Annotated in this window: 51 protein-coding genes and 1 pseudogene (2 of these 52 only partly in view); 31 read left to right on the forward strand and 21 right to left on the reverse strand. The window is 71.5% G+C overall.

The window, feature by feature from the left end; translation table 11 throughout:
• A protein-coding gene (locus ACIBO8_RS12400) for an SCO7613 C-terminal domain-containing membrane protein (protein ID WP_396115224.1) crosses the window boundary here: on the reverse strand, positions 1 to 2,020 show its beginning. The gene continues 3,134 nt to the left of window position 1, outside the view; 2,020 of the gene's 5,154 nt are visible here — the first part of the coding sequence; its start codon is at positions 2,018 to 2,020; the stop codon falls past the left edge of the window.
• A 135-nt stretch (positions 2,021 to 2,155) separates the two neighbouring features.
• On the reverse strand, positions 2,156 to 3,595 hold the full coding sequence (locus ACIBO8_RS12405; RefSeq protein ID WP_396115225.1) for a UDP-glucose dehydrogenase family protein: 1,440 nt from the start codon (positions 3,593 to 3,595) through the stop codon (positions 2,156 to 2,158).
• A gap of 198 nt (positions 3,596 to 3,793) precedes the next feature.
• On the opposite strand from ACIBO8_RS12405, the gene ACIBO8_RS12410 reads away from it, so the two are divergent.
• Entirely contained in the window at positions 3,794 to 4,948 is a 1,155-nt protein-coding gene (locus tag ACIBO8_RS12410) for an acyl-CoA dehydrogenase family protein (protein ID WP_396115226.1), read from the forward strand.
• 72 nt (positions 4,949 to 5,020) lie between these two features.
• On the opposite strand, the gene ACIBO8_RS12415 is transcribed toward ACIBO8_RS12410, so the two are convergent.
• From ACIBO8_RS12415 to ACIBO8_RS12430, 4 genes are all read right to left on the reverse strand, one after another.
• Positions 5,021 to 5,470 carry a SitI3 family protein gene (locus ACIBO8_RS12415; RefSeq protein ID WP_396115227.1) on the reverse strand — a complete coding sequence of 150 codons (450 nt, stop codon included), beginning with the start codon at positions 5,468 to 5,470 and terminating at the stop codon, positions 5,021 to 5,023.
• A gap of 4 nt (positions 5,471 to 5,474) precedes the next feature.
• Complete coding sequence (locus ACIBO8_RS12420; RefSeq protein WP_396115228.1) at positions 5,475 to 5,924, reverse strand: SitI3 family protein; 450 nt, start codon at positions 5,922 to 5,924, stop codon at positions 5,475 to 5,477.
• 15 nt (positions 5,925 to 5,939) lie between these two features.
• Complete coding sequence (locus ACIBO8_RS12425; protein WP_396115632.1) at positions 5,940 to 6,368, reverse strand: hypothetical protein; 429 nt, start codon at positions 6,366 to 6,368, stop codon at positions 5,940 to 5,942.
• 304 nt (positions 6,369 to 6,672) lie between these two features.
• Positions 6,673 to 7,731, reverse strand: coding sequence for a hypothetical protein (locus tag ACIBO8_RS12430; protein ID WP_396115229.1), 1,059 nt, complete (start codon positions 7,729 to 7,731; stop codon positions 6,673 to 6,675).
• Between the two features lie 50 nt (positions 7,732 to 7,781).
• On the opposite strand from ACIBO8_RS12430, the gene ACIBO8_RS12435 reads away from it, so the two are divergent.
• Together ACIBO8_RS12435 and ACIBO8_RS12440 are read left to right on the forward strand one after the other, a co-directional pair.
• A complete protein-coding gene (locus ACIBO8_RS12435; RefSeq protein ID WP_396115230.1) occupies positions 7,782 to 8,297 on the forward strand; it encodes an acyl-CoA thioesterase in 516 nt (171 codons plus the stop codon).
• 20 nt (positions 8,298 to 8,317) lie between these two features.
• Positions 8,318 to 10,237 (forward strand): acetoacetate--CoA ligase, encoded by a 1,920-nt coding sequence (locus ACIBO8_RS12440; RefSeq protein ID WP_396115231.1) that lies wholly within the window; start codon positions 8,318 to 8,320, stop codon positions 10,235 to 10,237.
• Here the strand turns inward: ACIBO8_RS12440 and ACIBO8_RS12445 are convergent.
• Positions 10,224 to 10,937 carry a TIGR03089 family protein gene (locus ACIBO8_RS12445; RefSeq protein WP_396115232.1) on the reverse strand — a complete coding sequence of 238 codons (714 nt, stop codon included), beginning with the start codon at positions 10,935 to 10,937 and terminating at the stop codon, positions 10,224 to 10,226. The two genes, ACIBO8_RS12440 and ACIBO8_RS12445, sit on opposite strands and share 14 nt — an antisense overlap.
• A 171-nt stretch (positions 10,938 to 11,108) precedes the next feature.
• On the opposite strand from ACIBO8_RS12445, the gene ACIBO8_RS12450 reads away from it, so the two are divergent.
• Together ACIBO8_RS12450 and ACIBO8_RS12455 are read left to right on the forward strand one after the other, a co-directional pair.
• Complete coding sequence (locus ACIBO8_RS12450) at positions 11,109 to 12,254, forward strand: glycosyltransferase family 4 protein (protein ID WP_396115233.1); 1,146 nt, start codon at positions 11,109 to 11,111, stop codon at positions 12,252 to 12,254.
• A gap of 22 nt (positions 12,255 to 12,276) precedes the next feature.
• Entirely contained in the window at positions 12,277 to 13,392 is a 1,116-nt protein-coding gene (locus ACIBO8_RS12455; protein ID WP_396115235.1) for a mannose-1-phosphate guanylyltransferase, read from the forward strand.
• A 13-nt stretch (positions 13,393 to 13,405) separates the two neighbouring features.
• Here ACIBO8_RS12455 and ACIBO8_RS12460 read toward each other — a convergent pair whose 3' ends face one another.
• The 3 genes from ACIBO8_RS12460 to cofD are packed head-to-tail and all read right to left on the reverse strand — an operon-like array spanning position 13,406 to position 15,932.
• Complete coding sequence (locus ACIBO8_RS12460) at positions 13,406 to 13,957, reverse strand: NUDIX hydrolase (RefSeq protein ID WP_396115237.1); 552 nt, start codon at positions 13,955 to 13,957, stop codon at positions 13,406 to 13,408.
• A complete protein-coding gene (locus tag ACIBO8_RS12465) occupies positions 13,954 to 14,970 on the reverse strand; it encodes a coenzyme F420-0:L-glutamate ligase (RefSeq protein ID WP_396115238.1) in 1,017 nt (338 codons plus the stop codon). The genes ACIBO8_RS12460 and ACIBO8_RS12465 overlap by 4 nt, the downstream gene beginning before the upstream one ends.
• A complete protein-coding gene (cofD, locus tag ACIBO8_RS12470) occupies positions 14,970 to 15,932 on the reverse strand; it encodes a 2-phospho-L-lactate transferase (RefSeq protein WP_396115239.1) in 963 nt (320 codons plus the stop codon). Before cofD ends, ACIBO8_RS12465 begins: the two co-directional genes overlap by 1 nt.
• A gap of 106 nt (positions 15,933 to 16,038) precedes the next feature.
• On the opposite strand from cofD, the gene ACIBO8_RS12475 reads away from it, so the two are divergent.
• From ACIBO8_RS12475 to ACIBO8_RS12485, 3 genes are all read left to right on the forward strand, one after another.
• Positions 16,039 to 17,091 (forward strand): hypothetical protein, encoded by a 1,053-nt coding sequence (locus tag ACIBO8_RS12475; protein ID WP_396115240.1) that lies wholly within the window; start codon positions 16,039 to 16,041, stop codon positions 17,089 to 17,091.
• Between the two features lie 80 nt (positions 17,092 to 17,171).
• Positions 17,172 to 19,661: a bifunctional FO biosynthesis protein CofGH gene (locus ACIBO8_RS12480; RefSeq protein WP_396115633.1), complete on the forward strand. Its 2,490-nt coding sequence runs from the start codon at positions 17,172 to 17,174 to the stop codon at positions 19,659 to 19,661.
• A 328-nt stretch (positions 19,662 to 19,989) separates the two neighbouring features.
• Positions 19,990 to 20,247 (forward strand): WhiB family transcriptional regulator, encoded by a 258-nt coding sequence (locus ACIBO8_RS12485; protein WP_189078882.1) that lies wholly within the window; start codon positions 19,990 to 19,992, stop codon positions 20,245 to 20,247.
• A gap of 34 nt (positions 20,248 to 20,281) precedes the next feature.
• Here ACIBO8_RS12485 and ACIBO8_RS12490 read toward each other — a convergent pair whose 3' ends face one another.
• Positions 20,282 to 20,767 carry a metallopeptidase family protein gene (locus ACIBO8_RS12490; protein WP_396115241.1) on the reverse strand — a complete coding sequence of 162 codons (486 nt, stop codon included), beginning with the start codon at positions 20,765 to 20,767 and terminating at the stop codon, positions 20,282 to 20,284.
• A 186-nt stretch (positions 20,768 to 20,953) separates the two neighbouring features.
• Here ACIBO8_RS12490 and ACIBO8_RS12495 point away from each other — a divergent pair, with 186 nt between their 5' ends.
• On the forward strand, positions 20,954 to 21,319 hold the full coding sequence (locus ACIBO8_RS12495; protein WP_396115242.1) for a DUF3499 domain-containing protein: 366 nt from the start codon (positions 20,954 to 20,956) through the stop codon (positions 21,317 to 21,319).
• Between the two features lie 36 nt (positions 21,320 to 21,355).
• Here ACIBO8_RS12495 and ACIBO8_RS12500 read toward each other — a convergent pair whose 3' ends face one another.
• Positions 21,356 to 22,228, reverse strand: coding sequence for a polysaccharide deacetylase family protein (locus tag ACIBO8_RS12500; RefSeq protein ID WP_396115244.1), 873 nt, complete (start codon positions 22,226 to 22,228; stop codon positions 21,356 to 21,358).
• Positions 22,229 to 22,346: 118 nt separating this feature from the next.
• On the opposite strand from ACIBO8_RS12500, the gene ACIBO8_RS12505 reads away from it, so the two are divergent.
• Positions 22,347 to 23,093, forward strand: coding sequence for a class I SAM-dependent methyltransferase (locus ACIBO8_RS12505; RefSeq protein ID WP_396115245.1), 747 nt, complete (start codon positions 22,347 to 22,349; stop codon positions 23,091 to 23,093).
• Here the strand turns inward: ACIBO8_RS12505 and ACIBO8_RS12510 are convergent.
• From ACIBO8_RS12510 to ACIBO8_RS12520, 3 genes are read right to left on the reverse strand one after another with little or no spacing between them, the layout of a single operon-like run.
• Entirely contained in the window at positions 23,035 to 23,433 is a 399-nt protein-coding gene (locus ACIBO8_RS12510; protein ID WP_396115246.1) for a DUF779 domain-containing protein, read from the reverse strand. The genes ACIBO8_RS12505 and ACIBO8_RS12510 overlap by 59 nt on opposite strands.
• Entirely contained in the window at positions 23,433 to 24,956 is a 1,524-nt protein-coding gene (gene adh / locus ACIBO8_RS12515) for an aldehyde dehydrogenase (RefSeq protein WP_396115247.1), read from the reverse strand. The genes ACIBO8_RS12510 and adh overlap by 1 nt, the downstream gene beginning before the upstream one ends.
• A 37-nt stretch (positions 24,957 to 24,993) precedes the next feature.
• Positions 24,994 to 26,328: a transcriptional regulator gene (locus ACIBO8_RS12520; RefSeq protein ID WP_396115248.1), complete on the reverse strand. Its 1,335-nt coding sequence runs from the start codon at positions 26,326 to 26,328 to the stop codon at positions 24,994 to 24,996.
• A 110-nt stretch (positions 26,329 to 26,438) separates the two neighbouring features.
• Between ACIBO8_RS12520 and ACIBO8_RS12525 the strand changes: the two genes are divergently transcribed.
• The 18 genes and pseudogenes from ACIBO8_RS12525 (at position 26,439) to hpf (ending at position 47,247) form a co-directional block, all read left to right on the forward strand.
• Entirely contained in the window at positions 26,439 to 27,872 is a 1,434-nt protein-coding gene (locus ACIBO8_RS12525) for an aldehyde dehydrogenase family protein (RefSeq protein WP_396115249.1), read from the forward strand.
• Positions 27,869 to 28,522 carry a deoxyribonuclease V gene (gene nfi, locus ACIBO8_RS12530; RefSeq protein ID WP_396115634.1) on the forward strand — a complete coding sequence of 218 codons (654 nt, stop codon included), beginning with the start codon at positions 27,869 to 27,871 and terminating at the stop codon, positions 28,520 to 28,522. The genes ACIBO8_RS12525 and nfi overlap by 4 nt, the downstream gene beginning before the upstream one ends.
• A 95-nt stretch (positions 28,523 to 28,617) precedes the next feature.
• Positions 28,618 to 29,997, forward strand: a complete 1,380-nt coding sequence (locus ACIBO8_RS12535) for a phosphomannomutase/phosphoglucomutase (protein ID WP_396115250.1) — start codon at positions 28,618 to 28,620, stop codon at positions 29,995 to 29,997.
• Positions 29,998 to 30,044: 47 nt separating this feature from the next.
• A complete protein-coding gene (locus ACIBO8_RS12540) occupies positions 30,045 to 30,227 on the forward strand; it encodes a Trm112 family protein (protein WP_396115251.1) in 183 nt (60 codons plus the stop codon).
• A gap of 148 nt (positions 30,228 to 30,375) precedes the next feature.
• Positions 30,376 to 31,599, forward strand: a complete 1,224-nt coding sequence (locus tag ACIBO8_RS12545) for an SIS domain-containing protein (protein WP_396115252.1) — start codon at positions 30,376 to 30,378, stop codon at positions 31,597 to 31,599.
• Positions 31,596 to 32,555 (forward strand): cation diffusion facilitator family transporter, encoded by a 960-nt coding sequence (locus tag ACIBO8_RS12550; protein WP_396115253.1) that lies wholly within the window; start codon positions 31,596 to 31,598, stop codon positions 32,553 to 32,555. Before ACIBO8_RS12545 ends, ACIBO8_RS12550 begins: the two co-directional genes overlap by 4 nt.
• Positions 32,556 to 32,580: 25 nt before the next feature.
• Positions 32,581 to 33,744: a mannose-6-phosphate isomerase, class I gene (gene manA, locus ACIBO8_RS12555; protein ID WP_396115254.1), complete on the forward strand. Its 1,164-nt coding sequence runs from the start codon at positions 32,581 to 32,583 to the stop codon at positions 33,742 to 33,744.
• A 951-nt stretch (positions 33,745 to 34,695) separates the two neighbouring features.
• Positions 34,696 to 36,162, forward strand: a complete 1,467-nt coding sequence (gene ahcY, locus ACIBO8_RS12560) for an adenosylhomocysteinase (protein ID WP_396115255.1) — start codon at positions 34,696 to 34,698, stop codon at positions 36,160 to 36,162.
• Between the two features lie 183 nt (positions 36,163 to 36,345).
• Positions 36,346 to 37,188, forward strand: coding sequence for a helix-turn-helix domain-containing protein (locus ACIBO8_RS12565; protein ID WP_396115256.1), 843 nt, complete (start codon positions 36,346 to 36,348; stop codon positions 37,186 to 37,188).
• A gap of 44 nt (positions 37,189 to 37,232) precedes the next feature.
• Complete coding sequence (locus ACIBO8_RS12570) at positions 37,233 to 37,433, forward strand: DUF397 domain-containing protein (RefSeq protein ID WP_396115257.1); 201 nt, start codon at positions 37,233 to 37,235, stop codon at positions 37,431 to 37,433.
• Positions 37,434 to 37,582: 149 nt separating this feature from the next.
• Positions 37,583 to 38,443 carry an iron uptake transporter permease EfeU gene (gene efeU / locus ACIBO8_RS12575; protein WP_396115258.1) on the forward strand — a complete coding sequence of 287 codons (861 nt, stop codon included), beginning with the start codon at positions 37,583 to 37,585 and terminating at the stop codon, positions 38,441 to 38,443.
• 12 nt (positions 38,444 to 38,455) lie between these two features.
• The gene (gene efeO / locus ACIBO8_RS12580; RefSeq protein WP_396115259.1) at positions 38,456 to 39,598 is read left to right on the forward strand and encodes an iron uptake system protein EfeO; all 1,143 of its coding nucleotides are present in this window, start codon (positions 38,456 to 38,458) and stop codon (positions 39,596 to 39,598) included.
• A 6-nt stretch (positions 39,599 to 39,604) separates the two neighbouring features.
• A complete protein-coding gene (gene efeB, locus ACIBO8_RS12585; protein ID WP_396115260.1) occupies positions 39,605 to 40,858 on the forward strand; it encodes an iron uptake transporter deferrochelatase/peroxidase subunit in 1,254 nt (417 codons plus the stop codon).
• A gap of 113 nt (positions 40,859 to 40,971) precedes the next feature.
• Positions 40,972 to 41,661 (forward strand): MtrAB system response regulator MtrA, encoded by a 690-nt coding sequence (gene mtrA, locus ACIBO8_RS12590; protein ID WP_366153506.1) that lies wholly within the window; start codon positions 40,972 to 40,974, stop codon positions 41,659 to 41,661.
• A 123-nt stretch (positions 41,662 to 41,784) separates the two neighbouring features.
• Positions 41,785 to 43,497 (forward strand): annotated as a pseudogene (mtrB, locus tag ACIBO8_RS12595) (MtrAB system histidine kinase MtrB); the annotation flags it as partial.
• Between the two features lie 239 nt (positions 43,498 to 43,736).
• A complete protein-coding gene (locus ACIBO8_RS12600; protein WP_396115261.1) occupies positions 43,737 to 45,578 on the forward strand; it encodes an LpqB family beta-propeller domain-containing protein in 1,842 nt (613 codons plus the stop codon).
• 15 nt (positions 45,579 to 45,593) lie between these two features.
• A complete protein-coding gene (locus ACIBO8_RS12605) occupies positions 45,594 to 46,424 on the forward strand; it encodes a ComF family protein (protein ID WP_396115262.1) in 831 nt (276 codons plus the stop codon).
• 205 nt (positions 46,425 to 46,629) lie between these two features.
• Entirely contained in the window at positions 46,630 to 47,247 is a 618-nt protein-coding gene (hpf, locus tag ACIBO8_RS12610) for a ribosome hibernation-promoting factor, HPF/YfiA family (protein WP_396115263.1), read from the forward strand.
• Between the two features lie 120 nt (positions 47,248 to 47,367).
• Here the strand turns inward: hpf and ACIBO8_RS12615 are convergent, their stop codons facing one another.
• The gene (locus tag ACIBO8_RS12615; RefSeq protein ID WP_396115264.1) at positions 47,368 to 48,501 is read right to left on the reverse strand and encodes a GNAT family N-acetyltransferase; all 1,134 of its coding nucleotides are present in this window, start codon (positions 48,499 to 48,501) and stop codon (positions 47,368 to 47,370) included.
• A complete protein-coding gene (locus tag ACIBO8_RS12620; RefSeq protein ID WP_396115265.1) occupies positions 48,498 to 49,604 on the reverse strand; it encodes a GNAT family N-acetyltransferase in 1,107 nt (368 codons plus the stop codon). Before ACIBO8_RS12620 ends, ACIBO8_RS12615 begins: the two co-directional genes overlap by 4 nt.
• A 220-nt stretch (positions 49,605 to 49,824) precedes the next feature.
• On the opposite strand from ACIBO8_RS12620, the gene secA reads away from it, so the two are divergent.
• Positions 49,825 to 52,719 carry a preprotein translocase subunit SecA gene (secA, locus tag ACIBO8_RS12625; protein WP_396115266.1) on the forward strand — a complete coding sequence of 965 codons (2,895 nt, stop codon included), beginning with the start codon at positions 49,825 to 49,827 and terminating at the stop codon, positions 52,717 to 52,719.
• A 941-nt stretch (positions 52,720 to 53,660) separates the two neighbouring features.
• On the opposite strand, the gene ACIBO8_RS12630 is transcribed toward secA, so the two are convergent.
• From ACIBO8_RS12630 to ACIBO8_RS12640, 3 genes are all read right to left on the reverse strand, one after another.
• Positions 53,661 to 54,413 (reverse strand): Rv3235 family protein, encoded by a 753-nt coding sequence (locus ACIBO8_RS12630; protein ID WP_396115267.1) that lies wholly within the window; start codon positions 54,411 to 54,413, stop codon positions 53,661 to 53,663.
• 109 nt (positions 54,414 to 54,522) lie between these two features.
• On the reverse strand, positions 54,523 to 54,735 hold the full coding sequence (locus tag ACIBO8_RS12635) for a helix-turn-helix domain-containing protein (RefSeq protein WP_396115635.1): 213 nt from the start codon (positions 54,733 to 54,735) through the stop codon (positions 54,523 to 54,525).
• A 71-nt stretch (positions 54,736 to 54,806) separates the two neighbouring features.
• Positions 54,807 to 55,292: an Lrp/AsnC family transcriptional regulator gene (locus ACIBO8_RS12640; protein ID WP_396115268.1), complete on the reverse strand. Its 486-nt coding sequence runs from the start codon at positions 55,290 to 55,292 to the stop codon at positions 54,807 to 54,809.
• Positions 55,293 to 55,385: 93 nt separating this feature from the next.
• On the opposite strand from ACIBO8_RS12640, the gene ACIBO8_RS12645 reads away from it, so the two are divergent.
• Both ACIBO8_RS12645 and ACIBO8_RS12650 read left to right on the forward strand, forming a co-directional pair.
• A complete protein-coding gene (locus tag ACIBO8_RS12645; RefSeq protein WP_396115269.1) occupies positions 55,386 to 55,799 on the forward strand; it encodes a rhodanese-like domain-containing protein in 414 nt (137 codons plus the stop codon).
• A 111-nt stretch (positions 55,800 to 55,910) separates the two neighbouring features.
• On the forward strand, positions 55,911 to 56,372 hold the full coding sequence (locus ACIBO8_RS12650; RefSeq protein WP_396115636.1) for a DUF6912 family protein: 462 nt from the start codon (positions 55,911 to 55,913) through the stop codon (positions 56,370 to 56,372).
• Here the strand turns inward: ACIBO8_RS12650 and ACIBO8_RS12655 are convergent, their stop codons facing one another.
• Positions 56,373 to 57,335 carry the 3' portion of a hypothetical protein gene (locus ACIBO8_RS12655; RefSeq protein ID WP_396115270.1) on the reverse strand. 51 nt of this gene lie beyond the right edge of the window, so the window shows 963 of its 1,014 coding nt (coding positions 52–1,014); its start codon lies beyond the right edge, outside the window; the stop codon is at positions 56,373 to 56,375.

Consider the following 57,335-nt stretch of genomic DNA (forward strand, 5'->3'; position numbering starts at 1 on the left):
GGCGGGTCGGTGCCAGCAGGCCCGCGGCGCCGATCCCGATGGCGGCGACGACCAGCGGCCAGGGCGCCTCCGACCAGGGCAGGCCCAGCGAGGCGGGCACGGCGAGCGCGGTGAGCGCGACTCCGGTGACCGCGCCCTCGCGGCGATATTCGGCCGGCAGCGCGAGCGCCGCGGCGACGGTCAGCAGCAGGGCGCTGAGCGCGAGCAGCCAGCCCGACTCGCCCGCGGCCGCAGCGATCCGGCCCGCGTAGGCGGCGGTGTCCGCGTGCCAGACCGGCCGGGCGGCCTGCACCGGCGCCAGGGCGGCGCGCAGGGCGTCGACCGCCACGAACAGACCGATGAGGGTGAGGGCCCCGGCGGACGCGTACTGCGGGCCGCGGCGCACCTCGTCGGCCAGCATCCGGACGACGGCCCCGGTGACCGCCACCGCGGCGGCTGCCGCGGCGAGCGTCCACGCGGGCGACGCCACGTCGGCGATCCGGGCGCAGGCGGCGATGACCGACAGCGTCAGGACGGCCCCGGCGATGTTGCTGGCGGTGATCTGGTCCGTCAGCCGCGCGGCCGCCGACGCGGTCACGGCGGCGACGACCAGGATCAGCCCGGAGCGAACGGCGTCCGGCACGGTGTCCGCGCCCAGCAGGCCGGCACCGGCGTACAGCAGGGCCCCGGCCGCGGCCACGCAGAGCAGGGTGAACGTCAGCTGCCGCAGCCAGCCCGCGGAGGGCGGCGTGGCGGGCGGGGCGAGCGGCACGGAACCCGCGGGCTCGGCACCGGCCGGGCGCGGACCCGGGAAGATGCGCGTCGGCAGCCAGCGCCGGCGCTTGCGGCCGGTCAGCCCGTCGATGATGAGGTCGGGCTCCTCGGGCCGCGACTCGGGCCGGTCCGGCATGCCGTACGCGACGTCGGCCGCGGCGGGATCGGCGGGCTCGGCGAGGACGTCAGGGTCGTAGGAGCCCGGGTCGGCCGGATCGTGCCGGGTCTCGAAATCCCGCGCGCCGATGTCGCGGGCGTCGGCCTCGGCCAGCGACTCGCGGTCGGCGGCGACGGGCCGGCCCACCGGCCAGCGCGGCAGCAGCCGGCCCTGCCGGATCACGGTGGTGAGCAGCAGCAGGTCGATGAGGGCCACAGCGGTCAGCGCGACCGCCCACCCGGCCGGGCTCTCGACCATCGGGTACGCCAGCAGCGGCGGCACCGGCTGCACGGCGACGACGGTGGCGTAGCGCGGGGCGGCCAGCCGCGTCATGCCGGCGTAGACGAACGCCGCGGCCGCCGTGATGAGCAGGGCGATGCCCAGGAAGACGGGGGACGGGACGGACGAGCCGCCGAGCAGGGGGCTGCCGTGCAATGCGTACAGCGTCATCGGCAGCAGGACCAGGCCGACCGCCGCCAGCGTCTCGCCGGTGGATGTCAGCCCGCGGCGCGCGATCGCGGGCGCGGCCGCCAGCGCGATGCCGGTGCCGATCGCCAGGATGAAGGCCCGGCCGACCGCGTTGCTGGCGGCGCCGGCGAAGACGACCGCCGCGGCGCCGAGGACCAGGGCGCTGAGCCCCAGCAGGATGTTCTGCACCGACTGGGAGGAGGTCTCCGGCGGGTGCGGCGGCGGATGCTCCGGCGGCAGCGGCGCGACCCGAGGACGGCGCGGCGGCGGCATCGACGCCGAGGGCGGTGGCTCCTCCGTCGGCGGCGGGTCGTCGACGAGCACGGTCACGCCGTCGGTGGCAGCGCCCGGCGGCCCGGTGTACGGCGTGCCCGGCGGCGACCACGACGGCCTGCCCTCGGCGGGCGCGGCACCCTCGGCGGGGCGCCGGCGCACCCGGCGGGTCGGCTTGGCCGAGGAGCGCTTCTTCTGCTGGTTGGCGTGCGCCAGGATGTCGCGCTGGAACTGCGCGGCCTGGATCTTGCTGGCGATGGTCGTCCGTTCCTTGGCCGCCGCCATGTCCCGGATCTTCAGTTCCGCGATCGACGCGTCGATGCGGGCCAGCTCCTCGTCGTAGCTGTCCGGCTCGTCAGCCTGCGCCACGGCACCTCCTTGACCCGACCCACCCGAAGCATGCCCTTCCGACACCTCATTAGAACAGTCCCAAGCGGGTCGAGATCAATGGAAACGGCCGCGAACCCGGCAGGTTCGCGGCCGCGGCCGGAAATCGGTCAGTCGTCAGAGGGCTGGTGCGGGCCTGCCCATGCCGCGATACTGCCAGCCCGCGCGGGCCCACAGGGCCGGGTCCAGGCAGTTCCTGCCGTCGATGACGCGCCTGCCGGCGACGGCCTCGCCCAGCGCGTGCGGGTCGGCGTTGCGGAACTCGGCCCATTCGGTGAGCACGCACACCAGTTCGGCGCCGGCCACCGCGTCGGCCATGGAGGTCTCGTACGCCAGCCCGGGCTGCACCGCCCGCGCGTTCTCCATGCCCTGAGGGTCGTACACGTGCACGTCGGCGCCGGCCTTGGCGAGGGCGGCCGCGACGGCGAGGGCGGGCGCGTCGCGCACGTCATCGGAATTGGGCTTGAACGCGGCGCCGAGCACGGCGATGCGGGTGCCGGACAGGTCCGGGCCCGCCGGCCCGGACCGGCGCCCGAGGAGCTCGGCGGCGAGCTGCAGGACCCGGGTGCGGCGGCGCTGGTTGATCAGGTCGACCTCGTGCAGGAAGCGCAGCGCCTCCCCGGCGCCCAGCTCCTGGGCCCGGGCCTGGAACGCCCGGATGTCCTTGGGCAGGCAGCCGCCGCCGAAGCCGACACCGGCCTGCAGGAAGCGGTTGCCGATCCGCGGGTCGTAGCCGATCGCCTTGGCGAGCTGGGTGACGTCCCCGCCGGCCACCTCGCACACCTCGGCCATCGCGTTGATAAAGCTGATCTTGGTGGCGAGGAACGCGTTCGCGGCGACCTTCACCAGCTCGGCGGTGGCGAAATCGGTCACCACCAGCGGCACCTCGCGGTCCTCGGTGGCGGCCAGGTCGAAGACGCCCTTGTGGGCCGCGTACAGCATGCCGTTGGCCCACTCGGTCTTCACGCCGACGACGATGCGGTTGGGGCGCAGCACGTCCTCGACGGCGAAGCCCTCCTGCAGGAACTCCGGCGACCACGCCACCTCGACGCCCAGGTCCGGGTCGGTGTGCTTGGCGACCAGCTGCTCGATCCATTCGGCCGTACCGACCGGGACCGTGGACTTGCCCACGATCAGGGCGCGGCGCTTCAGGTGCCGGGCCAGGTTCGTCACGGACGCTTCGACGTACGCGAGATCGGCGCCCATGCCGTCGGCCCGCTGCGGCGTCCCCACGCAGATGAAATGCACGTCGGCGAAGTCCGCGACCTGCTCGTAGGAGGTCGTGAAGCGCAGCCGCCCCGACGCCAGGTTGCTCCGCAGCAGCTCGTCCAGCCCCGGCTCGTGGAACGGCACCTGCCCGGCGCCCAGCTTGGCGATCTTCGCCTCGTCCACGTCGAAGCCCAGCACCTCGTAGCCGAGCTCGGCGAAGCAGATGGCGTACGTCGCACCGAGGTAGCCCGTACCGAGGAACGCCAGCCGCGGCCGCGAGGCGCCGGAAGGCACCTCGACCTCGGGAAAGGCGGGTACGGTCTGCGTGGTCGGGTACGGGATGGTCACGCTGTGAACTCCAGTCGCACGGGGCGCCGGGAGGGGGGTCCGGCACCGTTACGTGGCACACACCTTCTCACGGCGCCGCCCGTCCGGCCCGACCGCCGTCGGCCGGACCGCTCGCTGTCGCCGCCGGAGCGAGGATAGTGCGCGTACCCTACGCGTCGGTAACATTGGCGGGGAGCCGTAGAGAAGGGGCCACAGTTGATGTCTGAGTTCGACGTCTACCAGCTGCCGGAGGACCACGAAACGATCCGCGCGGCCGTACGCGAGATCTGCGACGCGCGCGTGGCGCCGAACGCGGCCGAGGCGGACGAGACCGGAGAGTTCCCGAAGGCGTCCTACGACGCCCTGCGCTCGGCGGACTTTCACGCACCGCACATCCCGGCCGAGTACGGCGGCGCAGGCGCGGACGCCCTCGCCACGGCCATCGTCATCGAAGAGGTCGCCCGGGCCTGCGCCAGCTCGTCGCTGATCCCGGCGGTCAACAAGCTCGGCACGATGCCGCTCATCCTGGCCGGCTCGCACGAGCTGAAGGAGCGCTACCTCACCCCGGTCGCATCCGGCGAGGCCATGTTCTCGTACTGCCTGTCGGAGCCCGAAGCCGGCAGCGACGCCGCGTCGATGACCACCCGGGCGGTCCGCGAAGGCGACTACTGGGTCCTCAACGGCGTCAAGCGCTGGATCACGAACGCGGGCGTGTCCGAGTACTACACGGTGTTCGCCGTGACCGACCCCACCGCCCGCTCCAAGGGCATCTCGGCCTTCGTCGTGGAGAAGTCGGACGAAGGCGTCAGCTTCGGCGCACCCGAGAAGAAGTTGGGCATCAAGGGCAGCCCCACCCGCGAGGTGTACTTCGACAACGTCCGCATCCCGCTGGACCGCATGATCGGCGCGGAGGGCACGGGCTTCGCGACGGCGATGAAGACCCTGGACCACACCCGCGTCACGATCGCGGCCCAGGCGATCGGCATCGCCCAGGGCGCACTGGACTTCGCCCTCGGCTACGCCAAGGAACGCAAGCAGTTCGGCAAGCCGATCGCCGACTTCCAGGGCCTGCAGTTCATGCTGGCCGACATGGGCATGAAGCTCGAGGCGGCCCGGCAGCTGACATATGTGGCGGCCGGCAAGAGCGAGCGCGGGGACGCGGACCTGACGTACTTCGGCGCGGCAGCCAAGTGCTTCGCGTCGGACGCGGCCATGGAGATCACGACGGATGCCGTGCAGATCCTGGGCGGGTACGGCTACACGCGCGACTACCCGGTCGAGCGCATGATGCGCGACGCGAAGATCACCCAGATCTACGAGGGCACGAACCAGGTGCAGCGCATCGTCATGGCGCGGCAGCTGCTCAAGGACTGACGCGAAGCTGCGTTCGTGGAATGCTCCGGCCGGACACGGCCGGAGCATTTCTGTTTTTGGGACGCGAGTGCGCTAGCCCGGGATGACGGAATCGGCGGCGGGGTAGCTCGCCCACCAGTCTTCACGCCGATGTTTCGCCAGCTTGCCGGCGAACCGTGTGAGGAGCGCGTAGTCGCCGTTGAAGGTGAGCATCGCGTCCTCGCCCCCACCGGTCATCACCCGTCGGACGATGGTGAGCATGTGGGGGATGCTCCACTGGAAGTCGGCGAATTTGTCCATCCGAAATCCGACGGACACGTAGGTCTTCGGTTTCCACGTCAGCGAGCCGTCGTCGGTTTCGGCATCCAGGTAGCCGTGGCGTCCTGCGTATACGGTCACCTGGAACCCGTAGCGCTCCCACAGGTCGGCCGAGAGCAGTGGTGGAGTGCCGGTCGGCCGCTCATCGAGACCTGGCAGCGCACGCTTCGCCACCCGTTCGACCGGGGTGCTGCCGGCCAGTGTCAGGGCGTACTCGATCGCCATGGTTCTATTCCGTGATGAGGTCGTCCGCGCCCGGGTAGGTGCTCCACCAGTCGGCATGGTTGTGCTTGACGAGGTTTCCGTCGAAGCGGGTGAACAACAGCTCATTGCCGTTCAAGGTCAACGCGGCGTCTTCCGGGCCGGTGGCCAGCACTCGGCGGATCACCGTCAGCATGTTGATCACGGACCGTTGCGCAGCAGTGTCCTTATCCATGCGGAAGGTCAGCGAGACGTACGCGCCCGGCTCCCACTCCCACCTGCCGTCGTCCGCCTGAACCTCCAGGTAGCCGTCGGAATCGGCGAGGACGGTGACCCCGAACCCGTACCGCGCGTAGAGGTCGGCCGAGAGCAACGGTGGCGTTCCCGTCGGACGCTCGTCGGCGTCCGGCAGGGCTCGCTCGGCGACCTGCTCCACGGGAGTCTCACCGGCGAGGGACAATTCATACTCGAGCGCCATGCGTCGTGCTCTCCCTCATTGTCGAGGCTCGGGGACGATCTGAACGACGTCACCGTCCGGCGTGATCGCCTTGACCTCTTTGAGACGGTCGATCGGCCAATCGCCGAACTGCTTGCGGAGCGCGGTCAGGTCGCCGCCCCAGTCCTCCAGATTGACTACCACGCGCTGCGTCTGATCACGCCTGATCTTCTTACGGACCTCCGTCCAGACACTGCGTACCCCCGTGTCGGTCGCGGGCGAGTAGCAGTCGAAGACCCGGCCTTCTACCAGGTAATCCGGGCGCGACGCGGGATCGCCGGTGTCGCCCGTGTCCTGCCTGGCCCGAGCGACCTCGTCGGGCGTCGGATTCTGTTTCACCCGGTAGCCCAGGCCGGCGAGGATCTCGGCGCCGGAATTCTCTCTGCCGATCGATCGGCGGCCTTCCGCCTTCTGATTCGGGTCGATGCGCGTCGGGCGCCCTTCCGGCCTCCCGCCGGGACGGCCCGTCAGGGACGTGCCTTGTTGACCGGCCCCGGGTCGGCCCGCATGGGCCTCCTGCGCGGCTGTTTCCTGCGCCTCGTGCACGCTGCGCGGACCCCCGCCGGCTCCTCCGCCGCGGGACCGCGAATGGCCGGGCGGTTCCCCGCCATCGCCGTGGCCGCGAGTTCGTCCTGGCACGAATGCGCCACCCCCGGAACGTCTTCGCGAATGGAGTGGAGGGTAGCAATGGGCTGCTATGGGTGAGCCGCGCTGCGACGCGGTGCGACTGTCAGAGAAGGTGGGTCGGTTCCTCGTCGGCCGGCGGGCGGGAGGTCGGGAGGGTGAGCGGCCGGGTGTCGTCCGCTGCCTCGTCGGCCGGGCGCTCCAGGTTGGCCACCGTCGACGTTTTGCTCGCCTGCGTCGTCGCCTCGCCCGGCGGCTTGTGCTCGGCCCCTACGGCGCTGAGCCGGGTGGTCGGGTCCTGGGCCGGATCCGGGCGTTCCTCGCCGAGGATCGACATCGACTTGGTCGTTTCCTCCCCGGCCGGCTTCGGCACGGTAGTCGCCGTCGATGGCAGGACGGTCGTCTTCTCGTCGGCCGGGATGGGAAGGAGCTGGGTGCGGTCGCCCGGGATCTCCGCCGGGATCATCTGGGTCTTCTCGTCGTCCGGGGAAGAAGGAGGCTTCGAAGAAAGGGGGAGCGCCGTCGTCCGCTCTTCGGAAGCGGCGACGTCCCGCGTCGGTTCCTCGGAAGCGGCGACGTCCCGGGTCGGCTCGTCCGGAAACAGAGACGCCAGGAGCGTCGTCTTCTCGTCGTTCTCGGCGGGCCGCCGCTGGTGCGGGATGGGCGGCACGAACACCGTCGTCGGTTCCGCGGCCATCGGCATTCCGGGCGCCGACGCCGCGCCATGGGCCCGGCCCAGGGTTCCGATCAGGATCACCTGGGGTGGCTCGTAGCCCGCCCAGCGGCGCGCACTCAAGGCCGTGCACACCAGCGGCACGGCGAGCAGTACCGCCAGGCCGTACCCCGGGGTGCTGATGTTGAAGCCGTCCTTGGTCACACCCGGCGGCCAGACGCTCGCGTAGGACGATGGGGAGATGCGGGCCCATGCGCCGATGCCCAGGAACGCCATGCCCGCCACGAGCGGTCCGGACGGGGAGATCGGGGCGAAGAGCAGGATCGCGTACGCGGCCCCGGCGAGCAGCAGAAGCAGCAGCCCGCCGGCCGATTCGACGCCGCCGTTGTCGCGGGCGCGGCCGGTCAAGTCCTGGTCGAAGCCGACGCCGCACAGGATCCACGCTGCCGGGGCCAGGGCGAGGGCGTACAGGATCGACCGGAGATGGCGCACGCGTGGACCGTACCCGGACGCGGCAACCGCGAGGAATTAACGTAACGGGCATGAGTGACCAGCCGGTGGGGCGGCCCACCTCGCACTCGCGCGTCACGTTGAGCCGGATCATGAGCGCGATCGACGTCAACCTGTACGGCACCGTGCACGGCGGCGTCCTGATGAAGTTCGTCGACGATGTGGCCGGGGCGGCGGCTGCGCGGCACAGCGGCGGGACCGCGGTGACGGCTGCGATCGATGAGATCGTCTTCGTCGAGCCCGTGCATACCGGGGACCTCGTTCATGCGTACGCGCAGGTGAACTGGGCCGGGAGCACGTCCATGGAGGTGGGCGTACGGCTGACCGCGGAGCGGTGGGACACGGCCGGTGGCGACCCGATCACCGTGGCGACCGCCTACCTGGTTTTCGTCGGTGTCGATGTGTCCGGTCATCCGCGGCCGGTGCCCCCGGTGCTGCCGGAGACCGCCGAGGATGACCGGCGCTTCCGGGAGGCCATCATCCGCCGTGAGCACCGCCTGGCCCGCCGCAAGGCCATTCAAGACGCGCGGCTGAAGGACCAAGGCTGAAGGACCATTAAGGTGGCGGCATGAGTACGGGCACAGTGCTGTGGACCCCTCCGGCGGACGTCATCGAAACCTCCCGGATGGGGCGTTTCCTCACGTGGCTGCGCGCCGAGCGGGGTGTCGAGGTCGACGACTACGCCGGATTGTGGGAGTGGTCCGTTACCGATCTCTCCGGGTTCTGGCGGGCGATCTGGGACTATTTCGAGGTCATCGCCCACGACGAGCCCAGCGCGACGCTCGCCGACGCGAAGATGCCCGGGGCGCGGTGGTTCCCCGGTGCCACGCTCAACTATGCCGAGCACGTCCTGCGCATGCCGGGCCTCGGCGACGACGATCCGGTCGTCATCGCGTACTCGCAGACCCGGGAGCCGGTCACCCTCACCGCCCGGCAGCTGCGCGACCAGGTCCGGAGGGTCGCTGCCGGGCTGCGCCGGCTCGGCGTCGGCGCGGGCGACCGGGTGGCGGCCTACTCGCCGAACATCCCCGAGACGTACGTCCTCATGCTGGCCACCGCGAGCCTCGGCGCGATCTTCTCCTCGTGCGCGCCGGAGTTCGGTTCCCGCAGCGTCATCGACCGGTGGACGCAGATCGAGCCGCGGGTGCTGGTCGCCGTCGACGGCTACCGGTACGGCGACAAGGCGATCGACCGGCGCGCCGAGGTGGCCGCGATCCGTGACGCGCTGCCGAGCGTCGAGCACCTGATCACCATCCCGTACCTGTACGACCAGGGGGATTGGGACAGCCTCGACGGTGACGACCCGCTCACGTTCGCCGCGGTCCCGTTCGACCACCCGCTCTACGTTCTCTACTCGTCGGGGACCACCGGGCTGCCGAAGCCGATCGTGCACGGCCACGGCGGCATCCTGCTCGAACACGTCAAGATGCTGGCCCTGCACCACGATCTGGGCCCCGGTGACCGCTTCCTCTGGTTCACCACGACCGGCTGGATGATGTGGAACTTCCTGGCCTCCGGGCCGGCCGTCGGCTCGGCGATCGTGCTCTTCGACGGCAATCCGGGGCACCCCGACCTGGGCGCGCTCTGGCGGCTCGCCGCCGACGCCGGCGTGACCTTCTTCGGTACGTCGGCACCGTTCATCCTGGCCTGCCGCAAGGCCGGGGTGCGGCCGCCGGCGAACGTGATCCGCGGCGTCGGGTCGACCGGTGCGCCGCTGCCGCCCGAGGGTTTCCGCTGGATCTACGAGGTGCTGGGGGACAAGCCGCAGCTGCAGTCGCTGTCCGGTGGCACGGACGTGTGCACCGGCTTCGTCGGCGGGGCGCCGCTGCTGCCCGTCACCGAGGGCGTCATCTCGTGCCGGGCCCTGGGCGCGCGGGTCGAGGCGTTCGATCCCGAGGGCAAGCCGGTGGTGGGGCAGCTGGGTGAGCTCGTCATCACCGCGCCGATGCCGAGCATGCCGGTCGGTTTCTGGAACGACGCGGACGGGCGGCGCTACTTCGAGGCGTACTTCGACGTGTTCCCGGGTGTGTGGCGGCACGGCGACTGGATCACCATCGGCGAGGACGGTACCTGCGTCATCACCGGCCGGTCCGACGCCACCCTCAACCGTGGCGGCGTGCGCCTGGGCACCGCCGAGTTCTACTCCGTCGTCGAGGGCATCGACGAGATCGTCGACTCCGTCGTGGTCCATCTGGACGAGCAGGACGAGCTGCTGCTGTTCGTGGTGCTCGCGGAGGGTCTCGAGATGGACGACGCGTTGCGCGACCGGATCAGGCGCGAGCTGCGTGCCGCGCTGTCGCCGCGGCACGTTCCCGACGAGATTCATCAGGTACGGGCAGTGCCCCGCACTCTGTCGGCGAAGAAGCTCGAGGTGCCGGTGAAGCGGATCCTCACCGGCACGCCGGCCGACCGGGCGGCGGCGAAGGGTGCACTGGCCAACCCCGAGTCCCTCAAGGCCTTCGAGGAGTACGCCGCTAGGCGAGGGTGAGCGTGACCTTCTCCTCGGCGGTCCGCTTCTCGGCGACGGCCGGGTCGAGGCTTGCACACAGGACGATGCTGGCTCCGGCGTACAGCGGGGCCAGCAACCAGTCCGCCGGGTCGGGGTAGGCGGCGGCGTCGATCAGCACGCGGCTGCCCGGCTCGATGCCGAGGTCGCGGGCGCGCGCCACGGCCGTGGCGGAGACCTGCCGGTGGGTGGCCCCGCCGAGCGCCGCGTCCTCCGGGTCCACCGGCTGGTACGGCGTGAAGTGGTCGCCGTAGCCGCGCACCTCCACCGTGTAGTCCGCGTACCCGGCGGGGAGCGGGCGCAGCGGCATGGCGAGGGGCAGCAGACCGGTCGCGTAGCGGTCGCCGGCCGACCACCCGGCGGCGGGCTCGACGGTGCCCGGCCAGGCGAAGAGGGCGTCCACCGGCTGCGGGTTCGTGTGCACCGCGACTCCCGCGGCCCAGGCGCCGAGCAGGACGGCCGCGGTCTGCCAGTGCGGCGGCAGTAGCACCGCGGCCGAGTCGCCGGGGCCGAGGCCCGCGCCGTCCACCAGCAGGTTCGCCGTCTTGGCGACCCAGTTGTCCATCGTGGCGCCGGACAGCTCGGTGCGGTCCCCGGTCGCGTCGTCGTACCAGGTCAGCAGCGGGGTCGTCGGGTCGTTGCGTACCGCCGCGGCGAGGGCTGCCGGAATCGTCTCGTTCATCGGTTCCGACGATAGTCGGATTACTGACAGTGATGACTGGGTATCGGGGCGGCGTACCCCGGGAAAGTGCACGTAACTAAGAGATGTCGGGGGGCGTCGCGGTCAGCACGGCAGGCATCGAGCGGCGTACCCTTGCCAGTGGTCTGGCCCACAGATGTGAGGAGTTGCCACGTGACCGCCGGTCGCAAGCCCCGAGTTCTCGTCGACGCCACCAGCGTCCCCGCCGATCGAGGCGGGGTGGGGAGATACGTCGACGGCCTGCTCGGTGCGCTCGGCGCGATCGGATCGGACCGGGTCGATCTCGCCGTCGTGGCGCAGCGTTCGGATGCGGAGCGTTACTCCCGGATGCTTCCGGGTGCCGAGGTCATCGCCGGGCCCGCGGCCATCGCGCACCGCCCCGCCCGGCTCGCCTGGGAGCAGACCGGGCTGCCGCTGCTCGCTCAGCAGGTCGGCGCCCAGGTGCTGCACTCGCCGTTCTACACGTGCCCGCTGCGGGCGGGTTGCCCGGTCACGGTCACCGTGCACGACGCGACCTTCTTCACCGAGCCGGAGCATTACGACAACACGCGGCGGACGTTCTTCCGCAGCGCCATCAAAACCTCGCTGCGCCGGGCCGCGCGGGTCATCGTGCCCAGCAAGGCGACCCGCGACGAGTTGATCCGGCTGCTCGACGCCGACCCGACCCACATCGACGTGGCCTACCACGGCGTCGACCAGGGCGCTTTCCACGCGCCCAGCGATGAGGAGAAGGCGCGGGTCCGGGCGCGGCTCGGCCTCGGCGACTCGGGCTACGTCGCCTTCCTCGGCGCCAAGGAGCCGCGCAAGAACGTGCCCAACCTGATCCGCGGCTGGGCCCGCGCGGTCGCCGACTGGCCGCGCCCTCCCGCGCTGGTGATCGCCGGCGGCCAGGGGCACGACGACGACATCGACCGGGCGGTGGCCGAGGTCCCGTCGCACCTGCGGCTGCTGCGCCCCGGCTACCTGCGCTACGCGGACCTGCCCGGCTTCCTCGGCGGCGCGCTGGTGGCGTGCTACCCGTCCTTCGGCGAGGGCTTCGGCCTGCCGATCCTCGAGGCGATGGCCTGCGCCACGCCGGTGCTGACCACGCCGCGACTGTCCCTGCCCGAGGTCGGCGGCGACGCGGTGGCGTACACGACCGAGGACCCGGACCGGATCGCCACCGACCTCGCCGACCTGCTGCACGACGAACCGCGCCGGCTCACCCTCGCCAAGGCGGGCTTCGACCGGGCCAAGGAGTTCACCTGGGCATCCAGCGCCGAGGTGCACATCGCGACGTGGAACCGCGTGGCGGCCTGATGGTTCGTTACACTGCGTGCGCATGAGTGAGAATCGGGGCGGGCTGTACGCCGTCATTCCCGCAGGTGGCAGTGGTACGCGTCTATGGCCGCTGTCGCGCGCCGGTCACCCCAAGTTTCTGCACCCCCTGACCGGCACCGAGGCGTCGCTGCTCCAGGCGACCGTGAAGCGGCTGCTGCCCCTCGCCGACCCGTCCCAGGTGTTCATCGTGACCGGCGTGGCGCACGCGGCGGCCGTGTCGCGCCAGCTCACCGCCGTACCCGAAGAGAACATCCTCGTCGAGCCGTCGCCGCGCGACTCGTGCGCGGCCATCGCCCTGGCCGCGGCCGTGATCGCCCGGCACGATCCGGAAGCCGTCATGGGCTCCTTCGCGGCCGACCACCTCATCGCGGACGGCGAACGCTTCGTCAGCGTGCTGCGGGACGCGATGGACGGCGCCCGCAAGGGCCTGCTCATGACGCTCGGCATCACCCCCACCCGCCCCGAGACCGGCTACGGCTACGTCCAGTGCGGCGGCCCGGTCGGCGAGGGTGCGGTCCTCGCGGTCGAGGAGTTCAAGGAGAAGCCCTCGTACGAGGTGGCCGAGGGCTACGTGAAGTCGGGCAACTACCTGTGGAACGCCGGCATGTTCGTCTGGCGCGTCGACGTGTTCCTCGCCGAGCTCGCTCGCCAGCAGCCCCAACTGCACGCCGGTATCTCCCGCATCGCGCAGGCGTGGGACTCGCCGGCCCGTGAGGAGGTCATCGGCGAGGTGTGGCCGACACTCCCGCGGATCTCGGTGGACTACGCGGTGATGGAGGGCGCGGCGGCGGTCGGCCGGGTCGGCACGGTCCCCGGCGACTTCGGCTGGAACGACGTCGGCGACTTCCACACCCTCGGCGAGGTGCTCGCGGCGGACCAGGCGGGCAACGTCGTGGTCGGCCAGGAGGCGCTCGCGAAGCCGGGCGTGATCCTGCGCGAGACCGAGAACCTCGTGGTCGTGCCCAACTCCGGCCGGCTCGTGGCGGCGCTCGGGGTCCGCGACCTCATCGTGGTCGACACGCCCGACGCGGTGCTGGTCTGTCCCCGGGACCGGGCCCAGGAGGTCAAGTCGATCGTCGACGAGCTCAAGGAAAAGGGCGAGAACAGCTACATCTGAGCCGCCGCGCGGCTCACAGCCGGGCGAATGCCGGCGCCAGTTGCTGCACCACGCCGTCCGCCAGCGGCGACGGCAGCGTCTCCGCGGTGAACCACGCCAGATCCGCCGACTCGTCGCTGATCTGCTCCACCGCTCCCGCCGGGCACACCGCGAGGAAGCGGACGTCGTAATGCCACGAGGCCTCGGCCGGCTGCCCGTCGGCCGGGGCGCAGCGCACCGCGTGGACGTCCACGTCGATCGGATCGGGGTCGAGGCGCAGCCCGGCGATGCCCGACTCCTCGGTCGCCTCGCGCAGCGCGGCCGCCGCCAGCGTGAGGTCGCCCGGTTCGCAGTGGCCGCCGACCTGCATCCACATGCCGAGCCGCCCGTGCAGGCACAGCAGCACGCGCCGCCGTTCGTCCACGATGAGCGCGCTCGCCGTTACGTGTCCCGGCCGGTGCGCCCGAGTCATCGCCACCGGGCCCGCCCCGAGCAGCTGGACCGTGCGCTTCCGCGCGGCCGCGGCCGCCTCGGACGTGGGTTGCCACCCGGACAGGACGCGGACCGCATCGTCGAAGAGGATCACTGTGCCGCCTCGGACACGGCCACCGTCGCGCCGGTCTCGTCGTAGGCGACGGCGGACGCCAGCCCCTCGGCCGCCAGCGCGGACCGCAGCCGCTGCACGTCGGCGCCGAAGCGCATCAGCCCAGCCGGGCTCGGATCGCCGGCGGTGCAGCGCAGCGTCTGCGGCGACGGCACCGCCACCGCGCCGTCGAGGCCGGCGGTCGTGATCGCCCGCTGCACCGCCTCGGCGCTCGCGGGCCGGTCGGTGGCGGCGTCCCGGAGGGCCGCGGCCCTGCGCAGTCCTTCCGCGTGGGCTTCCGCCGTACCCAAGGAGAACATGTCGCTGGCAGCATCCCGCAGCAGGATCTCCGCGCCGGGGGTCTCCGCGGCGCCCGCGCCCGGATATCCGCGCACCACCGCGACCGGCACCTGGTCGCACTTGCCCTTCACCAGCTCACCGGCGGCGGCGAGCTCGTCGATCACCGCCATCTGGGTGAGGCTGAGCTCGTTGCCGTACGGGTCGATCTCGCCGCGGTGGTCGCGGAACGGCTCGATCCCGGCCGCACCCAGGGCCACGTCGGTCAGCCCGTTGCGCCAGGTGCGGCCCATGGTGTCCGAGACGATGACGCCCACGTGCAGCCCGCGCGCGGCGAGAGCCGACCGCAGCCGGCGTGCCGACTCGTCCGGCGCCCGCGGCAGCAGCACCAGGTGGGTCTTGTCGACATTGGAGGCGTCGATGCCGGCCGCCGCCATCACGAAGCCGTGGTGGGTCTGCACGATCGCGGTCGGACCGCGGCGGGCCACCACCCGGCGGGTCTCCGCGGCGAGCGCCTGCGCCCGGGCGGCCTCGCGTTCGGGTCCGTCGGCGGGCACCTCGACCAGCCGGCCCTCCGCCTTGGACACGATCTTGCTGGTCACCACGAGCACGTCCCCGTCGCGCAACCAGGGCGCGTTGCGGGTGATCAGCTCCGCCAGGTCGTCCCCGGCCGTCACGTCGCCGATGCCGCGCACCGGCAGGATCTCCAGCCCGTCCATCACGCCCCACCGCCTCCCGCCAGCTCCAACGCGGCAGCGACCATCGCGGACGTCGCCTCCTCGTCCTTCATCCACAGCGGCACCGCCCTCGTGCGCACGCCCGCGATCTCGGCGCCCGCGTCGGTGGTGTCGACCAGCCAGCCGTCCAGCAGGCCGCCGTCGGAGCGGGCGCCGTACATCCCGCCCACACCGGCCGCGCTGACCTCGACGCCGAGGGTGGCCAGGCAGCGGTCGGCCATGCCCCGCACGGGCGCCCCGCCGATGATCGGCGACACCCCGACGACCGGCGCCGGGCCGTCCACCACGGCCTCTCTGAGCTGCGGTACGGCGAGAATCGGTGCGATCGACACCACGGGGTTGGACGGCGCCACGAGGACCACGTCGGCCCCCGCCACGGCCTCCAGTACCCCCGCGGCGGGCTTCGCCGTCTCCGCCCCGACGAAGACGAACCGGTGCGTGGGCACGTCGCCGCGGTAGCGCACCCACCACTCCTGGAAGTGGATCGCCCTGCGTTCACCCTCGACGTCCGCCACCACGTGAGTCTCGAGCCGGTCGTCGGTGGCGGGCAGCAGCTCGATGCCCGGCTGCCACCGCTGGGACAACGCGGCGGTCACCTGGGACAGCGGATAGCCGGCGTTGAGCATGGTGGTCCGTACGAGATGGGTGGCCACGTCCTTGTCCCCGAGGCCGAACCAGCTGGGCTCGGCACCGTACTTCGCCAGCTCCTCCTTGACGACCCAGGTCTCGCCCACCCGCCCCCAGCCGCGCTCGGGGTCGGCCGCGCCGCCCAGCGTGTACATGACGCTGTCGAGGTCGGGGCAGATCCGGAGGCCGTGCATACGTACGTCGTCGCCGACGTTCACCACCGCCGTGACGTCGGCGCCGATGCGCCGCGCGTGTGCGCGTACGCCCATCAGGAACCGGGCGCCGCCGATCCCCCCGGTCAGGACCACGATCCGCATCCGACCATCCTTGCGCACGGCCCGCCGGTCCGCGGCGCCCGGGGCACGGGTGTGATGCGGCTAGCATGAGCCGACCGCCCGCCCCCGCAAGATCAGGAGAGCCGCTGTGACCAGCACACCGCCGCCACAGCCCCTGCCGCCGCAGCAGCCGTCCCGGCCGATCCTGCCGGTGCTCCGCCAGCTGCGGGACCTCGCCGCGTACGCGCTCGTCGCCGCGCCTGCCGTCTGGCTCTTCGTGGCGATCATCCGGCTCGTACCGTCCGGGGTGGGGCAGGACTTCCTCACCCGCGTGCAGAACAGCTTCTACAGCTACGTCAACGTCGAGATCATCCTTCTGCCGCTGGCGGCGGTGCTGCTCTCGACGCTGGTCGAGCCCCGGCACCGCCACGCGCGGCTGATCACGGTCGTGGCTCTCGTCGAGTACGCGGTGGCCGGTTTCTTCGGGGTCGTCTTCGGATTCCTCATCGGCATCGTGAAGATCGCCGGGTTCAGCATCCGGGTCGCCTTCGAGGAGCTGCTGGTGCGGGCGGCCTGGCTCGCGGTCTTCGCGGTCGCGGCGTACGCGGTGTACCTGGTCTGGCGCACGCTGTTCCACACGCCGCGTCCCCAGCAGCAGCCCGGCGTGTACGGCCAGCCGCAGCAGCCGTGGGGACAGCAACCGCCGTACGGCCAGCCGCAGCCCGGTCAGCCTCAGGCGTGGGGGCAGCCCGCTTGGGGGCAGCCGACTTCGCAGCAGCCGACGGTGCAGCAGGGGTTCGCTCCGCAGGCGCCTCCTGCCTCGGCGCCACCCGCTTACCCGGGCCCCGCTATGACGGGCCCGGGAGCGCCGGGTCCGGGAACGCCGGGTCCGGGAACGCCGGGTCCGGGAACGCCGGGTCCGGGAACGCCGGGTCCGGGAACGCCGGGTCCTGGAATGCCGCCGGGCCCGTTCGTCCCGGCCCCCGGCAACCCGCACAGCGCCCAGCCGGCCTACGCCCCACCGCCCATGCACCAGGTCCCGCCCGTGCACTCCGCGCCGCCGGTCCCATCGGCGCCGCCGGCCCCGCCGGGACAGCACCAGTCCCCGGGCGGCCCCGCGGATCCGACCCAGACGCTGCCGGCACGGGGAGATGACGAGGACCGCACCCGGATCGTCGGTGAGGAACCGCCGAGGGGCTGAGTGTTCCAGACCACTGCGCCTCCGGAGTCGCCTCAGCGGCAGTGGACCTCTTTCCGGCCTACGCTGCACGGGTGGTAGCCGTGGACATTCCGCCGACCGAAGCCAGCATCCGCCGCGCCCTGAAGCGGGCCGCCGACGGCAAGGCGATCGACACCGACGAGGCGGCCGCTCTGCTCGCGGCCGAGGGTGCGCTCCTCGACGAGCTGTTGACGATCGCCGGTGGCGTGCGGGACGTGGGGCTGCGTGAGGTCGGCCGGGCGGGCGTCGTCACGTACTCGAAGAAGGTCTTCATCCCGCTGACCCGGCTGTGCCGCGACCGGTGCCACTACTGCACCTTCGCGACCGTGCCGCACCGGCTGCCGGCGGCGTTCCTCGAGCGCGACGAGGTCCTCGCGATCGCGCGGGAGGGCGCGGCGCAGGGCTGCAAGGAAGCGCTGTTCACGCTCGGCGACCGGCCGGAGGATCGCTGGCCGGCGGCCCGGCAGTGGCTCGACGAGCGCGGCTACGACTCGACCCTGGACTACGTCCGTGCCTGCGCGATCGCCGTGCTGGAGGAGACCGGCCTGCTGCCGCACCTCAACCCGGGCGTGCTGAGCTGGGCCGACCTGCAGCGGCTCAAGCCGGTCGCGCCGAGCATGGGAATGATGCTGGAGACCACGGCGACGCGGTTGTGGTCGGAGCCGGGGGGTCCGCACTACGGCTCGCCCGACAAGGAGCCGGCCGTGCGCCTGCGGGTGCTCGACGACGCCGGCCGGGTCGGCGTGCCGTTCACCACCGGCATTCTCATCGGCATCGGTGAGACGCGCGCCGAGCGTGCCGACGCCATCTTCGCGATGCGGCGCACTGCCCGCGAGTACGGGCACATCCAGGAAGTCATCATCCAGAACTTCCGCGCCAAGCCCGACACCGCGATGCGCGGCATGCCGGACGCGGAACTGCGTGAGCTCGCCGCGACCGTGGCGGTGACCCGCATCATCCTGGGCCCGCGCGCCCGGGTCCAGGCTCCGCCCAACCTCATCGCGGGCGAGTACGACCTCCTGCTGCGCGCCGGCATCGACGACTGGGGCGGCGTGTCCCCGGTGACGCCCGACCACGTCAACCCCGAGCGCCCGTGGCCGCAGATCGACCTGCTCCGGGAGATGTCCGCGCGGTCCGGCTTCGAGCTGCGCGAACGCCTGACCGTCTATCCGGAGTACATCCGCCGCGGCGAGGGCTGGCTCGACCCGCGCCTGGCCGCGCACGTCGCGGCGCTCGCCGAGCCCTCCGGCCTGGCCCGGGAGGACGCGATGCCCGCGGGTCTGCCGTGGCAGGAGCCGGACGACGCGTACGCGGGTGGCCGCACCGACCTGTTCGCGACGATCGACACCGAGGGCCGCACCAGCGATCGCCGCGGCGACTTCGACTCGGTCTACGGCGACTGGTCGGAGGTGGCCGCGCACGTCACCGCGGACAGCACCGAGCGGATCGAGACGGATGTCCTGGCCGGGCTGCGGCTCGCCGCGGAGGACCCCGCGCGGCTGCTGCTGCCGGAGCACGAGGACAAGGCCATGGCCCTGTTCCACGCGGACGGCTCGGCGCTGGACGAGCTCGCCCGCATCGCCGACGACCTGCGGCGGGAGGTCAACGGTGACGACGTCACGTACGTGGTGAACCGCAACATCAACTTCTCCAACGTCTGCTACGTGGGGTGCCGCTTCTGCGCCTTCGCCCAGCGGGAACGTGACGCGGACGCGTACAGGCTGTCGGTCGAGCAGGTCGCCGACCGGGCCGAGGAGGCGTGGCGTGACGGTGCCACCGAGGTGTGCATGCAGGGCGGCATCGACCCCAAGATGCCCGTCACGGCGTACGCGGATCTGGTGCGGGCGGTGAAGCAGCGCGTCCCGGGCATGCACGTCCACGCCTACTCCCCGATGGAGATCGTCACCGGTGCCGCCAAGGCGGGTGTGTCGGTGCGCGACTGGCTCACCGAGCTGCGCGACGCCGGCCTCGACACGATCCCGGGCACCGCCGCGGAGATCCTCGACGACGATGTGCGCTGGGTGCTGACCAAGGGCAAGCTGCCGGCGGCCACCTGGATCGACGTGGTGACCACGGCGCACCAGGTCGGCATCCGCTCGAGCTCGACCATGATGTACGGCCACGTCGACCATCCCCGTCAATGGCTCGGCCACTTCCGGGTCCTGGCCGGAGTGCAGGACGTGACCGGCGGCTTCACGGAATTCGTCGCGCTGCCGTTCATCCACACCAACGCACCGATCTATCTGGCGGGCATCGCGCGGCCCGGGCCGACCTGGCGCGAGAACCGGGTCGTGCACGCCATGGCCCGCATCCTGCTGCACGGGCGCATCGACAACATCCAGTGCTCCTGGGTGAAGCTCGGCGACGAGGGCACGATCGCGATGCTCAACGGCGGGTGCAACGACCTGGGCGGCACGTTGATGGAGGAGACCATCTCGCGGATGGCGGGATCGGAGCACGGTTCGGCGCGGACGGTCGCGGAGCTGAAGGAGCTCGCCGCCGCTGCGGGGCGGCCGGCGGCGCAGCGGACCACGGTCTACGGCCGGCACTGAGACGGGAGCGATCTCCGTCCGTACCCCGACCCCCTGGTCGCAAGGTTACAAATTGGGGTAATTTGGACGCGACGCGCCGACTGTGCGTTACCTCTCGGCGGCTCTGAGAGATAGGGCTGGAACGGGACCGTGAGGTGGCGACGGCGCCTCGGGATAACGGGCCTATTTATCAGGTTCGGCTTGACGACGCACGTCTTACACGCGTGTAATTTCGGGTGGGGTTGTGGGAAAGAGGCGCCGCGAACCGCGTTTTTCCCGCAAGAAACACGCCGCGTGCGTGGGGGGTCAGCGCTGGCATCGCTGCCGGCGCGGAGAAGGAGGCACGCCGATGGAAACGCAGGTAGAAGGAGTAGACCTGCTCGGGGACGCGCCCGAGTGGCAGGAGCGGGCCCTGTGCTCGCAGACCGATCCAGAGGCATTCTTCCCGGAGAAGGGCGGCTCGACCCGCGAGGCGAAGCGCATCTGCGGCCGTTGCGACGTGAAGGCGGAATGCCTCGAGTACGCCCTCGGCCACGACGAGCGATTCGGCATCTGGGGCGGTCTTTCCGAGCGGGAGCGACGCAAGCTCAAGCGCCGGGTGGCGTGAGCGGCGGCTCTCGTGCGGACGCCGGGGGGCCGTCCTACGAGAGTTCGTCGGGATCCACGCCGAGCAGGTTGGCTACCTGTTCGATGATCACATCGTGGACGAGGTCGGCGAGGTCCTCGCGGTCCATCGCCCGGAATTCCAGCGGCCGCCGGTAGAGCACGATCCGCGGCGGCAGCTCCTGGCGTCCGGGCCGGCCCGGCAGCAGGCGGGCCAGTGGCACCTCGCCGTCCTCGAGCACGTCGGAGTCGTAGACGTTCAGTTCCGGGGGCACGTCCTCGACCGCGAACTCCACGCCGGCCAGCTCTTTCGCGTACCGGCGCTCCAGGCTCTCGACCGTGTCCAGCACGAGATCGTCGAAGATCTCCGCCTTGGTCCGGGCGAGCGGCACGGTCGCCGGGACGAGCCGGCCGCGAAGCCCGCGGCCGTGCCGGTCGCGGCGGGCGGGACGGCCCGGCCCGGGGGTACGCGCGGACCGGCCGGGATCGGATCCGGCCCGGCGGCGGTCGGGACTGGTGGTCACGCGACCAGCCTAGCCCCCGCCGCGCGTCCTACGCGGTACGGCGGAGCCGGCCGCGTTTCGTCACCGGGAATTCGCCCCATTGGGACGGCGTGTCGGTGCGCCATGTCGAAATCGTGATGCATTGTGGGTCGGCGTGTCGCGCCAGCATCCGCCCCGCGCGAGCGCGCTTAGAGATAACGTGCCGCCGTGAGGTCCGCACGGCGCTGCTCCCGCAACGGCTGTCCCCGACAGGCGGTCGCCACCCTGACCTACGTCTACAGCGATTCGACGGCCGTGGTGGGCCCGCTGGCGGCGTTCGCCGAGCCGCACACGTACGACCTCTGCGAACCCCACGCCCGCAGCCTCACCGCGCCCCGCGGCTGGGAGCTGGTGCGGCACGACGGCGACTTCGCGCCCCCGCCGCCCACGACCGACGACCTGGTCGCGCTGGCCGACGCCGTCCGCGAGGCGGCCCGCCCGGCCCCGCCGCCGCGCCCGGAGGAGCACGACAACCTGCCGGGCCACCAGACCGGCCGCCGCGGCCACCTCCGCGTCATCCCGCCGTCCCACTGAGGCGACCCAAGCGGCAGCACGCCGGCCGCGACGCGCTCAGGGCAGGGCGATCAGCGTGTAGCGCTGCTTCAGCCACGGGATCAGCGTCTCGTACGCGCTGATGGTCCCCGGCTGCCCGTAGTCGTGGGACAGCACGATCGCACCCTTGCTGACGTGCTGCTTCACCGATCGGATGACCTTCGCCTCGTGGGCGGCCCCGGACTCCCCGGACGGGTGCTCCCAGTCGCGCGGATCCACCTGCCAGTAGATCGAGGTCATGCCGAGGTCGTCGGCGGCCGCGACGAACGTCGGTGTGAAGTTCCCGCCCGGCGCCCGCATGTACCTGATCTCCGCACCCGGCACCGCGGCGCGGATGGCGTCGTTCGTCCGCTGGAGGTCCGCGCGGATCACCGACGGACTCTGCCGGCCGAGGGTGAGGCTGTGCCGCCAGGTGTGGTTGCAGAGCGTGTGGCCCTCGGCGGCGATGCGGCGTACGAGGTCCGGGTGGGCGGCCACGTTCTGGCCCACGAGGCAGAAGGTCGCCTTGACGTGCATCCGCTTCAACAGGTCCAGCATCTTGGGCGTCTGCACCGGGTCCGGGCCGTCGTCGAAGGTGAGGGCGACCCCGGACCGGCCGGTCTTCATGAGGCTGTTGGCCGGCCCGCCGTGGTGCTGGGTCTTCTGGGTCGGCTTCGGCTTGGAGCTGGCGGGCACGTCGGCAGCATCCGGCTCGGCGGAGGGGGAGGCGGAGGGTGCCTTGGCCGGGTGGGAAGGGTGCGAGACCGACGGTCTCGGCGCTGCCGAGGACGTGGCGGCGACCGGCTCCACCCAGGCGGGATCGTTCTGGGCCGCGACGGCCGTGCCGCAGCCGGCGAGCCCGGCCAGCCCGGCCAGCGCCAGGCCGATCACCACAAGCTTGGGGGTACGCATCGCCACAACTCCGTCCGCAACACGGGAACCAGGACGGGGTGAACTATGGTCCCGTGACGCCGCGACGGGGGCGTCCCGGCGCGGAGGTGGCACGCTTCGGGGAGAAGGTGAGGGGATCGTGAACGGAGCGGATCCGGACCGCTGGTCCGAAGTGGCCGCCGGGTGGTCGGAACTCTGGGGCGGCTTCGCGCAGCCCGCCTGGCGTGCCGTCCTGGCGGCGAGCGGCGCCGGACCGGGCGCCCGGGTGCTCGACGTGGGCTGCGGCAGCGGCGACTTCCTCGGCTATTGCGGCGAGCACGGCATGACGACCGCGGGGATCGACCCGGCCCCGGGAATGGTCGCGCTGGCCCGTCGCCGGTCAGCGGACGTACGGCTGGGCGGAGCGGAGAAGCTGCCGTGGGACGACGGCACGTTCGACCTCGCGGCGTCGTTCAACGCCCTGCAGTTCGCCGACGACACCGACGACGCCCTGGCCGAGATGGTCCGGGTGACCGTTCCCGGCGGTCATGTGGCGGTGGCGAACTGGGCGGAGGCCGCACTCAACGATCTCGACGCGGTGGAACGCGCGCTGGACGACGGCCCGTCGCGCCCCGACGGCGACCTGCGCCTGCCCGGCGGCCTACGGGAACTGCTGGCGGACGGCGGTCTCGCCGACGTGGTGGAGGGCCTCGCCGAGGTGCCGTGGGAAGCCCCGGACGACGACGCGCTCGTCCGGGGCATTCTCCTTGGTGAGGATCCGGCGTCGGCCCCTGCGGTACTCGCCGCGTCTACCCCGTACCGGAGAAGGGATGGGAGTTATCGGCTGGTCAACCACTTCCGCTTCGCGGTGGGGCGGAAGACAGGACGGCCAGCTCCGAAGGGGTGAGCACGCGGCTGCGGATGAGGAAGCGCACCCCCTCCGGTGCCTCCAGGCTGAAGCCGCTGCCACGCCCCGGCACCACGTCGACCGTGAGGTGGGTGTGCTTCCAGGCGTCGAACTGCGACGTGCTCATCCAGAACGACACCGGTTCGTCCACGCCGTCGATGTGGAGCTCTTCCAGCAGGACGTCGCTGGAGCCGGTGCGGAACTCCCCGTCGGGATAGCACATGGGGGCGCTGCCGTCGCAACAGCCGCCGGACTGGTGGAACATCAACGGCCCGTGCTGCCCCCGCAGCGAACGGATGAGCTCCGCCGCCGCGGGGGTCACGTCCACTCGGGCACCCATCAGAAGAAGCCCATGGCCTTGGGGGAGTAGCTGACCAGCAGGTTCTTCGTCTGCTGGTAGTGGTCGAGCATCATCTTGTGGTTCTCGCGGCCGATGCCGGACTGCTTGTAACCGCCGAACGCCGCGTGCGCCGGGTACAGGTGGTAGCAGTTCGTCCACACTCGACCGGCCTTGATGTCGCGGCCGGCCCGGTACGCCATGTTCATGTCCCGGGTCCAGACGCCGGCGCCGAGGCCGTACAGGGTGTCGTTGGCAACCTTGACGGCATCCGCGTAGTCGGTGAAGGAGGTCACCGACACGACCGGCCCGAAGATCTCCTCCTGGAAGATCCGCATCGAGTTTGAGCCCTCGAAGATGGTCGGCTGCACGTAGTAGCCACCGGACAGATCCCCGCCCAGGTCTGCCCGGGCGCCACCGGTGAGCACCTTCGCGCCCTCCTGCCGCCCGATGTCCAGGTAGGACAGGATCTTCTCGAGCTGGTCGTTCGACGCCTGGGCGCCGACCATGGTGTCCGTGTCCAGCGGGTTGCCCTGCCGGATGTTCTCGACCCGCTTCACGCCGGCGGCCAGGAAGTCCGAGTAGTGGCCCTGCTGGATCAGCGCCCGCGACGGGCAGGTGCAGACCTCGCCCTGGTTGAGCGCGAACATCGCGAAGCCCTCGAGCGCCTTGTCCAGGAAGTCGTCGTCGGCGCGGCTGACGTCCTCGAAGAAGATGTTGGGACTCTTGCCGCCGAGCTCGAGGGTGACCGGGATGATGTTCTCGGAGGCGTACTGCATGATCAGGCGGCCGGTCGTGGTCTCGCCGGTGAACGCCACCTTCGCGACGCGCTTGGAGGACGCGAGCGGCTTACCGGCCTCGACGCCGAAGCCGTTGACGATGTTGACGACGCCCGGCGGCAGCAGGTCGGCGACGAGCGACATCCAGTAGTGGATGGAGGCCGGCGTCTGCTCGGCCGGCTTGAGCACCACGGCGTTGCCGGCGGCCAGCGCGGGCGCGAGCTTCCAGGTCGCCATCAGGATCGGGAAGTTCCACGGGATGATCTGCGCCACCACGCCGAGCGGCTCGTGGAAGTGGTAGGCGACGGTGTCGTCGTCGATCTCGCCGAGGGTGCCCTCCTGGGCGCGCAATGCACCGGCGAAGTATCTGAAGTGGTCGATGGCCAGCGGGATGTCGGCGGCCATGGTCTCGCGGACCGGCTTGCCGTTCTCCCACGTCTCGGCGACCGCGAGCTTCTCGAGGTTCGCCTCCATCCGGTCGGCGATCTTGTTCAGGATGTTCGCCCGCTCGGCGGCCGGCGTACGGCCCCAGGCATCCGCCGCGCCGTGCGCCGCATCGAGGGCGCGCTCGACGTCCTCGGCGGTGCCGCGGGCGATCTCACAGAAGTCCTGCCCGGTCACCGGGGAGGGGTTGGCGAAGTACTGGCCCTTGACGGGCGGCACGTACTCGCCGCCGATCCAGTGGTCGTACCGGGACTCGTAGGCGACGATCGCGCCGTCGGAACCGGGCGGGGAGTAGACAGTCATGGCGCACGACCTCCGTATCCGAGGGGATACGCGGACGCTACTGACGAAGACGTTGCACAGACGTTGCAGTATTTGTGGCAGCGCCTCCGGCACGGCGGGGATTGCCCCCCGACGGGCGCAGTCCGTAGTCCTCGCTCAGAGCGGAGACCCGGTTTTCGGCCAGGAGGCGGGCGGGGGAGCGCGGTGCCAGACCCGCCGCGTAGACCTCCCACATCTCCAGGTCCTCGGCTCCCCAGGCGGTGTTCAGCCAGGACTGGAGCAGACCCGGGTCGCCGGCCGTGAGGATCGCGGTGCGGAGGCGGGAGTCGATGAGGCGGCGGAGCCTGATCACGCCGGGGGCGTCCGACGACGGGAGCAGCGGTCCGGTGTAGGCGGCCAGCGCGTCCGTGACCAGGCCGCGGTCCAGCAGCCGGGTCACGTGGAGGAAGTCGGCGGAGACCTCGCCGCACAACCGGTAGGGGCGGGAGTCCAACAGCGACGGTCCCAGGATGCGGCGCAGGCGCGACAGCTCCGCTCGTACCGTCACCGGATTTTGATCGTCGGCGTAGAGATCGAAACCCAATTGATCTCCGGTACGCCCGTCGGGGTGGACCAGAAGCAGGCAGAGGAGTTCCGAGTGCCGGCGGCCGAGCCGCAGCTTGCGCCCGCGAACCGCCACCACGGCGTCTTCGCGCCCGAGCACCGACACCGTCGTGGTGTCCGGCGCGGGCCGCGGCAGATGGGTGCCCAGATAGGCCTCGGCGGCGAGCGCGGTGGCCCGGACCAGTGCCAGGCTGTGCGGGTTGGCGAGGTGGTCACCGCCGGTCACGTCGATCGCGCCGAGCAGGGCGCCGGTCGCCGGGTCGTGGATCGGTGCCGCGGCGCAGGTCCAGCGCTGCACGCCGCGGGTGAAGTGCTCGGTGGCGAAGATCTGCAGCGGGTGGTCCACGGCCAGGGCGGTTCCCGGCGCGTTCGTGCCGGCGTGCGCCTCGTCCCAGCGGGCACCCGGCACGAAGTTCATGGTCTCCGCCCCACGCAGGGCCGACGCGTGGCCCTCCACCCAGAGCAGGCGGCCGTGCGCGTCGCAGACCGCCATGAGGTGGTCGCCGTCGTCGGCGAGGCCGCCCAGCAGATCCCGGAAGATCGGCAGCACGCGGGCCAGCGGATGCGCCGCCCGGTACGCCTCCAGCGCGCCGTCGCTCAGCTCGATGGGCGCCGTGCCGTCCGGGCTGACGAGGGCGCCCGCCGAGCGCCGCCAGGAGTCCACGACCACGGAACGCACCTGGTGGACGCGTCGCTGCCCGGTCACGAACGACTCGTGGGCGCGGCCGACCTGGCTGATCCGCTCCACGGGATCGGCGCCACGGTCGAGGGCGAGCCAGGGGTTGGACATGGGCGCACCTCCAGACCTCCCCATCGTGGCCCGCGTCACGCCTCCCGACAACACCTGACCGTCATCCACAGGCCCTGCTCAGGCACGGCTTTCCGGCATAGGCTGGCGGCGTGGACGCGACAGCTTTCTATGTGGCAGGTGAGCCGGCCCACGGCACCGACGAGGTGACCGTGACGCATCCGTATGACGGCCGCACGGTCGGGCGCACCACCTGGGCGGAGCCGGACCAGGTCGAGGCGGCGGTGGCCGCGGCGGCCGCGGTGGCCGACGAGGCGGCGGCCCTGCCGGCGCACGTGCGGGCCAAGGCGCTCGACCACGTGTCGCGCCGCATCGCCGAGCGGCGTCAGGAGATCGCCGAGCTGATCACCGCCGAGAACGGCAAGCCGGTCAAGTGGGCGCTGGTGGAGGCGGACCGGGCCGTGTCGGTCTTCCGCTGGGCCGCCGAGGAGGCCCGCCGCTTCGCCGGGGGGCTGCAGCGCCTCGACACCGATCCCGGCGGCACCGGCCGCATCGCCGTCGTCAAGCGTGTGCCGCGCGGACCGGTCCTGGGCATCTCGCCGTTCAACTTCCCGCTCAACCTGGTCGCCCACAAGGTCGCCCCGGCGCTCGCGGTGGGCGCGCCGATCGTGCTCAAGCCGGCGCCGGCCACCCCGCTGACCGCGCTGCTGCTGGGCTCGATCCTGGCGGAGACCGACCTGCCGGCCGGCATCTTCTCCGTCCTGCCGGTCCCCAACGACCGCGCCTCGGGGCTGGTCACCGATCCTCGCCTGCCGATCGTGTCGTTCACCGGCTCGGGCCCGGTGGGCGCCGAGATCCGCCGCGCGGCCCCCGACAAGCACGTGACCCTGGAGCTCGGTGGCAACGCGGCGGTGCTGATCTGCGGCGACTACGCCGGCGACGAGGACCTCGCCTGGGCAGCCCAGCGCGTCGCCACGTTCGGCACCTACCAGGCCGGGCAGAGCTGCATCGCCGTCCAGCGGGTGTACGTCCACGAGGGCCTCGACCTGCTTCCCAGGCTTACCGAGGCGGTCGGGGCGCTGCACACCGGCGACCCGTCGGACCCCGCGGTCGAGGTCGGCCCGATGATCAGCGAGGACGCCGCCCGCCGGGTCGAGGCCTGGGTCGACGAGGCGGTCGCGGCCGGCGCGACGGTGGTCACCGGCGGCAAACGCGACGGCGCCACGTACCCGCCGACGATCCTGACCGGCGTGCCGGCGGACGCCAAGGTGGTCGCCGAGGAGGTGTTCGGCCCGGTCCTCGTGGTCTCCGAGGTCCCGTCCGACGAGGCCGGCTTCACCGCGATCAACGATTCGGCATACGGCCTGCAGGCGGGCGTCTTCACCCACGACATCCAGACGGCGTTCGCGGCGCACCGACAGCTCAAGGTCGGCGGTGTGATCGTGGGCGACGTCCCCTCGTACCGGGCGGACCAGATGCCGTACGGAGGCGTGAAGGGCAGCGGCGTGGGCCGTGAGGGCGTCGCGAGCGCCATGGAGGACTACACCGAGCCGCGGGTCATGGTGCTCACCGGGGTGGAGCTCTGAGCGCCTGGCCGGGGACGGAAGAAGAAGCCCGCACCGCCCAGGACGCCCTGCGATCCCGGCTCATCGTCGGCGGCGGACCCGCCCAGCCGGCGACGGTCGCGGGGCTGGACGTCGCCTACCACGAGGACGGCGAGCGTCTCGCCGCGGCGGTCGTCGTGCTCGACACCGCCGACCTCCGCGTGCGCGACACCGCCGTGGTCCGGGGCAAGGCTGCCTTCCCGTACGTGCCCGGCCTGTTCGCCTTCCGCGAGGTCCCCGCCCTGCTCGAGGCGCTCGACAAGCTCTCTGTACGCCCGGAGGTGCTGATCTGCGACGGCCACGGGCTGGCCCACCCGCGGCGTTTCGGGCTGGCCTGTCACCTCGGCGTGCTGACCGGCCTGCCGTCGTACGGGGTCGGCAAGACGCCGCTGATCGGCACGTGGGAGCAGCCGGACGACCGGCGGGGCGCCCGCGCCGACCTCGTCGACGCCGGCGAGACCGTGGGGGCGGTGCTGCGTACCCGGCAGGGGGTGAAACCGGTCTTCGTCTCTGTCGGCCATCGGATGGACCTCGACGGCGCGTGCGGGTTGACGCTGCGGCTCGCCTCCCGCTTCCGGTTGCCGGAGACCACCCGGCTCGCTGACCGCGCCTGTCGGGACGCCCTTCGGTAACCGCACCGAGTTGGTGACGCCACGCGATTGCGGCCTGCCGGCTACCCGTGCTCCGTTAGTCTCGGCGGGACGGAAATTCGGCCTAGGGGTGTGCGTTGACTGATCTGTCCCAGCTCGTGAAGGCGTACGACGTGCGTGGCGTCGTGCCCGACCAGCTCAACGAGACCGTGGCCTGCGCCCTGGGCACTGCCTTCGTCGAGATGCTGCGGGAGTCGGGCGACGACGCCGAGAAGATCGTCATCGCCCACGACATGCGCGAGACCGGTCCGGCCCTGGCGACGGCGTTCGCGCACGGCGCCAACTCCGCCGGTGCCGCGGTCGTGCACATCGGGCTGGCGTCGACGGACCAGCTCTACTACGCCTCCGGGTCGCTCGGGCTGCCCGGTGCCATGTTCACCGCCAGCCACAACCCTGCGCAGTACAACGGCATCAAGCTGTGCCGCGCCGGCGCCAAGCCCGTAGGCCAGGACAGCGGCCTCGTGATCGTGCGCCTGCGTGCCGAGGAACTGCTCGGCGACCTGGACGCCGTCGCCGAGATGCCCGAGCGCATCGAGCACGTGGACCTGCTCGAGGGCTACGCGAAACACCTGCGGTCCCTCGTCGACCTCGGCGGCATCCGGCCGCTCAAGGTGGTCGTCGACGCGGGCAACGGCATGGGCGGCTACACCGTGCCGGCCGTGCTGGGTGACCAGCTGCTGCCCGCGCTGCCGCTCGAGATCGTTCCCATGTATTTCGAGCTCGACGGCTCGTTCCCCAACCACGAGGCCAACCCGCTCGACCCGGCCAATCTGGTCGACCTGCAGGCGGCCGTGCGTGAGCACGGCGCCGACATCGGCCTGGCCTTCGACGGCGACGCCGACCGCTGCTTCGTGGTGGACGAGAACGGCGACCCGGTGTCGCCCTCCGCCGTCACCGCCCTCGTGGCGAAGCGCGAGCTGCTGAAGTTCCCCGGCGCCACGGTGATCCACAACCTGATCACCTCCGCGGCCGTGCCCGAGATCATCAAGGAGAGCGGCGGCGAGCCGGTACGCAGCCGGGTCGGCCACTCCTTCATCAAGGCGGAGATGGCGCGTACCGATGCGGTCTTCGGCGGCGAGCACTCGGCGCACTACTACTTCCGCGAGTTCTGGTTCGCCGACACCGGCATGCTCGCCGCGATGCACGTGCTCGCCGCGCTCGGCGGCCAGGACCGCCCGCTGTCGCTCTTCGCGGCCGAGTACGAGCGCTACTCGGCGTCCGGCGAGATCAACTCGACCGTCGAGGACGCCGCTGCCAAGATCGCCGAGGTTCGCGCCGCGTATCCGGACGCCACGGTCGACGAGCTCGACGGCATGACCGTGCAGCTCGGCGACGGTGCCTGGTTCAATCTGCGCGCCTCCAACACCGAGCCGCTGCTGCGCCTGAACGTGGAGGCGCCGAAGCCCGACCGGATGGCCGCCCTCCGCGACGAGGTGCTCGCCATCGTGCGCGGATAGGATCGTCGGGCCCGTAGCAGTTCCGCGAACCCGCAAGGAGTCGTCCGGTGGCCCTCGATCCGCACCTGCTCGACATCCTGGCCTGCCCGGACACGCACCACGCACCGCTCGAGCACGACGCGGACGCGCAGACGCTCACCTGCACCGAGTGCGGGCGCGTCTTCGAGGTCCGCGACGACATCCCGGTGCTGCTGCTGGACGAGGCCCGGCCGGGCTCCGGCCCGGCCTGACGGGCACCGCCTGCGCGGTGGCGAGCGGCGTCCACGGTTAGGATCACCTGGTTCCCCGTCAACGCCCGCGTACGTGAAGGAGCCGCTCGGTGGCCCTCGATCCGCAGACGCCGCAGCACCCGGCCGCAGCCGCCGGCGAGGTGGCGTGATGGCCACCCCAGACGACGGCACGGCCGGCCTGACCGGGCGCCGCGTCGCCGACGAGTCGCTGCTCGAGGACGAGAAGGCGATGCTCGCCAAGGATCCCGGCGGCATGCTTCGGGCCACCGCGTCCGCGGGCGCGCAGGTCCGCGAGTCCGCCGCCCTGGCCGCCGAGGCCAACCTGAGCGTCCTCGCCGACGAGGGCCGGCCCCGCGCGGTGGTCGTCGCCGGCATCGGTACGGCCGGCCTGACCGGCAACATCCTGGCGACCGTCGCCGGCCCGCGCTGCCCCGTGCCGGTCATCGGCCACCGCAGCGCCGGAGTGCCCGGCTGGGTCGGCGCGGCCGACGTCGTCATCGCCGTGTCCGCGTCCGGGCGCAGCCCCGAGGCGCTGGCCGCCGCGGACGCCGCCGCCCGCCGCGGCGCCCGGCTGGTCGCCATCGGCAACCCCGATTCCGAGCTGCAGGCGGTCGCCGAGCGTGCCCGGGCGCCGTTCATCCCGGTGCCGCGGCGCGCCCCCGCCCGGGCCAGCCTCTGGGGCCTCGCCGTGCCGGTGCTGCTCGCCGGCCGCTGCCTCGGCCTGGTCAAGGTCAACGAGGCCGACCTCGCGGAGACCGCGGCCCGGCTCGACGCCGACGCCGAACGCTGCCGCCCCGGCGCCGAGACCTTCGTCAACCCGGCGAAGTCGCTGGCCATGGACCTGGCCGGCTCGGTGCCGATCGTGTGGGGTTCCTCCCCGCTCGCCACCGTCGCCGCCCGCCGGTTCGCCGACACGCTCGCCGCGAACGCCCGCTACCCGGTGATGGCCGGTGCCCTGGGCGAGGCCGGGCGGGGCCGGGTGGGCCTGCTCGACGGGCCCTTCGGCGGCCTGGCCGAGTCGACCCGCGACATCTTCGCCGACCCCGACGACGAGCAGGAGGCCACCACCCGGCTGCGCCTGGTCGTCATGCGTGACGGCGGCCTCAACCCGCAGGACGAGGCCGACGAGCCGGTCGCCGTCGAGGAGCGCCGGGCGGACGCCGTGCAGGTCCTCGCCGAGCGCCGGGGCGTCCGCGTCGACGTCGTGACCGCCGAGGGCGGCTCCGCGCTGGAACGGCTCGCGTCGCTCACCGCCGTACCGGACTTCGCATCGATCTACCTGGCGCTCGCGCACGACCTCGACCCCATGGCCGTGCCCGCCATCAACGAGATGAAGGAACTGTCGAACCCCATGCCCGAGGCCCTGCAGTGAGCGCCGGCGGAGGCACCAAGGCGATCATCGCGGCGCTCGGTGCCAACCTCGGCATCGCCGCCACGAAGTTCGTCGCCTGGTTCCTGACCGGCTCGTCCTCGATGCTGGCCGAGGCGATCCACTCGGTCGCCGACTCCGGCAACCAGGCGCTGCTGCTCGTCGGCGGCAAGCGGGCCAACCGCAAAGCCACCCCCGAACACCCCTTCGGGTACGGCCGGGAGCGCTACATCTACGCGTTCATCGTGTCGATCGTGCTCTTCAGCGTCGGCGGCCTGTTCGCGCTCTACGAGGCCTGGCACAAGATCGAGCACCCCGAGCCCATCACGGAGTGGAAGTGGGTGCCCGTCGCGGTTCTGGTGATCGCGATCGGCCTGGAGGGCTTCTCCTTCAAGACCGCCATCCAGGAGTCCAACCACACCCGGGGCAAGACCTCCTGGGTCGATTTCGTACGCCGTGCCAAGGCTCCCGAACTGCCCGTCGTCCTGCTGGAGGACGCGGGCGCACTGCTCGGTCTGGTCTTCGCCCTCTTCGGCGTGGTCCTCACCCTCGTCACGGGCGACGGCGTCTGGGACGGCATCGGCACCGCGGCCATCGGCCTGCTGCTGGTGGCCATCGCCGCGATCCTGGCGCTGGAGACCAAGAGCCTGCTGCTCGGCGAGGGCGCCAACCCGGAGGACGTCGCCAAGATCGAGCAGGCCATCGCGGGCACCGCGGGCGTCGAGTGCATCATCCACATGAAGACGCTCCACCTGGGTCCCGAGGAGCTCCTCGTGGCGGCGAAGATCGCCGTACCGCCGACCGACCGCGCCGAGGACGTGGCCCGGCACATCAACGACACCGAGGTCCGCATCCGCGCCGCGGTGCCGATCGCCCGGGTCATCTACCTCGAGCCGGACATCTACAGCCCGACCAAGGCCACGCCGGCGAGCGCTTCGGACGCGGCCGTCACCACCTGACAAGACACGGAACGGGGGCGGCCCGGTGGCTGCTGTACTTCCGCTCACCGGCGTGATCCGGCCGTACGCCTGGGGCTCGCGCACCGCGATCGCCGGTATCCAGGGCCGTCCGGCACCCAGCGACGGCCCGGAGGCCGAACTGTGGCTGGGCGCCCACCCCGGTGACCCCTCGACGGTCACGCGGGCGGACGGCCCGGTCAGCCTGGCGGCGCTCATCGCCGACGACCCGAAGGGCCAGCTCGGCGCCGAGGTCGTGGACGAGTTCGGCCCCCGCCTGCCGTACCTGATGAAGGTCCTGGCCGCCGCGGCCCCGCTGTCCCTCCAGGCGCACCCCGACGCGGACTACGCCCGGCGTGCCTTCGCGGCGCAGGAGGCGGACCCGGCCGCGCCGAAGAACTACACGGACGCGCACCACAAACCGGAGATGCTGGTCGCGCTCACGCCGTTCGAGGCCCTGTGCGGCTTCCGCCCGCCCGAGGAGTCGGCCGCCGAGCTCGAGGCGTTGGGCATCGCCCGGCTGGCACCCGTGACCGAGGCGCTGCGCCGGGGCGTGCCCGGCCTGAGCGACGCCGTACGCACCCTGCTGACCTGGCCGGCCGACGACCGCGCCCCGCTGATCGACGAGGTCGTGGCGGCCGGTACGTCCCCGCTGGCAACCGCCCTGGCGAACCACTACCCGGGCGATCCGGGCGTGCTGGTGGCGCTTCTGCTCCACCACGTCAGGCTGGCCCCGGGCGAGGCGATCTGGATGCCGGCGGGGAACCTGCACGCGTACCTGGACGGCACGGGCGTCGAAATCATGGCGGCCAGCGACAACGTCCTGCGTGGCGGACTGACCCCGAAGCGCGTCGACGTGGACGAGCTGCTGCGTGTGCTGCGCTTCGAGGTCCTCGCCGACCCCCTGCTGCCCGCGACCGAGGTGGCGCCCGGGGTGGAGACGTGGCGGGTGCCGATCCGGGACTTCGCGCTGTACCGCATGCGTTTCGGCGACGCCACGCCGCCGCGGAAGCTGCCGGGGGAAGGGCCGCGCATCGTGCTGGGGACGGCGGGGGATGTGTTCGTGGCCGAGGCGGTGGACGGGACTCCGGTCGAGGTGACCCCGGGAACGGCGGCATACGTGCCGGCGGAGACGGGTCCGGCGACTGTGGCGGGTGTGGGAGAGGTGTTCGTGGCGACCGTCGGCCTCTGAGCGCGGAAGGCCGTCTGCGAGCGGGGAGGCCGTCTGCGATCGGGAGGCCCGGTGGCCGGGTGCCGGTGGTGGTCCGGGGCGGCCGCTGGGGGGCCAGGGCGGCCGCCGGTCGGGCCGGTGCGGCAGGCGGGTAAGCCGGGGCGGCAGGCGGTAAGCCGGGGCGCCGTAAGCCGGGGCGGCCGCCGGTGGGCCGGTGCGGCAGGCGGTGGGCCGGGGCGGCAGGCGGTGAGCCAGGGCGGCGGGCGGTGAGCCGGCGCGGCAGGCGGTGAGTCGGGGTTGGCTGACCGCAGACCGGTAAGGCAGCAGTGACCCATCAGGCTGGCCGCGAGACGCGGGGCGGGCCACCGAGCCAAGGGGCGGGCCCGAGCCGGGGCGGGTGAGGCGGCTGGCCGGGGGGCCGCTTCGCCGACTGAGCACGCGGCTCGGTGAGGTCGACCGTGAGCTGGTTTGGCGCGTTGCGAGCCGTGATGTCGGCCGGGAGGCGCGGGGGGACCGGGAGCGGTCCCAGGCGATTGCGGATGCTGCCCGTGCGGTGGGAGGTGTGCAGGGGCGGTGGTGGTTTGAAGGCTGGGTGGGGGCTCGGAGTAGTGGCCACGCCACGCAGCGAGAAGAGGTCGGACAGAAAAAAACGGAAATATGCTGATTCTCTTGACAGAGATGACTGCTGAGTGTGAAGCTATGAACACGCAGCGTCAATGGTGATCGGGGGGTCCCACGGACGCGCGCGGTACCAAACCGGGGGGATGAACGGGGCGGCGGGTCTTTGACTCGTCGCCCCGTTCGCTGTGCGGATCAGGCGTGCTCACTCCTGAGGTGTCGGGGGTGGTGATGCGGTTCGTAACTCTGTGCCCGTACCGAAAAAGGGTCTGGTTTGTGACAGCGCAACCACCCACCCCCGGGACAAATGCCGCGCGTAGAGTGAACCGCTGCCAATCCCCGTACCTCAGGAGCATGATGACCAGCACGCGCCCCACGTCCGTGGCCGAGGGCGACTACAAGGTCGCCGACCTCTCGCTCGCCGCTTTCGGCCGCAAGGAGATCGAGCTCGCCGAGCACGAGATGCCCGGTCTGATGTCGCTTCGCAAGGAGTACGGACCGAGCCGGCCGCTGCGCGGCGCGCGGATCACCGGTTCGCTGCACATGACCATCCAGACCGCCGTCCTCATCGAGACGCTCACCGCCCTCGGTGCGCAGGTGCGCTGGGCGAGCTGCAACATCTTCTCGACGCAGGACCACGCCGCCGCCGCGATCGTCGTGGGCCCGGACGGTACGCCGGAGAAGCCGCAGGGTGTGCCGGTCTACGCCTGGAAGGGCGAGACCCTGGAGGAGTACTGGTGGTGCACCGAGCAGGTGCTGCTGTGGCCGGACGGCGAGGGTCCCAACATGATCCTCGACGACGGCGGTGACGCCACGCTGCTGGTGCACAAGGGTGCGGAGTTCGAGAAGCTGGGCGCCGTGCCGTCGGCCGACACCGCGGATTCCGAGGAGTACGCGGTCATCCTCAAGCTGCTCGCCCGGTCCCTGCAGGAGGACGACCGGCGCTGGACCCGCGTCGCGGCCGCCATCAAGGGCGTCACCGAGGAGACCACGACCGGCGTGCACCGCCTCTACGAGATGCAGCAGAACGGCACGCTGCTCTTCCCGGCGATCAACGTCAACGACTCGGTGACCAAGAGCAAGTTCGACAACAAGTACGGCTGCCGCCACTCCTTGATCGACGGCATCAACCGGGCGACCGACGTCCTCATCGGTGGCAAGGTCGCGGTCGTCTTCGGGTACGGCGACGTCGGCAAGGGCTGCGCCGAGTCGCTGCGCGGGCAGGGTGCGCGGGTCATCGTCACCGAGGTCGACCCGATCTGTGCTCTGCAGGCCGCGATGGACGGTTACCAGGTGGCGACGATGGAGGACGTCGTCGAGACGGCGGACATCTTCATCACCGCGACCGGCTGCTTCGACGTCATCACGCACGAGCACATGGCGCGGATGAAGCACCAGGCGATCGTCGGCAACATCGGGCACTTCGACAACGAGATCGACATGGCCGGGCTGGCGAAGCGCAAGGACGTCACGCGGGTGAACGTCAAGCCGCAGGTCGACGAGTGGAAGTTCGACGACGGCCACTCCGTCATCGTGCTCTCCGAGGGGCGCCTGCTGAACCTGGGCAATGCCACCGGCCATCCCTCGTTCGTGATGAGCAACAGCTTCTCGAACCAGACGATCGCGCAGATCGAGCTGTTCACGAAGACCGACGACTACCCGGTGGGCGTCTACGTGCTGCCGAAGCACCTGGACGAGAAGGTCGCCCGGCTGCACCTCGGCGCGCTCGGCGTACGGCTCACCGAGCTGACCAAGGAGCAGGCGGCCTACCTGGGTGTCTCGGTCGAGGGACCGTACAAGCCGGACCACTACCGCTACTGAGCTGTCGCATAGGAAAAGCGAACCGGTGGTTGCCGCCGCCGGTTCGCTTTTTCCTGTCCGCGCGCCGCCCCCGCAGGCGATGCGCAAGTCGTACCTCTTCTCCCATTAGCACATGGTCCCGCCGGATCTGCAAGTGCATAAAGTGCCATGCAAGTTGCACTGAGTCACCGGTACGGTGGGCGCGTGGCCAGACCGACATCGATGGCAGCCCGCCGGGAGCTGGGCGAAGAGCTCCGAAGGCTGCGCGGTGATCGGCGGGGGGCGGACGTGGCGGCCGCGCTGGGATGGTCGGAGTCCAAGCTCAGCCGGATCGAGACGGCCCGCACGGGGATCAGCGATGCGGACCTCGACCGGCTGCTGCAGGAGCTGGGCGCCCAGGCCGTCGACCGGTCGCGGTTCCGGGAGCTGGCCGGCCGCGGGCGCGCCCGGGTCTGGTGGGCCCCGTACCGGTCGTCGGTCGCCGAGCGCTACGACGAGTACGTCGCCTTCGAGGCCGAGGCCACCGTGATGTGCGAGTGGGAGGCCCAGCTCGTACCGGGGCTGCTGCAGACCGACGAGTACGCCCACGCCGTGATCCGGGCCGGCGCCGACGTGCGTGACGAAGAGACGCTGGAGCGGCGTACGGCTCTGCGGATGGCCCGGCAGAGCGTGCTGTCCCGCGATCCGGCCCCGCGGCTGTGTGTGGTGCTCGACGAGGCCGTGCTGCGCCGCCAGGTCGGCGGTCCGGGGGTGCTCCGGCGCCAGCTTCAGCGCCTGTACGACGCCAGCCGGCGTCCCGGCGTCGAGCTGCTGGTCCTGCCCTTCGCCGCCGGCTCGCACGCCGCCCTGACCGAGGCGTTCGTCATCTTCGAGTTCGCCGACCGGCCGCCCGTGGTGCACAGCGAGGACTTGATCGGCGGTCAGCTGCGGACGAAGGAGGCCGAGGTGGAGGTCTACCGGGAGGCCTTCGCCGACCTGCGCGCCCGCGCCCTTCCACCCGGTGAGACGCGCGACTTCATCGCTCGAACAGGCGAAGAACTGGATTGATTAGATCTTCGTTCAAGTAGGCGAGTAACCATTCGTAAAGGGGCATGATCTTGCAGAACAAGGCTCTCACCTGGCGAAAGAGCACCCGCAGCGGGGCGGCGGGACACTGCGTGGAGGTCGCTACCGCGGCCGCCACGGTCTTCGTCCGGGATTCGAAGGACGCCGCCGGCCCGGTGCTGGCATTCGGCGTACCGGGATGGGCGGACTTCATCGCCGGCGTTCAGGCCGGGGAGTTCGACCGCTGATCCCCAGTGCGGGCGGTCTTGCGCGGCCGCCCGCCGCTCACGCCCGCGTCTGTGACCTGACCGATAGGTGCCCCGCTTGACGGCATGGGCGCTTTCGTGGCTAAGGTATGGCGAGCCTTACTTAGGGATGCCTTAGCAAACGGAGTGCCATGCTCGCCACCTACCTCATCGGCCTGCGCGAGGGGTTGGAAGCCACGCTCGTGGTGAGCATCCTCGTCGCTTTCCTGGTGAAGGCCCAGCGCAAGGACCGCCTCGTGCAGGTGTGGGCGGGCGTCGGGCTCGCCGTGGGGCTCTCCGTCTTCTTCGGCTGGCTGCTCAGCTACACGTCGACCACGCTGCTGCAGAAGTACGAGCACCGCGAGCTCTTCGAGGCGATCACCTCGGTCCTCGCCGTCTGCTTCGTCACCTGGATGATCTTCTGGATGCGCCAGGCCGCCCGCTCCATCGCGGGAGACCTGCGCAGCAAGCTCCAGGACGCGCTCGCCGTCGGCTCCCTCGCGGTCGCCGTGATGGCCTTCCTCGCCGTGGTGCGCGAGGGCCTCGAGACCTCGCTGATCTTCTACTCCGCCGTGCAGGGCGCGTCGTCCAACACCGGGCCGCTGCTGTCGCTGCTCGGCGGCATCGCCTCGGCCGTCGTCATCGGCTGGCTGATGTTCGCCACCGCGGTGCGGATCAACCTGTCGGTCTTCTTCAAGTGGACCGGTGCGCTGCTCATCCTGGTCGCGGCCGGCATTCTCAAGTACGGCGTGCACGACTTCCAGGAAGCGAACGTGCTGCCGGGGCTCAATTCCCTGGCGTACGACGTCAGCGGCGTACTGAACCCGGACGCCTGGTACACCGCCCTGCTCACCGGCATGTTCAACATCACGCCGACGGCGTCGGTGCTGGAGACCGTCGCCTGGGCCGCCTACGGGCTCCCCGTACTCGCGATCTTCCTCTGGCCCGCGCGCAAGCCGGCGCCCGCGCCCGCTCGTGAAACCCCCGCCCCGGCGCCCGCGCCTCAGCAATAGGAGAACCGTTCCATGCGTACCACCCCCTTGCTCGCGCTGGCCGCTGCCGGCCTCCTCGGCGGCACCCTCACTGCCTGCGGAGGCGGCGCCGACGACAAGGCGGCCGGCACTGCCGCGGGCGGCCCCATCACCGTGAAGGCCACCGACACCGGCTGCGAGGTCGCCAGGACCACGGTCGACGCGGGGACGAGCGTCTTCTCCATCACCAACGGCGGCAACAAGGTCACCGAGTTCTACGTGTACGCCGCCGGCGACCGCGTCATGGGCGAGGTGGAGAACATCGCCCCCGGCCTCTCCCGGGAACTGCACGTCGAGCTGCCCGCCGGCACGTACGAGACCGCGTGCAAGCCCGGCATGAGCGGCAAGGGCATCCGCGCGGCGTTCACCGTGTCGGGCTCGTCCGCCCCGCTCACCGCCGACGCCAAGCTCGCCGACGCGAGCGACAACTACTCCCGCTACGTGAAGAGCCAGACCGCCGCGCTGCTGCCCAAGACCGAGGAGTTCGTGGCGGCGGTCAAGGCGAAGGACGTCGCGAAGGCCCGGGCGCTGTTCCCGGTCGCCCGTACGTACTGGGAGCGCATCGAGCCCGTCGCCGAGATCTTCGGCGACCTCGACCCGAAGATCGACGGGCGTGAGGAGGTCATCGAGGAGGGCATGCCGTTCACCGGTTTCCACCGCCTCGAGAAGGATCTCTGGGCGGCCAAGCCGGATCTCTCCAAGGACGGCGCGATCGCCGACCAGCTGCTGACCGACGTGAAGGCGATCGTCGCGAAGGCCAACGCCGAGAAGCTGTCCCCGCTGCAGCTCGCCAACGGCGCCAAGGAGCTGCTCGACGAGGTCGCCACCGGCAAGATCACCGGCGAGGAGGACCGCTACTCGCACACCGATCTCTGGGACTTCAACGCCAACGTCGAGGGTTCCAAGGCCGCGATCGCGGCGCTGCGCCCGGTGCTCGAGGAGCGCGACGCGGCGCTCGTGAAGACGCTGGACACCGAGTTCGCCAACGTCGACGCCGCGCTGGCGAAGTACCGCGCCGGCGACGGATGGAAGCTGCACAACCAGCTCAGCCAGAGCGACCTGAGGGGCCTCTCGGACGCGATCAACGCGCTCGCGGAGCCGATCTCCAAGGTCGCCGCGGTCGTCTCGAAGAAGTAGGGATTCATGAGTGACAGCACGGTGTCACGCCGGCGAGCGATCGCGCTCGCCGGCGTCGGCGTAGCCGGAATCGCCGGAGCCGCCGCCGTCGGCGGCGCCCTCGTCCGTGGGGAGGTCGCCGACGACGACCACGCCGGCGCCGCCCTCGGGGCGATCGCCTTCACCGGCGAGCACCAGGCCGGCATCGTCACGCCCGCCCAGGATCGCCTGCACTTCGTCGCGTTCGACGTCATCACCAAGGACCGGGAACGCCTCGTCGCGATGCTGAAGGACTGGACGGCGGCCGCCGCCCGGATGACCGCGGGCCGCGATGCGGGCGAGATCGGGGCGGTCGACGGCATCCCGGAGGCCCCGCCGGACGACACCGGCGAGGCGCTGGGCCTGCCGCCGTCCGGGCTGACCATCACGGTCGGCTTCGGCCCCACGCTGTTCCGCGACGCCGACGGCAAGGACCGCTTCGGCATCGCCGCGAAGCGCCCGCCGGCCCTGGACGACCTCCCGCACTTCCCGGGCGACGTCCTCGACGCCTCACTCTCGGGCGGCGACCTCTGCGTCCAGGCGTGCGCCAACGACCCCCAGGTGGCGGTGCACGCCATCCGCAACCTCGCCCGGATCGGCATGGGCGTGGTCAGCGTGCGGTGGTCCCAGCTGGGCTTCGGGCGTACGTCCTCCACGTCGCGGACCCAGGCCACGCCCCGCAATCTGTTCGGCTTCAAGGACGGCACGGCCAACCTCAAGCTCGAGGAGGCCGACCTGCTCAAGCAGCACCTGTGGGTGCAGCCCGGCGACGGCCCCGAGTGGATGACCGGCGGCTCCTACCTGGTCACCCGCAAGATCCGCATGATCGTCGAGACCTGGGACCGCACGTCGCTGGCCGAACAGGAGTCCATCGTCGGCCGCCACAAGGGCAGCGGTGCGCCACTGGGCATGGCTCAGGAGTACGACGAGCCCGACGTGAAAGCCCTCCCGGTGGCGTCGCACGTGCGGCTGGCCCACCCGGACCTGAACGACGGGGCGCGGCTGCTGCGCCGCGGCTACAACTTCGTCGACGGCTCGGACGGGCTGGGGCGGCTCAACGCGGGGCTGTTCTTCATGGCGTACCAGCGGGACCCGCGCAAGCAGTTCGTGCCGGTGCAGCGGAACCTGTCCCGCCACGACGACATGAACGAGTATCTGAAGCCGATGTCGCAGGCGTTGTTCGCGTGTCCGCCCGGGGTGTCGGGCCCGGACGATTTCTGGGGGCGGTCACTGTTCTCCTGAGCGCGGTTCCCCTTTGATTTCACGGTCCGCCGGGACATGATCAGCAGCGGCGCCCACGCTTGATCGACGGCCGGTCACACGGGTCGGAAGGGGACAGTGCAATATTGGATCGCATGAGAGCCCGCGTACTCGTCGTCGACGACGACCCCGCGCTGGCGGAGATGCTCGGCATCGTCCTGCGCAGCGAAGGTTTCCTGCCCTCCTTCGTGGCCGACGGTGAGCGGGCCCTCGCCGCGTTCCGGGAGAACAGGCCCGACATAGTCCTGCTCGACCTGATGCTCCCCGGCATGAGCGGCATCGACGTGGCGCGGGCCATCCGCGCCGAGTCCGGCATCCCGATCGTCATGCTCACCGCCAAGAGCGACACGGTCGACGTGGTGCTCGGTCTGGAGTCCGGCGCCGACGACTACGTCGTCAAGCCGTTCAAGCCCAAGGAGCTCGTGGCACGGATGCGGGCCCGCCTGCGCCGGGGCGAGGACGCCGCGCCCGAGCTGCTGACCATCGGGCCGCCCGGCAACCAGATCACCATCGACGTACCGGCGCACACCGTCACCCGCGACGGTGAAGAGGTGAAACTGACGCCGCTCGAGTTCGACCTGCTGGTGGCGCTGGCGCGCAAGCCGCGCCAGGTGTTCACCCGCGAGGTGCTGCTGGAGCAGGTGTGGGGCTACCGGCACGCGGCCGACACCAGGCTGGTGAACGTCCACGTCCAGCGGCTGCGGGCCAAGATCGAGCCGGACCCGGAGCGGCCCGAGATCATCCTGACCGTACGTGGAGTGGGGTACAAGGCCGGCACCGGCTGAGCCGCTCCCTTCGGTCAGGGTTCGTCCCGCCCTTTCGTCAGAGGTTCGTAACGCCCGGAGGGCGGGCCCGGGACCCCCGACGGGCTAACCTTGCCCCCGATGCGTGCTCCTGCCTGGCTTCCGATGCCGATCCGCCGCACCCTCCGCGTGGTGCGGCGGTATTGGCGCACCGCCGTGCGCCGGGGGATGCAGGTCTCTGCGCCCGCCCGCCGGGCCTGGCGGCGGTCCCTGCACCTGCGGGTCGTCACCCTGACCCTCGTCGCCTCCAGCCTCCTGGTGGGCGGTTTCGGCTGGTTCATCGCCGGTCGCAGCACGACGATCCTGCTCGACCGGGCCGAGGACGAGGTCCGCTCGCAGATGCAGAGCAAGGTCGACTACGCGAGGAGCCAGCTCACCGTGCACCGGCAGGTGCGCGACCCGAAGCTCCCCACGACCATCAACGACACCGTGACCCGCCTCGCCGACGGCGACCCGGCCGAGAGCGGCGGCGCCATCGTCTCCCTGCGTGCCGACAATTTCCCGGAACTCAAGCCGGTCACGTCCACCAAGGTCGACACCACCTCCCTGATCACCCGCGAGCTGGTCCACGACGTCGCCGGCGAGGGCCTCGTGGCCCAGCAGATCCGCACCGCCGAGGTGGGCGGCGTCCAGACCAAATACCTGGTGTACGGCTCACCGGTGCCGACCAGCTTCGGTCACATGGAGCTCTACTACCTGGTGCCGCTGACCACCGAGGACCGGGCCGCCAACCAGATCCGCACCACCGTCCTGGTCACCGGCATCGCGCTGGTCATGCTTCTGGGCGTCGTCGCCGGCCTGGTGACCCGCATGGTGGTCACCCCCGTCCGGGTCGCCGCCCGCACCGCTCAGCGCCTCTCCGCAGGCCTGCTCGACCAGCGCATGAAGGTGGACGGCGAGGACGACCTGGCCCTGCTCGCCGCCTCCTTCAACCAGATGGCCGCCAACCTCCAGCGCCAGATCGTGCGCCTGGAGGAGATGTCCCGGCTGCAGCGGCGGTTCACCTCCGACGTGTCCCACGAGCTGCGCACCCCGCTCACCACCGTACGGATGGCTGCCGACCTGATCTTCGCCGAGCGCGACGAGTTCGAGCCAGCCGTGGCGCGCAGCGCCGAACTGCTCCAGGCGGAGCTGGACCGCTTCGAGAGTCTGCTGACCGATCTCCTCGAGATCAGCCGCTTCGACGCCGGCTTCGCCGCGCTCGACGCCGAGCACACCGACCTGGTCCCCATCGTCGAGCGGGTCGCCGAACGCCTCGGCGGCCTGGCGGAGCGCGTAGGCGTGACCATCGAGCTGCGCCTGCCGGACACCCCGGTCATCGCCGAGGTCGACCCCCGCCGCGTCGAGCGCATCCTGCGCAACCTGGTCGGCAACGCGGTCGAGCACGGCGAGGGCAAGCCGGTCGAGGTCACCCTGGCCACCGACGAGGCGGCCGTCGCCGTCACGGTCCGAGACCACGGCGTCGGCCTCAAACCGGGCGAGGAACGCCTCGTCTTCAACCGCTTCTGGCGCGCCGACCCCTCCCGCGCCCGGCAGACCGGCGGCACCGGCCTCGGCCTCTCCATCTCGGTCGAGGACGCGCGCCTGCACGGCGGCTGGCTCGAAGCCTGGGGCGAACCGGGCGGCGGCGCCCAGTTCCGCCTCACCCTCCCGGTCCGCTCCGGCGACCGCCTGGTGGCGGCCCCGCTACCCCTCATCCCGCGGGACCGCGCCGTCGACGAGCTCCCGGCCGGTCCCGGTCCCGCTCCCGCTTCCGTGGCCGCCCTCGCTCCCGCCTCCGCTTCCGTGGCGTCTCCGCCTACTGCGGCTGCCTCCGCCAGCGAGACAGTCCCCACCGCCTCCGGCGGTAGCTCCGGCACCGCGAATCCCGCTCTTCCTGACGCCGGACCGACGGGTGACGCTGCTGGCCGCGGCGGGCCCGCTGGTGGCGTTGCTGTGCATGGCAGCGGGCCGGCGGTCGAAGACGCCGGGCGCGGCAGCGGGCCGTCGGATGACGCGGCCGAGCCCGATGGACCGGCGGGCGACCGCGACGCCGGAGAGCCGGCGGAGGTGGGTCGATGAAGCTGCTCCCGAATCCCCGTCGCCGTCCCGCCGCGGTCCTCGCTGCCGTGCTCGGCGTCGTGCTCGCCCTCAGCGGCTGCGGCATTCCCGACAACACAGAGGTCACAAAGGTCGGCCGCGGCCCGTCGCCGGGATTCGCCACCGGGGACGACGGGGCGCCGCCGCGTCACGAACGGGACGCGACGACCGAGATCTCCGAGTTCGTGCGCTACTACCTCGAGGCCGCCGGCGGTGACCCGGACAGCGCGCTCGAGCGGGTGCAGAAATTCCTCTCCCCGTCGGCCGCCGCGACGTTCAAGGCACCCAGCGAGATCAAGGTGGTGCACCTCGCCGACACCCCGCTGGTGAACCCGGGCAGCGACAAGGTCACGCTCAAGGTGCAGACCCTGGGCGTGCTCGGCCACAACGGCGTTCTCGGGCCCGCTCCGGACACCGGCATCCAGACGTACGAGCTGACCGTCGCCGCGGTCGCCGGCAAGGACGGCCTCTTCGTCACCAAGGCGCCACCGGTGCTGCTGCTCAGCGACGAGGCGCTGAACACCTTCTTCCAGCGCCGGACCATCTACTTCTGGAACCACGAGTTCACCGCGCTGGTGCCCGACGTGCGGTACCTGCCCGCTGACATGCCCTCCGAGCAGGTGCCCCAGCAGATCATCAAGTGGCTGATCGAGGGGCCGTCGAACTGGTTGCGGCCCGCCGTGGAGCCGCTGCCGGAAGGCACCGCGCTGCTCGGCAACGTGCCCGCCGTGGCCGACGACACGCTTCAGATCAACCTCAGCGCCCAGGCGCTCGAGCCGCCCGACGACCCCAAGGCGCTCGACCGACTGCGGCGCCAGCTCCAGTGGTCGTTGAAGCCGAACCTGTCGCGCGTCCTGGAGCTGAAGATCGGCAACGAGGAACAGAACGACTACGACAGCGACGACTACCTCACCAGCAACCCGACGTACCGGCTGGAGGATCCGCCCGAGCGGTTCCTGATCTACAACGGCCAGATCCGGCGGATGTCCCGTACGCCGGGCGCCACCGAACCGATCCCGGTCATCCGTCCGGAGGCCAACCGCAACGTGAAGGCGGCGGCCCTCGCCCGCAGTCCGGGCGACCGCCGGTACGCCGCCCTGGTCACCGCCGAGGGCAACCGCCAGGTGCTGCGGGTCGGTGGCACGGCGCTGGGGGACCGTACCGACCTGCAGCGGGTGGCGCTTCCCGGTGGCTCGACCGGCCAGCCCGCCTGGGCCATCACCTCCGACGATCCGCAGACCGGCGCCATCGGGCTGATCACCGTCGCGGGGAAGCTCTACAGCTTCTCGGCGGACGGCTCACCCGTGCGCGCGGTCAGCTGGCCCGGCCCGCCCGGCTGGATCTCGGCCGTGGCGGTCGCCCCGGACGGGCGGCGGATCGCCATCGTCGTCGGCGGCAAGTTGTATCTGACGGCGATGACGGCCGACGGGGACGGGCCCCACCTCCCCACGTACTGGCCGGTCCAGGTGCCGGCGCTGCGCTCCGTCTCGGCCGTCGACTGGGGCACCGAAAGTTCGCTGGTGGTGGCCGGCACCCGCGCCGACCGGGACCGGGTCGCGATCATCGACACCGCCCTCGACGGCACGGACTCGACCGAGCCTCAGCCGGACATCGGCACCGAGACCGTCACCTACCTGGCGGCGTACCCGGTCAGCCCGGTCAGCGGCAAACCCTCGCCGGACGTGGTGCAGTACATGGCCAACGGCGCGGCCTTCGACGTGCTCTCCGGCCCGGTACGCATCAGCGTCGGCGACCTCGCCGACCCGGTGACGAACCCGCCCACCGGGATGGTTCCCACCTCGCCCTTCTTCCTGCGCTGACCGGCAGGCGACCCCGTGCCGAACGGACACCTCCTGGCCGACCTCGCCGATCTCGTCCTGCCGAGCGCCTGCGCGGCCTGCGCCGCCGACCACGTCCCTCTGCGCCACGGCGTCTGCGCGGCCTGTGTAGCCACCCTGGAGGCGCTGCACGCGTACCCGACCATCCCGAACCCACCCCCGCCCGGCATGCCCGCCTGCGTCGCCCTCAGCGCCTATGCCGGGCCGATGCGCGGGGCGCTGCTCGCGTACAAGGAGAGGGGCCGGCACCACCTCGCCAGGCCGCTCGGCGCATTGCTCGCCTCCGCGATCGCCGAGATGGCGGTCCGGGCCGGCGGCGGACCTGATCGGCCCCTGTACGTCGTTCCCGTGCCGTCGACGGCCAAAGCGGCCCGCGAACGCCACGGCGACCACATGGCGCGACTGGGCGCACACGCGGTGCGGCGGCTGGGCCGGGCGGGGTGGGAGGCTCGCCTCAGCCGGCCGCTCCGGGCGCTGCCGCGTGGTGATTCGGCGTCACTGAGCGTAGTCGAACGGGCGGCCGCGGCTGAGAGTTCGCTGCGAATCAAGGGTGCTCGGATCCGCATTCCGCGACGGCGGCCGACGATCGGAGGCACCCTGATAGTGGTGGACGACATCGTCACGACGGGGGCCACGCTGGCCGCCGTGACGACACGGCTCCGGGAGGCGGACATGCAGGTCGCAGGGGCTGCGGTGCTGGCGGCGACGCGGCTGCGCAAGGTCCGTGGGGCACAAGCGGGCGAACGTCGCGGTGCCGTCGCGCCAGGGACGAAAGTCCTCGCTCCCATTCCCCGAACGAGGGGTGACGGGCAGCCGTCGGCAGGTTAGCGTCTTGGTGACGAGGGTAAGCGACTCGCCTTACCCGCCACCGGAGCGAAGTCGACCAGTCTGACAGGGCAGTTCCGACCCGCCGCACCGGAAAGGAGCGTCCTCGTAAGCCGATTCGGTCACGTGCGCGGGATTGCTCCGTGATCCCCGTCGTCACCGAAACCAGCACACCGCGTCGAAGTGCAAACGTTGGGGGAGGTCACGAGTGGACATTGTCGTCAAGGGCCGCAACGTAGAGGTTCCTGATCACTATCGGGAACATGTCGCCGACAAGCTGGCAAAAGTCGAACGCTACGATCAGAAACTGATCAGAGTCGACGTCGAGCTCTTCCACGAGCGCAACCCGCGGCAGTCCGACAACTGCCAGCGCGTGGAGATCACGGTCGTGACCCGTGGGCCCGTGATCCGGGCCGAAGCCACCGCGAAGGATTTCTACGGCGCCCTCGACTGCGCCATCAACAAGCTTGACGGGCGCCTGCGCCGTGCCGCCGATCGCCGGCGTGTGCACCGCGGACGCCACGCGCCGGTCTCCGTGGCCGCCGCGACCGCCGGGCTGCCGACCGACCTGCCGAACCTCACGCCGCAGGCCGAGAGCTCCTCGCCGACCGAGCTGTCCGAGCACGGCGACAACCAGCCCTGGCGCATCGTGCGCGAGAAGGAGCACCCCGCGGACCCGATGACCGTCGACGACGCTCTCTTTCAGATGGAGCTCGTCGGCCACGACTTCTATCTCTTCCACGACAAGGAGAGCGGCCGGCCCAGCGTCGTCTACCGGCGGCGTGGCTACGACTACGGCATCCTGAGCCTGGAAACGACCGCGTAGACGGCCTCTCCTCCTCCGGGGCGGCACCGATCCCGTCCCGGGGAGGACCCAGGGCTCCACCAGATCCCGGAGACCACAACCGATCCGGGGCACCGAGCCGAGGCTCACAGCGACGCCGGCTCAGCCGTCCAGGCGCGGACCCTCCGTAAGAAGGTCCTCCGCCAGCAGAGCGAACTGCACGTCGTCGCTGCGGCGCCCCCCGGCCCCGGGCAGACGCGAGCGCAGATACGCCTCGCGTTTGAACCCCGCCTTCTCCAGCACGCGCTGCGATCCCACGTTCTCCGGCAGGGCACCCGCGATCAGCCGGGCGATGCCCGTCTCCGCGAACGCCCACAACGACACCAGCTGCGCCGCCCGGGTCGGGTAGCCCCGGCCGCGCCAGGCCGGGAGCATGCTGTAGCCGATCATCGCCTGGCCGGTGCGCGGCTCCTGGTAGTAGAGGCCGATCTCGCCGGTCGGCGTACCGGTGGCGGTGTCCACGATGACCAGGTCCGCGCGGTCGCCGGCCAGCCAGTGCGACGGCGCCCAGGCGCACCGCCGGCGCATCTGCTCGGTGCTGGGCCGGACCGGCGGAACGCTGGTCGCGACCACGTCCGGCTGCGAGTGCAGCTCCACGTAGAAGTCGGCGTCGGACTCGGCCAGCGGGCGCAGGGTCACCACGCCGTCGGTCAGTTCGCCGCCGGGGAGGTCGGGCAGCAGCCGTTCCACCGGGCCGGGCGGGTCTGCGGCGAGCCGGGCGTACGCGAGCACGTCGTCGCGGTCGCCGTCGTGGCCGGGCAGCGCTGCCCGGCGTACCCCCTCGGGCTGGAACCCGGCAGCGAGCGCGACCCGCTGACTCGGCGCGTTCTCCCGATGGGTGAGGAGTTCGAGCCGGGCGAGCCCGGTGTGGAACGCGTGCTCGGCGAGCGCGCGGACGGCCGCCGTCGCCACACCGCGGCCGCGTGCCCACGGCCCGGTCCAGTAGCCGATCTCCGCCTGACCGCGTCCCGGCTGCACCCGGTCCATGCCGATACCGCCGAGCATGCGGTCGCTGACCGGATCCGCTACCGCGTAGAAGCCACCGCCCGCTGCGAATAGCCGGGGCGCGAGCTCGTGCAGGTATTCCTCGGCGTCCGCGCGCGTGAACGGCACCGGCAGCATCGCCATGAACCGGCGCATGTCCGGATCGTTGTAGCCCGCCATCAGGTCGTCCAGGTCGGTGGGACGCAGGCCGCGCAGCCGTACGCCGTCGCCCGGGATCGTCGGCGCGATCACGCGGCCTCGCCCCTGAGCAGCGACGCCGTCCAGCAGTCGCGTCGCTCGCCGTCGATCACCAGCGCCCGCCGTAGCAGACCCTCCATCGTGAAACCCGCCTTCTCCGCGACCCGTCGCGACGCCTCGTTGCCGACTTCAGCCCGCCACTGGATGCGCGTCAGTCCCAGCGTGTCGAAGGCCCAGCCGCAGACCGCCCGGACGGCTGTCACCGCGTACCCCCGGCCCCGCACGCTCCGCGCAACAGAAAAACCCACCTCGCCTGCCGCCGGGTCCGTGCCAGTCAGCTCAAGATGAACCGATCCCATGTACGTGTCATCGCGGTCGACAACCGCAAACACCGCTCCTTCGCCTCCGGACCATCGCCGGGGCACATTGACGGCCACATGCTGCAGTGCGTCCGCCTCGGTGTAGGGGAGCCGGACACCGAGCCACCGCACCACATGGGGGTCGTTGCGGCAGGCGGCGATGGCGGAGACGTCCTTCTCCGCCGGCTTGCGCAGAGTCAGCGTCCCGGCCTGGATGGTGGGGTGGTCGCCGCCGAAGACGCGGGCCGCACGGCGTACCGAATCAGCCACCTCGGTCCCCGGGAGAGTGAGATTCTCCCTGGTGAGTGCCGCCAGCCAGGTGTCCGGAGCGGGCCGCGTGCCGATCATCCGGAAGCCCAGCCGGAGCGCCGTCAGGCGCGAAGCATGATTACCCACCGTGGCCCTCCAGTCGATCCTGGTCAGGCCCTCGTGCTCGAACGCCCAGTGAACTAACGCCCGGCCGGCGCGCTCGGTCACCCGGCGCCCGCGAGCCCACGGTGCCGTCCAGTAGCCGAGCTCCGCCGTGCCGCGCGCCCGGTCGAGGGCGTTGAGCGCGATGCTGCCGGCGAGGCCTTCCTCGTCGAAGACGCCCAGGTGAAGAGCGGTGCCGGCCCGTTGCCAGGCCGCTGCCGTCTCCCCCACGAAGGCGCGGGCATCTGCCATCAGGTACGGCCGGGGCAGGCCACTCACCCAGCGGTGGAGCAGGGGGTCCTGACACGCCCGGAACACCTGATCGGCATCGCCGGGCTGCCAGGGGCGGATCGTCAGCTCGTCGACGCGCAGATCAGGGAGGTGCACGGGGGCCATCCTGCCCTCGGTCGCGCGCGGACCGCCACCGGGTTGGAGATGGCCGACGCGCGAGCGGCCTGAAGGGTTGCGCGACCGGCGGAGATGCGCTGTCAGCGAACTCTCAGCCCTGTTTCGTCCTCTTTGCGAGTTTAGTAGGAGGCTCGGGTCACGGCTTCCCATGGAAGACGCCTACGATGGTCCGGCAGACCGTCTAGGGGAGCGTTGACCCGTGTCGATTTTGGAAAAAGTCCTTCGCGCCGGTGAAGGCCGCATGTTGCGCCGCCTCAAGGCGATCGCCCAGGCGGTCAACTCGATCGAGGACGACTACACCGACCTCACCGACGACGAGTTGCGCGAGCAGACCGAGCACTTCAAACAGCGCTATGCCGACGGCGAGTCGCTCGACGACCTGCTGGTCGAGGCGTTCGCGGTCGCTCGCGAGGGAGCACGCCGGGTGCTCGGGCAGCGCGCGTACGACGTCCAGCTCATGGGTGGCGCCGCGCTGCACTTCGGCAACATCCCTGAGATGAAGACCGGTGAGGGCAAGACGCTCACCGGCGTCTTCCCGGCGTACCTCAACGCCCTCAGCGGGGACGGCGTGCACATCATCACGGTGAACGACTACCTCGCCCAGCGCGACGCCGAGTGGGTCGGCCGGGTGCACACGTTCCTCGGCCTCACCGTCGGCGTCATCCTGCCCAACCGGCCCGCCGCCGAGCATCGCGCCGCGTACCAGTGCGACATCACGTACGGCACCAACAACGAGTTCGGCTTCGACTACCTGCGCGACAACATGGCGTGGTCGGCCGCCGAGCTGGTGCAGCGCGGCCACAACTTCGCGATCGTGGACGAGGTCGACTCGATCCTCATCGACGAGGCCCGCACCCCGCTGATCATCTCCGGCCCGGGCGAGCACTCCGCCCGCTGGTACGGCGAGTTCGCCGCCCTGGTCAACCGCCTCCAGAAGGGCAAGGACGGCGAGGGCGACTACGAGGTCGACGAGGCCAAGCGCACCGTCGCCGTCACCGAGCGCGGCGTCGCCCGCGTCGAGGACCGCCTCGGCATCGACAACCTGTACGAGTCGGTGAACACCCCGCTCGTGGGCTACCTGAACAACGCCATCAAGGCCAAGGAGCTCTACAAGCGCGACAAGGACTACATCGTCGACGAGAACGGCGAGGTCCTCATCGTCGACGAGTTCACGGGCCGCATCCTGCACGGCCGCCGCTACAACGAGGGCATGCACCAGGCCATCGAGGCGAAGGAGGGCGTGGAGGTCAAGCAGGAGAACCAGACCCTGGCGACCATCACGCTGCAGAACTACTTCCGCCTCTACAACAAGCTCGGCGGCATGACCGGTACGGCGCAGACCGAGGCCGGCGAGTTCAACCAGGTCTACAAGGTCGGCGTCGTGAGCATCCCGACGCACCGGCCGATGATCCGGATCGACCACCCGGACGTCATCTACAAGACCGAGAAGGCCAAGTTCAACGCGGTCATCGAGGACATCGCCGAGCGGCACGCCACCGGCCAGCCGGTGCTGGTGGGCACGGTGTCGGTCGAGAATTCCGAGATCCTCTCCCAGCTGCTGCGCCGCCGCGGCATCCCGCACAGCGTCCTCAACGCGAAGTTCCACGCCCAGGAGGCGCAGATCATCGCGCAGGCGGGCCGCAAGGGCGCGGTCACCGTCGCGACCAACATGGCCGGCCGCGGCACCGACATCCTGCTCGGCGGCAACCCCGAGTTCCTCGCGGCGGCCGAGCTGCACCAGCGCGGCCTCGACCCGGTGGAGAGCCCGGAGGAGTACGCGAAGGCCCTCGAAGAGGTCATGCCGTTCGTCAAGGAGGCCTGCGAGGAGGAGGCGGCCGAGGTCATCGCCGCCGGCGGCCTGTACGTCCTCGGCACCGAGCGGCACGACTCCCGCCGCATCGACAACCAGCTCCGCGGCCGCTCCGGCCGTCAGGGCGACCCGGGCGAGTCCCGGTTCTACCTGTCGCTGCAGGACGACCTGATGAAGCGGTTCCGCGCCGGCGCGGTCGAGGCGGTCATGGACCGCTTCAACATCCCGGAGGACGTCCCCATCGAGTCGAAGATGGTGACCCGCCAGATCCGCAGCGCCCAGACCCAGATCGAGGGCCAGAACGCGGAGATCCGCAAGAACGTCCTCAAGTACGACGAGGTGCTCAACAAGCAGCGCCAGGTCATCTACGCCGAGCGTAAGCGCGTGCTCGACGGTGAGGACATGCACGACCAGGCCCAGCACATGATCGACGACGTCGTCACCGACTACGTCCACGCCGCGACCTCCGAGGGCTACGCCGAGGACTGGGACCTCGAGCAGCTCTGGACCAACCTCAAGCGCCTCTTCCCGCTCAGCCTCACGATCGAGGACGTGGTCGAGGAGGCCGGCGGCGAGCGCAGCGCCATCGACCAGGAATTCCTCATCGCGCAGGTCAAGGAGGACGCGCAGCGGGCGTACAAGGCCCGCGAGGACGAACTGGGCGAGGAAGCGGTCCGCGAACTCGAGCGCCAGGTCCTGCTCGCCGTGATCGACCGCAAGTGGCGCGAGCACCTCTACGAGATGGACTACCTGCAGGAAGGCATCAGCCTGCGGGCGTACGCCCAGCGCGACCCGGTGGTCGAGTACCAGCGCGAGGGCTTCGACATGTTCAACCAGATGATGGAGGGCATCAAGGAGGAGGCGGTCGGCTTCCTCTTCAACCTGGAGGTCCAGGTCGAGGAGGCCCCCACGGTCACGGTCGACCCGTCCCAGGCCCGCGAGATGCCCACCGACGAGCCGGAGCAGCACGTCGAGGTCCGCGCCAAGGGCCTCGGAGGAACCCGCCGCCCGCAGAACCTCCAGTACACAGCCCCCGCCATCGACGGCGAGGCCGGCGCGGGAGCCCCGCAGATCCAGCAGGCGCCGGAGCAGCAGGCGCCCGCCCTGGGCCTCGGCTCGGCCCCGGTCGTCCCGGCCAGCCCCGCCCACACAGGCGCCCACCGCGCCGCCGGCCGCAGCTCGGGCCAGGCAGAGGCGGGCAACGGCCCGTCCCGAAACGCGCCGTGCTACTGCGGCTCGGGCAAGAAGTACAAGCGCTGCCACGGCGCGCCCGGCGCGGTCTGATCCCTCCCGGGCGGGTCTCCTGACCGCCGCCCGGTGCGTCTCACAATCCGGCCTCCGCGACTCGTTCGCGGGGGCCGGTTTCGTCGGGCACGGCCTCGGGACCACAGCGCGCGGCCCGGCGGCCCGGCAGCTCGGGGGCCCGGCGCCCGGCAGCTCGGGGGCCCGGCGGCCCGGCAGCCCAGCAGCCCGGCAGCCCGGCGGCCCCAGCAGCCCGGGGGCGGGGCAGCCCGCCAGCCCGGCGGCGCGGTGGCGTGGCACCCCGGCGGCGTGGCGCCCCGGTAGCGCGGCGGCCTGGTGTCCCGGCGGCCTGGTGTCCCGGCGGCCTGGCGGCCTGGTGTCCCGGCGGCCTGGCGGCCTGGCGCCCTGATGGTCGGGCAGCCCGGCGGCGCAGCCAGCGCGGTTTTTGCCGGGCCCGGGCGGTCCGCCGCTTGGGGGGTGTGCCCCAGGACCGCCGACCGTCGCCCGCCGTTTTGCGCTCCTCGGCCGCCTGCCCGTCCTTGGTTGCCTCTCCGCCGCACCGCCCGCCGCGTCCTCGACGGTCTGCGGAACATCGCTCGCGCGCCTTCCCTCGCTGGTTGCCTGCCTGCGCGCCGGCCTCCGCGCGGCCGCTTGTCGGCCGCCTGCCTGCCCGTCGTTGACCGCCTGCCCGTGGTTGACCGCCTGCCCGTGGTTGACCGCCTGCCCGTGGTTGACCGCCTGCCCGTGGTTGACCGCCTGCCCGGGGTTGACCGCCTGCCCGGGGTTGATCGCCTGCCCGGGGTTGATCACCGGTCCTTGACCGGCTGCCTGTCCTTGACCGGCTGCTTGCCCTTGGCCGACGCCCTTGGTCGCCTCGGCCCTGGCTGCTCGGCAAGCGTCACCGTGGTGCCCAGGACGGCCGCCGCCTGTGGTGCTCACCGGACGCCCCGGGTGATTCGAGTGGCCTGGCGTGGTTGCCGCAGTCAGATCAGGCGCAGGACCGTGGCCAACCAGGCCTCGTCGTGTTGCTCGAGGCGGAGGGCCATCGCCCAGGTACGGTCGCCGATCAACAGCAGGACCGCCGCCTCCACCGCGCCCGGGCGAGGTTCGCAGAGGCTGGATCTCAGTACCGCCACCGGGGCGGGCCGCCGGACGCGGGAGTGGACCCGGCGGGCTTCCGCGACTCTCCGGGCGCCGACGAGTCCCTGGGCTACGACCGTGGCGGCTTCTCGCGGCTGGGCGAGCCGGCGGAGGTGCGCCGCCGGGCGGTACCCGTTGAGGACCTCGACGCAGGACCCGACGAACCTCCGAACGGCCAGCTTGGCATCAGGGGAAGCCCCGACGACCGACGCCGAGCGGCCCGACCCCGCCGAAGAGGCGGACGGCCCGGAAGTCCCCGACGGCCCGGAAGCATTCGACGGCCCGGGAGCGCCCGACAGCCCAGAAGACGCAGATCCCGGCGAAGAGGCCGCCGCCGCGGAGTAGCCGGACCGAGAGGCGGCGGCCGTCAGCGCGGCGGAGCCCGAGGCAGGGTAGGAGGCGGCCGCCACGCTGCGCGCCTGAGAGCCCAACAGCCCTGCCGCGGAGGTCGGCCTCCTCCAGTCCAACGTCAGCTGGTGCGGGGAGGACCACGTCTCCGGCGCGCGCTCGTCGTCGAAGGGTGGCTCGCTGCGTGGCGCCCTGCGGAGCCTGATTGCCGGTGTTGCCTGCTCTTTCTCCAGTTCTGCCGTCGACACACCGCACCCCGATCCTTGCGTTTGCCTTCGTTTGCTTACGACGACGAGTGTGGCGGGTGCGCGCGAGGACGGTCAATGCCAGGTTCGGAGCCTGTGGACAACGGGTGGACTACTCCGCGTCCCGGTCGATGAGCGGGTTGTCCTGGACCCAGGCGGCGGTCTCCGCGTACTTGTGCTCGATGTATTCCTCGAGCTTGGCCCGCTCCACCCGCCATTGCCCACGCCCGCCGATTTTGATGGCGGGGAGTTCTCCGCTGCGGACCATGTGGTAGACCTGCGAGTCGGAGACGTTCAGCTCGGCTGCCACCTCGGACAGCAGCATGAACCTGGCCTCCACGAGCCCTCCGCTCAATCGGTTGTGGCGTGATCGGGCCTTAGTTTGCCATCGTTTGCCTACGACAGCTCCGGCGGATGCGGCGGCCTGTGCAAAGAGCCGTCCAGGGCCCGGCCGGTGAGCGGACTTGAGTAGACGACGCTGGTCGTCACTGGCCCCAGCCCCGAAATTCGGCCCGTGACCTCCTCGAGGTGTCGCATCGACCGGGTCAGCACCTTGAGGACGAAGCAGTCCTCACCGGTCACGTGGTGCGCTTCGATGATCTCGGGGGTCGTGTCCAGGAGCGCGTGGAAGGGCCTGTAGTTCCCGGTCGGGTAGCGCAGGCGTACGAATGCCATCACGGTGAGGCCGACCCGCTCCGGGTCGATTGCGGCGCGGTAGCCGGCGATCACCCCGGCCTCCTCGAGTTTGCGCACCCGCTCCGCGACCGCGCTCGGCGACATCGCCACTGCCCGCGCCAGGTCCGCGTAGCTCGCGCGGCCGTCTCGCTGCAGCTCCGCGAGAAGCTGCCAATCGGTACGGTCGAGAGCAGAATCAACGGCCACGGCTGGAAGCTACCGCTGGATCGACGGCAATAGCAACCGATCGCCGTTGTCATCCCGTGGAGCGACGACGTCCTGCGACCTAGCGTGATCGGCATGAGACCACCCGCTGAGATCTTCGCCGAACGCCTCGCCACCCAGACCGATGTCGCCGACGTCCGGAGTGCCCCGGACGGCGGGTTCGTGCTCGTCGACTCCCGTTCCCGTGCCGCCTGGGATCAGGGCCATCTGCCCGGCGCCGTACACCTGCCGACCGCGGACATCGCCGGCCGTGCGGGGGAGCTGATCGACCCGGCGACACCCGTGGTCACCTACTGCTGGGGGCCCGGCTGCAACGGTGCCACCCGTGCGGCTCTCGCGTTCGCGCTGCTCGGGTACGAGGTCAAGGAGATGCTCGGCGGTGTCGAGTACTGGATCCGGGAAGGCTTCCCGCTGATGACCGCAGCGGGCGAGGTGGTCCGCGACCCGGATCCGCTCGTGGCACCCACCGGCGTCGCTTGCGGCTGTTGAAGGCGCGGAGTCGACCTTCCGGTAGCGTGCGCGGGGACGGTCGAGTCGCCCAGGGGGAAGCAAGTGCCGATCACCGATCTGGTTCGGGTGTACGTGCCCGCCACCGTGCCGATGCTCACCGGGCTCAAGTCGTCCGGGCAGCTCGGTGACGGCCCGGTCGTCGCGCAGGCGGTGACCCCCGCGCTGCGCGAGTGGTACGCCGAGGGCGACGAGGAGGAACTCGAGTACGTCGCCTTCACCCGCGCCGCTCAGGCCGCCCTGCAGCTGCTGCGGCACGACTCCGCGGCGCCGCGCCGGCGGGTCGTCGTCTCGGCCGATGTCCCCGCCGGTTCGCTGGTGCGCGAGGACGTCGAGCTGGGCTCCAGCACGGTACGGGTGCCGCAGCCGATCTCCCTCAAGGAGGTGGCGTCGATCCACGTGGACGGCGCCGAGGCCGCCGAGGCCGTCGCCGCCGCCGCGGACGTGGTGGAGGAGGCGCTGGCGGGGGACCCGGACGCCCAGTTCACCGTCGACGGCGCCGAGGATCACGAGCTCGAGTGGTACGCCGTGAGCGAGCTCGACGAGCTGACCTGATCAGTCGTCGGTGCGACTGCCGACCGGTTTCGCCTCCTCGTCCCGCGCGGCCCGCTCGATCTCGTCGGGGTCCGCCGGCTGTTCCGGCGCCGTCTCCGCCGGGGCGGTGGGGGAGCCGAGGGTGCGGCCGACCGCCACCATCGCCGTGAACGCCCCCACGAAGAGCACGATCAGGCCGTTGTTGAGCCGGCTGCCGCTGAGCATCTGCTGCACCGTCAGCTCCAACTCGCTCACCTTGCCGGCCAGCTCCAGCACCCGGGCTCCCGCCGTACGCGTAAGAGCCTCACCGACCACCAGCAGCAACCCCGGTCCGGCGCCCGCCAGGGCGTAGAGCGGCCACCGGAGGTCCACGCCGGTGCGGTGCCGGGCGCGGCGCAGCACGCGGTAGACGATCAGCCCGGCCGCGAGGCCGCCGAGCGCGCCCTGCGCGAAGCCGAAATAGTTCGCCGCGTCGGCCCGCGACGACGACGTGTCGCGCGCGCCGAAGACCGGAAGCAGGTCGTGCTGCAGGAAGCTGAGCACCACGCCGACCAGGAACACCCCGATCGCGCCCCAGCAGACGGCCGCGGTGATGCGGGGATAGCGGAAGCCGGCCAGCGCGCCGCCGATCGTCGCCGCGGCCGCGATGGTGCCGCCGACGACCGCGTAGATCCAGCCGTCGGTGTTGATCGTGATGATGGTGAGGCCACCGAGGAGCCCGAGGACCAGCCCGGTGCCGGTGGCCGCGGCGAAGCGGACGGTGCGGCCGCCGCGAGTGAGGGACGTCACCACGGCGAGCGCGACCGCCGCGCCGGCGACGAGGCTCGCCGAGACGGCTCCGGGCATCGCGTATGCGGTCGAGGTGACCTCCATCGCGGCGTCCCCACGGCCGGTGATCGTGGCCCGCGCCGACCACAGCATCGCGGCCATCCAGGCGAGCCCGGCGATCGCCAGGAGGATGCCGCGCGAGGGCGCCCGTTCCGG

This window comes from Actinoplanes sp. NPDC049681, assembly GCF_044465265.1.
Lineage (GTDB): Bacteria > Actinomycetota > Actinomycetes > Mycobacteriales > Micromonosporaceae > Actinoplanes.

What these genes read in the sequence shown, in the direction of transcription:
- ACIBO8_RS12410 (WP_396115226.1), top strand. Translation starts at nt 3,794, where the DNA reads ATGTCTGAGTTCGACGTCTACCAGCTGCCGGAGGACCACGAAACGATC.
- ACIBO8_RS12415 (WP_396115227.1), bottom strand. Translation starts at nt 5,470, where the DNA reads ATGGCGATCGAGTACGCCCTGACACTGGCCGGCAGCACCCCGGTCGAA.
- ACIBO8_RS12420 (WP_396115228.1), bottom strand. Translation starts at nt 5,924, where the DNA reads ATGGCGCTCGAGTATGAATTGTCCCTCGCCGGTGAGACTCCCGTGGAG.
- ACIBO8_RS12435 (WP_396115230.1), top strand. Translation starts at nt 7,782, where the DNA reads ATGAGTGACCAGCCGGTGGGGCGGCCCACCTCGCACTCGCGCGTCACG.
- ACIBO8_RS12440 (WP_396115231.1), top strand. Translation starts at nt 8,318, where the DNA reads ATGAGTACGGGCACAGTGCTGTGGACCCCTCCGGCGGACGTCATCGAA.
- ACIBO8_RS12445 (WP_396115232.1), bottom strand. Translation starts at nt 10,937, where the DNA reads ATGAACGAGACGATTCCGGCAGCCCTCGCCGCGGCGGTACGCAACGAC.
- ACIBO8_RS12455 (WP_396115235.1), top strand. Translation starts at nt 12,277, where the DNA reads ATGAGTGAGAATCGGGGCGGGCTGTACGCCGTCATTCCCGCAGGTGGC.
- ACIBO8_RS12465 (WP_396115238.1), bottom strand. Translation starts at nt 14,970, where the DNA reads ATGGACGGGCTGGAGATCCTGCCGGTGCGCGGCATCGGCGACGTGACG.
- cofD (WP_396115239.1), bottom strand. Translation starts at nt 15,932, where the DNA reads ATGCGGATCGTGGTCCTGACCGGGGGGATCGGCGGCGCCCGGTTCCTG.
- ACIBO8_RS12485 (WP_189078882.1), top strand. Translation starts at nt 19,990, where the DNA reads ATGGAAACGCAGGTAGAAGGAGTAGACCTGCTCGGGGACGCGCCCGAG.
- ACIBO8_RS12500 (WP_396115244.1), bottom strand. Translation starts at nt 22,228, where the DNA reads ATGCGTACCCCCAAGCTTGTGGTGATCGGCCTGGCGCTGGCCGGGCTG.
- ACIBO8_RS12510 (WP_396115246.1), bottom strand. Translation starts at nt 23,433, where the DNA reads ATGGGTGCCCGAGTGGACGTGACCCCCGCGGCGGCGGAGCTCATCCGT.
- adh (WP_396115247.1), bottom strand. Translation starts at nt 24,956, where the DNA reads ATGACTGTCTACTCCCCGCCCGGTTCCGACGGCGCGATCGTCGCCTAC.
- ACIBO8_RS12520 (WP_396115248.1), bottom strand. Translation starts at nt 26,328, where the DNA reads ATGTCCAACCCCTGGCTCGCCCTCGACCGTGGCGCCGATCCCGTGGAG.
- ACIBO8_RS12545 (WP_396115252.1), top strand. Translation starts at nt 30,376, where the DNA reads ATGGCCACCCCAGACGACGGCACGGCCGGCCTGACCGGGCGCCGCGTC.
- ahcY (WP_396115255.1), top strand. Translation starts at nt 34,696, where the DNA reads ATGATGACCAGCACGCGCCCCACGTCCGTGGCCGAGGGCGACTACAAG.
- ACIBO8_RS12570 (WP_396115257.1), top strand. Translation starts at nt 37,233, where the DNA reads ATGATCTTGCAGAACAAGGCTCTCACCTGGCGAAAGAGCACCCGCAGC.
- efeU (WP_396115258.1), top strand. Translation starts at nt 37,583, where the DNA reads ATGCTCGCCACCTACCTCATCGGCCTGCGCGAGGGGTTGGAAGCCACG.
- efeO (WP_396115259.1), top strand. Translation starts at nt 38,456, where the DNA reads ATGCGTACCACCCCCTTGCTCGCGCTGGCCGCTGCCGGCCTCCTCGGC.
- efeB (WP_396115260.1), top strand. Translation starts at nt 39,605, where the DNA reads ATGAGTGACAGCACGGTGTCACGCCGGCGAGCGATCGCGCTCGCCGGC.
- mtrA (WP_366153506.1), top strand. Translation starts at nt 40,972, where the DNA reads ATGAGAGCCCGCGTACTCGTCGTCGACGACGACCCCGCGCTGGCGGAG.
- ACIBO8_RS12600 (WP_396115261.1), top strand. Translation starts at nt 43,737, where the DNA reads ATGAAGCTGCTCCCGAATCCCCGTCGCCGTCCCGCCGCGGTCCTCGCT.
- ACIBO8_RS12635 (WP_396115635.1), bottom strand. Translation starts at nt 54,735, where the DNA reads ATGCTGCTGTCCGAGGTGGCAGCCGAGCTGAACGTCTCCGACTCGCAG.
- ACIBO8_RS12645 (WP_396115269.1), top strand. Translation starts at nt 55,386, where the DNA reads ATGAGACCACCCGCTGAGATCTTCGCCGAACGCCTCGCCACCCAGACC.
- ACIBO8_RS12650 (WP_396115636.1), top strand. Translation starts at nt 55,911, where the DNA reads ATGCTCACCGGGCTCAAGTCGTCCGGGCAGCTCGGTGACGGCCCGGTC.